Raw genomic sequence first — 57671 nt, 5'->3', positions numbered from 1 at the left:
CGCGGTGCTCGAAGCCGGTGTTGACGTCGCCCGGATGAACATGAGCCACGGCGACTACACGGTGCATGACAACACCTACGAGAACGTCCGCAAGGCGGCCGCGGACCTGGGCAAGGCCGTGGCGATCATGGCTGACCTGCAGGGTCCCAAGATCCGCCTGGGCCGCTTTGTTGACGGTCCGCACGCCCTCGCTGCGGGTGACACGTTCACCATTACCACCGAGGACGTTCCGGGAACCCAGGAGATCTGCTCCACCACCCTGAAGAGCCTCACCGAGGACGTGAAGGTGGGGGACGCCCTGCTGATCGACGACGGCAAGGTGGCCATGCGCGCCACGGCCGTCGACGACGTCAAGGTGGTTGCCGAGGTGACCGTGGGCGGCATGGTGTCCAACAACAAGGGCATCAACCTGCCCGGAGTTGCCGTCAATGTTCCCGCCCTGAGCGAGAAGGACGAGGATGACCTGCGCTGGGCGTTGCGCCGCGGCGTGGACCTGATCGCCCTGTCCTTCGTCCGTGACGCGCAGGACATCAGGCGCGTGCACGAGATCATGGACGAGGAAGGCCGCCGCGCGCCCGTAATCGCCAAGATCGAAAAACCGCAGGCCGTTGAGCAGCTGCCCGAGATCATTGACGCGTTCGACGCGATCATGGTGGCCCGTGGCGACCTGGGCGTGGAGCTTCCCCTGGAGGAAGTGCCGATCGTGCAGAAGCGCGCCATCGAGCTGGCACGCCGCTGGGCGAAGCCGGTCATCGTGGCAACCCAGGTGCTGGAGTCCATGATCGACAACCCGCGGCCCACCCGGGCTGAGGCTTCCGACTGCGCCAACGCCGTCCTGGACGGTGCGGACGCCGTGATGCTGTCCGGTGAGACCAGCGTGGGCAAGTACCCGATCGATACCGTGAAGACCATGGCCCGGATCATTGAATCCACCGAGGTCCACGGCCTGGAGCGCGTTCCTCCGCTGGGGACCAAGCCCAAGACCCGTGGCGGCGCCATCACGCGTGCCGCCGTCGAAATCGCCGACCAGCTGGACGCCAAGTACATCTGTGCGTTCACCCAGTCCGGCGACTCGGCGCGCCGCCTGTCCCGCCTGCGCCCGATCAAGCCGGTGTTCGCTTTCACGCCGGTGGAGCAGGTCTGGAACCAGCTGGCGCTGACCTGGGGCATCCAGCCGGTGCTGGTGCAGATGGTGGACCACACGGACGCCATGACCGCCCAGGTTGACCGCAGCCTTGAGGAAATGGGCCTGGTGGAGGACGGTGACCTGGTGGTCATCGCTGCCGGTTCGCCTCCCGGTAAGGCCGGTTCCACCAACTCGCTGAAGGTGCACAAGGTGGGCGACCTCGCCGACTCCACCCGCGGCGGCGAGATCACCAGCAACCGCGAGAAGCTCGGCCCCTGGCCGGAAAAGAAGAAGAAGGCTCCCCAGGCCTAGGACAACAAAAAGGACCCCTGCCGGCTGGCAGGGGTTCTCTTTGTTTGGTTGGGCTTGTCGAAACCCGGAGGCCGATGGTTGGGCTTGTCGAAACCCACAAGCCCAACCCGCAGGTGTTTAGTTGACCTGGTTGATGATGGTCTCGGCGACCTCGCGCATGCTGAGGCGGCGGTCCATGGACGTCTTCTGGATCCAGCGGAAGGCTTCCGGCTCCGTGAGGCCCATCTTGGTGGTGAGCAGGCTCTTGGCGCGCTCCACGAGCTTGCGGGTGGCGAACTGCTCCTGAAGGTCGGAGACCTCGCTTTCAAGGGCTTTGATCTCCTCGTGGCGGGAGAGCGCAATCTCCAGGGCGGGGATCAGGTCCGCAGGGGTGAAGGGTTTGACCACGTAGGCCATGGCACCGGCGTCGCGGGCGCGCTCCACGAGTTCCTTCTGGCTGAACGCGGTCAGCAGCACCACGGGGGCGATGCGTGCCTTGACGATCTTTTCGGCAGCGGAAATGCCGTCCATAACAGGCATCTTAACGTCCATGAGGACCAGGTCCGGCTTGAGTTCTTCAGCGAGCTGGACGGCCTTCTCGCCGTTGTCCGCCTCGCCGATGACGTCGTAGCCTTCGCCGCGCAGGATTTCGATGATGTCGAGGCGGATGAGGGTTTCATCTTCGGCCACCACGACGCGGCGCGCCGGCTGGGACGCGGACTTGGACTCCGTCTGTTCAGTCACGGGATCTCCTTGAAAAGGTACGGCGGGACATCACTATCTTAGGTGCCACCGCGGCTGTACTTGGCTTGCAGGGTCTTTTGCGGCGTCGGCGGCGCGATTCTGGAATTCAGCCTATCTGGATGTAGAGTAATTCCGCGTACGTGAAGCGATCGCGTTGCTCACAGTCAGCTGTGGGCGTACTCCATGGCTCCATGTATTCCGCGCCCGAGTGGCGGAATTGGCAGACGCGCCGCACTCAAAATGCGGTATCGAAAGGTGTGTGGGTTCGAGTCCCACCTCGGGCACAGGGTATCCCCTCGTCAGAGGGGTTTTTGCTTTAACGTGTTGACATGGCTTGTGGTGGCGTCCCTCTGACGCTAGGTGCGCGGGCTGTGGCCTGGCCGCCGCGGTGGCCTATTCCGGTGTGGGTGACGGGATCAGGGGCCTGGCTAGTGGGCCCTCCGCCTGCTGTGGTTGGGTTTGTGCGGTTCCTCGTTCCTGTATGTCGGTTGGGCGGGGTTGTCCAACACCTATTCATGGTTCGAGGTTGCGGTGCACAACATGACTGCGCTAGGTCGAGCTAGGCTTTTGCAAAAGCGGGTTCAGGGCGGCCGGAGCGGCAATCCGCCGGCATTTGTCCTGCCAAAGTAAGTGTGGACAATGTCCACACTTACGTCTGCTTCATTAGCGGCCGCAGACGGCGCGTGTCAGGTTTTGGACTTAGGAGTTCCTTGCCGCCGGTGTCAGAGGAAGAAAACCGAACTGCAGGCTCGTCCTGGCGCCACAGTATGATGTCAGGTTGGGCGGCCTAACTGGACGAACTCCCGCTGTGAGCCGTGTTCTCCGGACTAAACAAGAGGCCCCTTTCGCCAAACTCTAATCAGGCCTGGGTCCTGCATCGTCCTGACCTTATCCCTTCGTCCGCGTGCTAAGGGATCCGCCTTTCTAGGCGGCAACGAACCTGTTGCGAATGGTTCCGAGCCCGGTGATGGCACATTCAACAACATCGCTGGGCTGCAGAAAGCGTGGTGGGGTGAAGCCGAGCCCGACTCCAGGAGGTGTGCCTGTGAGGATGACATCACCGGCTTCGAGGGTGATGGTCGTCGACAGGTAGGAAATGAGTTCGCTGACATCGAAGAGCATGTCGGCCGTCGAGCCGTTTTGGCGGAGCTCTCCGTTTACCCTAGAAGTGACTTCGAGGTCGTATGGGTTGGTGACCTCCTCGGCGGTGGTCAGCCAGGGACCTATCGGGCAAAATGTGTCGGCGCTCTTTGATCGCGAAAACTGCCCGTCTGACTTCTGGGCATCACGGGCGGAAACGTCGTTGGCAACAGCGTAGGCAAATACATGCGACCCGGCTTCCTCGCGCCTGATGCGCTTAGCCGGGTTGCCTATTATGACGGCGAGCTCGGACTCGTAGTCGGCCTGTTCTGTGACTGGCGGTCCGATCATGACATCGGCGAACGGTCCGTTGAGTGAGCTGGGGTACTTTGCGAAGATGAGGGGTTTCTCGGGAGGCGTGGCTCCGGTCTCTTTTGCATGGCTAGCGTAGTTGAGGCCAACTGCCAGGATCTTGCCCGGGCGGACAACGGGGTTGAGCAATTCTTCGTCGGCGATGTCGAGGGTGGGTGCCTTGCCGGGGAAGCGGCTACGAAGGCGGTCGAAGTCTTCAATGAGTGAGCGGGTGTCCGGGTAGGCGAGGTTCAGCGCCGACAGCGCGGCCCAGGTGCCTGGTTTATCACCGACGATGAATTCGGGACGGCCTGCGAGCATGGTGCGTGCGATTCTCATGTTGTTTCTCCTGAATGTGGGGAAGTCGCCTTGGGACCGGCCTCTGATACCGTCGTGGCCCGGCCATCCTTGTCTGGCCCCTGCCGGGTGAGACCGAAATATTCTGCTGTGCTGAGACCAGCCCTGATCTGCGCAATGAGCTTCTCTTCCCGTCTCATGTTGGCGCGCGCGGCTGCCGCAATGACTTCACGAGATTCCCAGGGCACGACGACCACCCCGTCCTCGTCAGCGACGATTAGGTCTCCGGTGTTTACGCTGACACCCCCGCATGAGACGCCGGCTCCCCATTCGCCTCCGCTGGCCTTGTGCGGGCCCGCTGCGGAAATCGAGATGCTGTAGACCGGAAAGCCGCGCCGCCTGATCGCAGCGACATCCCTGATCGCTCCGTCGATCACGGCGCCCACCACTCCCCGATGTTGTGCGGCCGCGGTGAGCACCTCGCCCCATACTGCCCGGTCTGCGAAGCCACCTGCATCGACAACGAGCACGGATCCGGACGGGACGACCTCAAGTGCTTGGTGAAGGGAAGCGCTGTCACCGACCACAACACGGACACAGTATGCCCGGCCGACAAGGCTTGTGCCGGTTTGGGGGCGGATACGGGAGGACAGCACTCCTTGGCGGCCATTGCTGTCGGAGATCACCGATGTACCGAAAGCAAGCCAGTCCTCGAAGTCGATACTCAGGCTCATGCCGTATTCACGCCTCCTCGGAAAATAACCGAGGACGGACCCACCTCTCCTGGAACAACCAGGTCTGCCTCGAGCCGGCGCCCGCAGCCGGGGCAATAGAAGGACCTGATGGCAATCGGAACCCCGCCGGCCTTGGAATAGTCCTCGGCATAGTCCTCACCACGGATGGGGCCAATGGTGGCTGCGGGGACCTCCTCGATGACGCAACCGTGCCGCACGTCCATGGTCGCCGAGCCAAGGACGGTTCCACACCGCATGCACGACATCGTGTTTACGGCATTGTCGATGGCAACAATGTTCCAATAGTTCACCTGCTCGCGTTCGACGCCGCTTTCCGGCTCCTGAGCGGTAAGGGATTCAGGGAGAACGAGCGGATGGCTGTCAGTGAAGGGTACGGCCCTCTGCAGCCGTTGCTTTCGCAGTTCTTGGCGATGTTCCTCCGTCCCCCCGCCGTCAAGTTCGATGGTTGTTCCCACTGTTAGCACGACACCATAAGTCCTGAAGGCTTCGTCTGCAGAGACGAGCCCCGTTCGGACGTCGGTGAGCACTTTAGCAGGGTCCCGGTCAAGCGCGTCGCCGAATCCGCCGCCGCCTTGCCAGTTGTGGTACTCAACGGTGTTTATTCCGAACTCAATCTTGGAACTGTTGAGCGGGCCAACGGTCCGTTTGCCTCCGATCTGCTCGAGCGTGCCGACCAGGCCGAGAATTTCACTTTCTGGATCCAGGCGGGCAGCGTCCAGAAACCGAAGGTAGCGAACGGACGCTCCAGGCAGGCCTCCCGCCAGTCCAACGGCATTGGGAGTGAGCGATCCGACACCGGCGAAGGATGTGGACAGGGGGCCCTGGCTCTCATAGGGAACGATGGCGACCTCGCCCGATGCCCCGCCTCTGAAGCGGCCGGCTCCGCCCGAGTCGGTCAGCTGGCGTCGGAACAGGTAGAGCAGCGGGTAGGCATCTTCTGTGGCCTCGATCGAGGGGATGTTCGCGGTGGTGTTGATGATGATGCCACCGGTGTCGACTCCGTCGGCGTAGGACCGCGCACCGGCACCCGCGGCAAAGTGGCTGGCTTCCGGGGCGACGGTGAAGGTTCCGTCGCGGTTGACTCCCACCATGGAGACGCCCAACGACGTGGCACACCAGCTTGCCATCGCCTGCTCGTGGTGCCTGGGGCTGGCCAGCAGCATGCGCGAGAGCACAACGAGCACAAGGTTAAGCGTCACGATGATTGCCGAGATCGTCGACATCGACACCGGTGTCGGATACTCGGCGGTGACGATGGTGCGCCGGGGCGCCTTGATTTCGACACAGTCCGCGGCGCCGTCGTTCCAGGTCAAATCGTAACCGAGGGCGATGCATACTCCGGACAGGACCGCGGCACGCAGCCCGCCGAACGCCGTGTTGGCGAAGCCCTCAACCTGCGCATCCGAGCCGGCGAAGTCCAGGGTCAGGTGGTCACCGGATTTCGTCAATGTGCAAACGATCTTGCGGACGTTTTGTTTGTGTCCGTCGTGGTCCAGGTACTGCACCTCCCGCCAAAGGCCGTCGGGGAGTGACCGCAACCGGGAACGCAGGCGGCCCGCCACGTGACTGATGCCGCGGCGCATCACGTCATCCAGAACGGAAGGCCCAACTTCGTCGGCGACCTCGAGCAAGCGGTTGCGCCCGACTTCGTTGGCAACCAACTGCCCGCGCAAGTCAAGCTCGGCGAGAGGTTCGCGCACCTGGGCCATGATGAGGTCAACGATGTCTTCACGGATCTCGTGTCCCTCGACGATTTTGGTTGGCGGCAGGCGAAGACCTTCGTCAAAGACAGATGTTGCAGTCATGTTGAATCCGCCGGGCTCGCTGCCGCCGATATCGAGCCAGTGACCGGACGAGCCGACCCAGGCGCGCAATGCTCCCGAATGATGTACCGGGGCGACGGTGGCAACGTCCGGCTGATGGGTGGCGCCGAGGTAGGGGTCATTGCAGATGAACATGTCTCCTGGATTGATACCGGGGCTTTCCATGCGCTGCTTGATGACGGAATCGACGATGAGCCGCAGGACGTGGGCCTGGGTCGAGATGTATGGGCCCATGGCCACCAGCTTGCCGTCGGGCAGCGTGATCCCGGTGCTGGCATCGTAGGCGCCGACGAGGATGGGAGACCCCGAGGTGCGCATGTACTTGATGCCCATTTCCTCGGTGATGTCCAGCAAGCGATGCCAGACCACCTCGAAGAGCACAGGGTCGATTTTGTCACTCATTGGGTTCTCCTGCATGGTCCAGAGCAATAATCAGATTGCGCCACTGGTCGACATGTGCAGCGGCTCCTGGTGGAATTGCGACACTGGTGCCGAGTTGTTCGACGATTGCGGGCCCAACGAAATCATGACCGATACTTACTTCGTTCCCGGCGTAAATTGCGGTGTTTATCCAGCCGCCCGTCTCGGGCCAGTAGACATTGCGCCGGTGTGCTGGTTGAGCAAGCTGGGGCAATGCCGGAGGGAGCGTCTCTTGCCTGACAGCGATTCCGCTTGAGGCAGCAGCGTCAACTCCGATCCGCAGAATGCGGGGCACCACGTCTTTCAGCCGGGCCGTCTTCCCGAACAAAACTTCGTAGCGCTCAGTAAAAGCGTGCGTCAGGTCGTCAACGAGTGTGCCGTTGAGGGTACGGTCGCCGTAGAGGTGCACTCGCACATCGTGTAGTTGCCGCTCGTAACGCATGTCCGCCCAGCGAATGACGGTAATACTGTCAGTGTCGATGCCTTGAGCATTGAGAGCTGCGATGGCCTGCCTTGACACGTCATCGTAACTGCCTGCCAGTACCTCGTTGTCGCGCCCAGCCTCCCTGCTGATGGACCGCTGAACCGTGCGAACCGTGTCTGCGATCACAACCCCATAGGCGGAGAACGCCGTCGCGCTGAGCGGAACCACCAGCCGGGAAACACCCGCAGCTTTCGCGTAGGACGCGGCATGCACAGGTCCAGCTCCACCATAGGCTGCCAGGACGAACTTTCGGGGGTCATACCCGCGCTCCAGTGTTGCTTTCCGGATGAGGTCACCCATTTGCGAATCCACGACCTGCCGGATGCCTGCGGCGGCGGCGACCACGTCGCCGCCGAAGAGCGGATCAGCGATGTACTCCTTAACCGCGGCCTCTGCTTGGTCAAGCCGCAACTGGATGCGGCCCTCCAGGAACCGTGCAGGGTCGAGGTAGCCGAGCATGGCGTCAGCGTCAGTGACGGTGGGCCTCGTGCCGCCCCAGCCGTAGCAAGCAGGTCCGGGTGACGCCCCAGCGGACTCCGGGCCGACCCGTAAGCGGCCGTCATCCTCCCAGGCGATACTGCCACCGCCCGCGCCAATGGACACGACATCGATCATGGGTGAGAGCAAGGTGTACTGATTGATAATCGTTTCGGAAGCCATTGACCATCGACCGTCGACGATGAGCCCCACCTTGAAGGTAGTTCCCCCCACGTCGGTGGCAATGACCCGCTCCTGCTTCATTGCTGAGGCCAGTTTCTGAACGGCAACCAGGCCGCCCGCTGGCCCGGACTCGATCGTGCTCACGGGCTGGATCGACGGGATGTCGCTCACACCCCCGCCGGCCTGGAAGATAAGGATGGGAACCCGTAGGCCTTCTCGGATGAGACGTTCATTCAGGCGCTTCAGGTATCTCTCCAGTGTCGGTGCCACGAAAGCGTTCACAACTGTCGTTGCGGTGCGTTCGTATTCGCCCGTCACAGGCGAGATTTCGCTCGACAACGACACGTGGGCTTCGGGCGCGAGGTCGAGGATCACTTCGCGCACGAGCTGCTCATGGGAGGGACATTGGTGGCTCCAGAGCAGCGTGACCGCGAATGAGGTCACACCGTCGGCGAGAAGCCGCCTCACGCCGGCCTCGACCTCTTCTCGCCGAAGCGGCTCGATGATTCGGCCGGAGCGGTCTACGCGTTCTGCCAGCTCAACGATGCGGTCCCGGGTAACGATCTGGGGAGGTTTGTCTGTGGCGCGGAGATGGCGACGCTCTGCAAGTCCCAGGCCCGCCACCCTGCCGCGGGCGCGCATGATGAGGATTTCGTCCCCAAATCCCCTCGTCGCGAGAAGCCCTACAACGGCTCCCTGCTGCCAAGTGAACATCACGTTAGTGGTTTGGGTCGTTGCGTGCGAGAAGCGTTCGGCCTTCCCCAGCAGTTCAGACAACGACAGTCCGAATTGTTGGGCTGCCCTCGTCACCCCGTCCAGCAGGCCTTCCATCAGGTCGTATGGGGTTGTCGGCGATTTGGCGATGACCTCACGCTGTGTCGATCTGTCGATAACGGAAACATCCGTGAACGTTCCGCCGATGTCAACCCCAATAACGAAAGACATTTCGGTTCCTCCGTGGCTGGAAACACGACTGACTTCTATCCTGCACAATCGTTTGCGCTAATATACCGACGAGGAGTGTTGGGGGTCAAGGAGCAGGTACAGCACTACAGTGGATGTGGGGAAAGCGAACCGGCTGGCTGGAAGAGGGACCGTGGAATCATCGAGGCGTAAGCCGACCATCAAGCACATCGCTGAGGCAGCCGGAGTGCATCCCTCTACGGTTTCCCGTGCTCTCAATGGCTTGCCTGAATCGCGCATCCCGCAGGAAACCGTGGACCGGATCCACAAGGCCGCCGCCGAGCTGCGATACGAGCCGAACCCCTGGGCGCAAAGCCTGCGTACCAAGAGGGCGATGATGATTGGAATGGCGATTCCGAGGTTCACAGACTATGTGCTCGCCCAAATGTTCGAGGCTGCGCAAATTCGTGCAATGAAATTCGGCTACCACACGCTTACCGCGGGGGCCGAAGTGGGAGGGGTGGACAACGTTGCGATCAAGGGCCTTATCGACAGGAGAATCGATGGCCTGATCCTCGCAACAGCAAAGATACATGACCAGTACTTGCCCGAGATTGAGCGACGTGGTGTGCCGTTCGTGCTGCTCAACCGCAAATCCGCTGACTACCCAGGCGTGACCGGCGATGATGAAGTCGGGGGCTACCTCGCCACTCGCCACCTCATCGACCAAGGCCACACGCGCATTGGGCATATCAGTGGCCCCACGGATGTCAGCACAGCGCTAAATCGGGCCTGTGGGTATCGGCGGGCGATGGCGGAGGCGAACCTGCCGGTCCATTCCGAATTGATACAGCAGGGCACCTTCGATGCCGATTCTGCCGGCCGGGCAGCGGCGAATCTGCTGAACCTTCCCGTCCGGCCAACGGCAATTTTTGCCGTGAACGATATCAGTGCCCTTGCCGCCATGTCCGTGGCGCGCCAATGCGGGCTCACCATTCCGGAAGATCTCGCTGTCGTTGGCTATAATGATTCTGAAGTCAGCTCCCTCCTTCCCATCCCCCTTACTAGCGTCCGTGTTTCCCTTCAGGAGATGGGGAGCGCCGCCGTCGACCTGCTTTTGGCTTTGATGAATGGAGAGACAGTCGAGTCCGTGGTCAAGGCTCCCCAACTGATTCCCCGGCAGTCGTCGGTACTCTCCCGGTCGTAACGGAACCCACCGACACCGCCGTTGCTACTCTCCGCCGCAGACACTCAGGCGAGAAGCCAGTTATAGATCTGCGGCACAAAGGTGATGAGAACTGTTAGCGCCAGCAGCGCAATGATAAAGGGCATGACCGCCACCGAGAGCCGCCCCATTGGCACCTTGCTGATGGACATCGCGACGAAAAGACTTGCCCCGACAGGCGGGGTGGCCAGTCCTAAAGTGAGGGCGAGCACCGTGACCACGCCGAAGTGCACGGGATCGACGCCATAACTGATTGCGGCAGGCAAAAGCACAGGAGTAACGATGATGATCGCGGGAACCGGATCGAGCGGCATACCAACCAGCAGCAGCACAATCAGTGCAATCAGCAGGAACACAGTCTGGCTGTCCGTAATCGCCAACATCAGTTCCGCCACAAGGCTTGGCAGCCTGGAGTAAGCCAGCGCCCAGTTGAGCACGGATGACGAGGCTACGATGATCATGACCGTGGCAGTCATGACGACTGAAGCGCGAAGAACATGAAGGGCTTTCTCCACGTTCAACGTGCGGTACACAAGCCCCACGATAAGGGCATAAAACACTGCCACTGCCGCGGCTTCGGTTGGTGTAAAGACTCCACCAAGGATGCCGCCAATGATAAGAACCGGCATGAACAGCGCAATCAGTGCATCCCGGGCAGAGATGGCGAGGTCTTTGCCCTCAAGAACCTGGTCAGGACGCAACGTCGGAGTGACAAAGCCCTGCCGTCGGAGAAGCACGTAATTAGTAACCATGACCGTTACTCCGATCAGAATTCCAGGGATGATGCCGGCGATGAACAAATCACCAATGGAAGTCTGGCTTTGAACCCCGTAGATGATAAAGGGGATGCTGGGCGGAATAACGGCCCCCATGAGCGAAGCAGCCGTAATCGTTGCCACGGAGAACTCGCGTTTGTACCCGTCGCGCTGCATCTCCGGGATCATCGTGATGCCAACTGCGGCGAGATCGGCTGCGGCAGCGCCGCTGACGCCGCCAAAAATCATTGACACAAGCACGGCGACCTGGGCTAGTCCTCCATAAATCTTCCGCAAGAGATACCGGGTAAGCCGGACCAGCCGTTCGGTGAGCCCGACTTCGTTCATGAGGTAGCCGGCGAGCACGAAGAGAGGGATGGCCATGAGGGTGAAATCGTCCATCCCCACGAACAGTCGCTGAGCAACAACAGTCAACGGCGCAGGGGTGGCCAACATGATGTAGATGAGCCCGGTTCCAATAATGACTATGGCCAGCGGCACGCCAAGGGACATCAGCCCTAAGAATCCGCCAATTAAAATCCCAGGCATCAGATCTCCTCGAGTTCCGGATCTGCCGGTGGCGGCGGCACCGTTGAGAACATTCGCACGATCCCCTGCAAGCCCATGAGGGCAAACCCGACCGGAATGGCCAGGTACGCCCACGCGATCTGAATCTGCAAGGCCGGGCTCACCTGATTACGGTCGAAATTCGCAGCCGTCCCCTCGGTGCCGTACCAGACGACAGCGAAGCTCACGATGACCGTTATGAATTCACCGATCCTCCTCGCCACCTCGGGATTGATGCCAGGGATCCTGCCGAGCAGGGACTGCAGCGCGGGATGCTCGCTGCGGCGATGTGCGCAGGCAAGGCCTAGGAACACCAGCCAAATCGAAAGGTAGCGGGCTAGTTCTTCGCCCCAACTCAGCGACGCGTTGAGAACGTATCGAAAAAAGACCGATGCGAGCACCACACCCACGACGGACACGAAGAGCAGGCTGCAGACCCAGAGCAGTACGCGGTCAAGGAGCCCGAGGGTTTGGTCCAAACCCTTCACGAGGCGTACCCCGGGAGCAAACCGCGTGGGCGGCTCGCTCCCGTCCTCAGCCTTGTGGGCGGGTTCTAAGGTCATTATTCCCGCAAATCCTGGATGGTCTTCAGCATGTCCTCTGCATCCAGGTCAGCTGCCCACTTCCTCCAGACCGGCTCCAGAATTTCCAGGAAGGCCTGCTCGTCGATCTGGGTTACTTCTACTCCGGCACCCGTCACCGCCTCAATGGCTTTTTTCTGCAGGTCAACAAAGAACTGCCGTTCATATGTCGCTGCCTCGGTCATCGCCTCGGAGATAGCCTCTTGCTCAGCCTGATTCAGGGTGTCCCAGAAATCCGCTGACATGATGACCGGCCGCGGTTCCGCGAGGAATGCCGCCTCCGGAGCGGTGGCATAGTTGACAAGTTCGAAGAGCTTCAGTGAGTTGACAGAGCCCCAGTCAAGGGTGGCACCTTCAATAACCCCGGTCTGGATACCCGTGTAAACCTCGCCGTAAGGCATTGGTGTCGGGTTCGCGCCCAAGGACCGCAGGGCGTCTGTGAGCGCTGGATTTTCTATTGAGCGCAGCTTCAGTCCATTGAGGTCCGATGGTTCATTGATCGGAACGTCCACAGTCTGAATGGAGCTGTCTCCCGTACTGAAGAAATCGAGCACGTGGAATTTGCCCTCGGTGCGGATACGCTCCTTAAGCTGGTCAGCGGCAGGAGAGTCGACGATGCGTTGCATGTGTGCCTGGTCCTGGATGAGGAATGGCAGCTCAAGCAGATTCATCACCGGCGCCAGTGTCGCAAGCGCCCCAGCGCCTACGCCTATATGAATCGAACCATCCAAAATCGACTCGTTGATATCGCGCTCCTGGCCCAGCTGTCCACCAGCGAAAATGTCAACGGTGATCTTTCCGTCAGTCTTTTCTTCGACTACCTGCTTAAATTTTTCTGCGCCGTCAAAGTAAGGGAAAGACTCGGGAGTAATCAGAGCGAAGACGAGCTTCCGCTCACCAATCTCATCAGGGTTGCCGGTTCCTCCCGGAGGGCCGCCTTGGCATGCTGTGAGGACGAGGGCTATGGCCGCAAGTATCGCCGCAGCAATGCCGCGTTTTCTGGTACGCATTGTTCCTCTCCTTGCAGTTGATCCGTCTAAACCGTGCACCGATACTGCTCAGTGTCCGTGCTGCCCCTTCCCATGCCTTGGAGCGGTGCTCAGGTGAGCAGGCCAACCTTGAGCAGCGTCGACCGAACCTCTTCCTTGTCTTCCTGTGTGATGGCTGGCTCGGGTGCGCGTGTAGTTCCCCCTGGTATTAGCCCCATTTGAACGAGCGCTTCCTTAACTCGGGCGATGAACGAGAACTTCGTTTGCCCCAGGTCCCGGCTGAAAGTGTTGATGAGCGGCACGATCTTCGAGTTCATGTGCTCAACAGCTGCAGTAGTCTCCCCGCTTGAGACAAGCCCATACAGCTCCGTCCAAAGGTGAACACCGACATTTCCGATGCCGACCATGGATCCCTGCGACCCGTACAGGAGCATCCCCAGCAGTGTGTATGTGTTGTTGTCCGCAAACACCGCTGTCTTGCCCTCCACGGCCTTGTAGTCGGCCTCGTAGGTCTCCATCGACGTTGCTTCCTTGATGCCAATGACATGCTCAAGCTCGGCAAGGCGGGCGATCGTTTTCGCCGGATAATTTACTCCGGACGACACCGGGTATTGAAAGACGGTCATCGGCATGTCGATGCCCTCCGCCAGGTCCCGGAAGAACTTCACGACGACGTCTTCGTTATTGATGAACCCACGGCGAAGGATGTTGTAGAACGGGGTGTTGATTTGGAGCACAGTTGCCCCGGCCTCCTTGAGCTGGTTGCCAAAGGCGATTGTGTCCCTGGTCGAGGTTGGTTCGACACCGGTCAGGATTGGGATCCTGCCGTTGACAACCTCGGCGACGGAGCTGACAACTTGCAACTGCTCCTCTCGGTTGAGGCTCGTGACCTCACCGGAATACCCGCAGGTGAGAATTCCATTTACACCAGGAACGCCAATGACATGCTCTACATAGGCCTCGAGCGATGCGAGATCCAATGATTCATCGCTGTTAAAGGGCGTCACTATCGCAGTGATAACCCCCTCGAGTTTGACCTGTTCCATGCTTGCTCGCTTCTCTTAGCGCAAACGATTGTGCGGATTGAAAAAAGGATACCTTTCCGATCGCGTGAGGTGTCAAGAGATCGAAGCAAATGATCGAAGGCGGCTAGGGCATGCCTCCTTATGGCGGAGCTTTACCCGTGCGATTGCTGTGTTTTCTGCGGTTGTTGGTTGTGCGCGTGGTACTGGTAGGGGACCACCGCTGGGTTGAGGGGCCGGAGTGGAACTGGGAACCCTCTCCCGAGCGAAAACTTCAGCCGGAACCAATGCTTCACCCGTTCTTGTGAATGAAGTTTCGTTTCCGGGGTCGGCGCGGTAGCGCCCTGGTTGCGCGGAGGACCCGCCCAGCGATCGTGGGGCATGTCAGAATGACAAGCAGCGCTCCAGCTTTTACGGGTTCATCGAGGTACCGAGATCAGGCAGCATGACTTTTTGGGGGAATCAGGTATCAGGCCACAAGGAGTCCGTTCCGTGACTCGCCGCGTAGGAGGAGTTAACGAAGTGTCGCTGAGCCCGTCGTTAAGGGTGGGGGGCCTGGGGGTGGTTTGATTAGTCGGTGCTTCGTCTCAGACGCCTTGTGGTCCTTGTCTTGTTTGCAATTTGTGTCACCACCGCTTCTTTATTCTGGGCGCTTGGGCAACTTGGCACTGACGCCCGTGGTGCGTTTTCTCCGCCTCCGCGGGCGGAGGCTGGGCTCGAAATGCTGTCCTCCGGTATGACCACCGCCGTGAACGTCACCAAAAACGCGGATGCTGACTGGGTGATCCGGGCTGCAGGGCAGACCGGGATCCCTGAACGCGCACTGCGGGCGTATGTTGCCGCGGCCGAGACCGTGAATGCTGCCGCTCCGGCGTGCGGGATTGGCTGGAACACTGTGGCCGCCATTGGTTTCGTTGAAACAGCACATGGAACTTACGGCGGCGGCTACCTGACCAGCGCGGGGCAGGGGAGCCGCCCGATTGTGGGCCCGGTTCTCGACGGTGCCGGCTTCGCCGCTATCGCCGATACGGACGCCGGTGCCTTGGACGGGGATACCCGCTGGGACCGTGCTGTGGGGCCGATGCAGTTCATTCCTACGACGTGGCAGCTGGTCGGGCTGGACGGGAACGGGGACGGAACGGCGGATCCGTTCAATATCGATGATGCGGCCCTCAGCGCGGCGACCTATCTGTGTGCCGGCGGCCGTGACCTTACAACCGCTGACGGGTGGACCGACGCGATCTACGCCTACAACCAGTCCGATGCCTACATCCGGCAAGTGCGTGAGCAGGCCACGGCATACGCAGCGAAGGCTGGCGCGCAGGAATGAGTCCGGCGGGTTGATGCTCCTCAGGTGGGTATGAATCATTTTGCAGGCGGGCGGAAGAGGCGCCGTGGACATGTGCCCTTACCAAGAGCGACCAATCAACGCCTCCGCCGAATACGGGCCCCAAAAGAGTGTGGGCAATGTCCACACTCTTGGCCTCGGATCGGGTTGTACAGCCCTCGAACTGCTTTGAATTCCGCATGATTTCGCGGGTTCTCAGTGTTTGCAAGGCTTGGAAGACAGTTCGAGTCCCACCTCGGGCACAGTGTTTCCACAGGTCAGAGGCTTTTTCATTCTTTTGTGTTGACAAAGCTTGACTTTTCGGAAGTCGTTGCGTTCGTCACCCACGGTTTGCCTGAGAAAGAGCGCTGCATCCTATGCACCTCCTGGACCCGATGTTTGCGGCGCTCACCTGAATCCCTTAGCTGGATGTGAGCTGGAACGCCGCGGGGCATTCAGGTCCGGCGAAGGTTCAGCTCCCACGTCAATTCTTGGATTTCCGGCCTGCGTTGTGTCGTGGCTACAGCGGTTTGACTTGATCACAAGCTGTCCGGGACCAGGGTCGCCCCCAGACGTGGCAGTCGCCTTTGCCGACACAGCGCCGATTTCGGCTCCTTATTTGTCTCGGCGCCACGTGGCAGGCCGACGCGAGGACGTCCAGTGCGGACTCCCCTGAGTTTGAGTGTGCTGGTCCCGTGGATGGGTGGATGGGTGGATGGACGGATGGGTGGATGGGTGGCAGCGGATCGGACCACTAGACAGGCTTGTCGAATACGCCCTGGATGAACACCGTGCGCCCGGCGTCGGTGTTGCGCCCGGAGTTGCTCGTCTTGACGGCTGCCTGTTCTCCCAGCACGAGATGCATTCCAAGCGGAGGAGGGGCGCTGGAGCCGCTCGCACCCGACGCTTGCGCCTTCGCCTGCTGTGCCTTGCGCGCCGCCACGATGTCGGCGGTAATGTCGCGCCAGGTGCGCTCCAGGAGACCTGCACCGCGGATCAACCCGCGGAGGGATTCCGCATCGGCCAGATGGCTCTGGTTGGGGCGGCTCGCCCATGGGACCGGAAGCTCGATCGGCTCGCCGTTCCCCGCGCAGATTTCCTGGCAGACGAACAGCCCGCCCGGCCTGAGTACCCGGGCGATTCCGGAATACAGGCGGCGCTTGTCCCGGATGTTCATCTGCATTTGTATCGTCCACACTACGTCGAAGCTGGACGCGGCGAACGGAAGCTCCAGGGCATCACCGGCCTGAAAGCGGGTGCGATCGGACAACCGCGTCATCCGAGAAAGGGCGTTGGCCACCCCGCAGAATTCAGGCGAGAGATCGATGCCTGTCACGTCGCAACCCAAAGTTGCGGCGAGGTAACGCGCCGGGCCGCCCAACCCGCTGCCCACGTCGAGCACTCGCGATCCTGGCGGAATCTTTGCAAGCTCCACCAATGCGCGCGTAGCCGAACGTCCCGCGGAGTGAAACTCGTCGGCCGGCGCGAGATCTTCGTGCGTGACCGAGTCCAGGTCCTTGCCGAGAGCTTGCAACCCCGTCACGATTCGCGGCAGAAGTTCGCCCGGCTCGTAGTGACGAAGCATGTCCTCGTGCGAGTCGCCCATGGACGCAAATTCTGCGGGGGATTTCGGGGAGCCGTCAAGTATGCGCTTGCTCCCACCACCCCGTCACCTGCCCTCCTCCGGCAGGAGGGAGGGTCTGGCCTGTGCCCTCACGAGGTCTCCACTAGAGGCAGAAAGGCATCGCAGACCCCCCTGACCAGCAAACGATCTCTGTCCTCCTAAACGACATCGGAAGGGTCGCGGTCGTGCAATTCTCCCTTCGTCCCAAGGGTCGCGGTCGTGCAATTCTCCCTTCGTCCCAAGGGTCCGTGGGTGGCTGACAACCAGGATCAGCGGATAGCTCGCCTCCCCGCAATCGCTTACGGCTTCGTCGTCCGCTGGACCGTTCCCGAGATGTGATCCATGGCGCAATTCCTACTGGTGCTGTCAGGCGTCTTGCTCGGCACCGCAGCAACGCTTCTTATCGAATTTCTCCTGCCCCGCCGTGCGGCAGAGAAGGCAGAGGCGGCGACGGATGCGTCGCGAGAAATTCAAGAGACGTCGCTAGAACTTCTTCGCGAGACTCAACTCCTGCTCGCCCGCGCGCAGGCCGAGTTGCGTCAACGACCCTGGTGGCGACGGCGGCCGAAAGGTTCAAGGCGATACAAATAGGAACCTTATCTACCTCAACCCTGTCGTCTCGCGGAGGCCAACATCGCCGCTCAGCGATCACAGCGAGCCACCAGCGTTCGTAAGCCGGTCCCTAACTGCGACAACCCGGCTTTGACGTGCTGCTTTGCAGAGGTGCACTTTGAGGTGCCCCGTATACCCCGCCCGCAAAAATGCCCGGTGAAGGTGCCCTAAACGCTACACGCAAAATTGTCTCAAAACCCTTGGGAAACGAGACGTCTCTACGAGCTAACAGTCGTCTGACCTGCACAGTCACAGATTTCCTGCGGAACGTTGGACGCGCGGGCCAACGGCGATTCTCGTAACTATGTCTCATAACCTCGTAGCCAAGATCTGGTACTCATCCTTAGTTATGAGACAGGTGAGCGGGCGTCGGCGCAACGGGCTTAGAACGAGGTCGGAAGCAAACACAATTCTGGGTTCAGCAGCGTAGCGTCTTGAAAAACAACAGAGCTTTCCAAGACACCGCCACCCTGCTCGGGTGGGTCTGGTCCAATTAGCGGTCCGCAGCCCACTCAAGGTCGGGTACCGGTTTGGTACCATAAAGGCATGGCTATGAATCTCCGTGTCCCTGAAGACCTCGATCGGCGGCTGGAGAAGTTGGCTGCCGAGGAACATACGTCCAAGTCCGCGCTTCTGTTGCAGGGCGCAGAGTTGGTTCTGCAGCGCCACGCGCGCCGACGTGAAATCAGCGCAGGCCTTGATTTTGTCATGAGTCATGACGCTGATCTGCTGAAGCGCCTTGAAGACGCGTGACAGCGTACCTGGACATTGAGGATGCACTTCAGGTAGTTGATCGGTACGGCTTCCATACCCGTGATATCGGGCTGTTGGCCTCAGCATTGGCCAGGCCGGCTACGACTGTCATGGGCGCGGAAGCCTATCCGGAACTAGCTGTGAAGGCGGCAGCCTTGTTGGAGTCGGTCGCCCGCTTCCATCCGCTCATTGATGGCAACAAACGGACGGCGTGGACGCTCATGGTACTGCTGCTGTGGATCAACGGTTACCGGCATGACTTCAGCACGGATGAAGGCTTCGACCTCGTCGTCGGAGTCGCCGCGGGCACAATCGACTTGCTGAACTCTGCCGCCGAGATTTCCAGGCATCTGGTGCCCCGGTAGTCCTCCAGCGCCCCGAAAGGGGGTGCGGACAATGTCCACACTTTTCGTCTCGTACTGGGCCAAACCACCTTCCGACTGGCAAGGATTCCCCATGTTTTCGCGGATTCCCCGTGTTTGCAAGGGCTGGAATGCAGTTCGAGTCCCACCTCGGACACCATATCCCCTCGTCGGAGGGGTTTTTGCTTTAACGCGCGTACAAAGCTTGTGGTGGCACTCGGCGAATGATCACTCGACAGCGGTATCGAGGCCATAAGAAAGATGACGCCTCTGAAGCTGCTCAATCCTGGAGGCAGCAGTGTTTCCCGGGCGGCGATGTGCACTGGAGTCGCTCTCATGAAGGGGAAGGGATGGCCGTGCGGGCCGCCCGAGAATAGGACTCGCCCAGTTCTGAATTCATCTGAGTTGTATAAGAAGGTTATTCCCAGGGCTAGCCCGTGCCGTTAGGGTGATCACGGGCGGTGCCGATGAAGGTTCGCCCGGTTGGGTCATCAGGTTCCAGTAACGGAGCTGATCCTAGCGATTTCGATTCCCGGGAGGAAGCATGACCAATCCAGAGCAGGATCCAAGCCAGCAGGAAGGCCCCGCGGACAGTGGCGCGGCCGGCGTCCCAGGCATGCATGATGGGGGCGCCGACGGAGGTGCTGACAGTGGTGCCGATGGAGGTGCTGACAGTGGTGCCGATGGTGGTGCTGACAGCGGTGCCGATGGTGGTGCTGACAGCGGTGCCGACGGTGGTGCTGACAGCGGTGCCGATGGTGGTGCCGACGGAGGAGCCGATGGGGGAGCCGCAGAACGGGGCGTCTGAATTTGAGCACCATCCGCAAGGACTTTCAGGACCCCGACGCCTTGGAAAGCGGCGGGGTCCTGGAGAGACGCCTTATTAAGATTGGCCGTGAGAGGTTCGCCGGTGACGTCTGGGGACGCACGGCGCTGCTCACGCGTGGCGCAAGCGACTTCTCCGATCTGTTCTCTGCCGAGGCCGTCGATGAGCTGGTCTCGCGCCGTGGACTGCGCACACCTTTTCTCCGCGTTGCCAAGGGCGGCACCACATTTCCCGACTCGTCATTCACCTCACCCGCCGGCGTCGGCGCCACCATCTCTGACCAGCTCGACGACACAGCGCTTTGGCGCAAATTCGCGGACGGTGCCACGCTCGTGCTCCAGGCACTGCACCGCACATGGGAACCTGTCTCGGACTTCAGCAGGAGGCTGAGCACCGAGCTCGGACATCCGGTGCAGGCCAATGCGTACGTCACGCCGCCTCAGAACCGGGGGTTCGACGATCACTACGACGTGCACGACGTCTTCATCCTGCAGATCGAGGGGACAAAGCGCTGGATCATTCATGAGCCGGTCCACACGGACCCGTTGCGTGATCAACCCTGGACTGATCGCCGCTCCAGCGTGGCCGAGGCCGCGAAAGGGGAGGCCTATATCGATACGGTGCTTGAGCGCGGGGATGTCCTTTACCTGCCGCGTGGCTGGTTGCATGCCGCTCAGGCGCAGGGCCAGGTCTCCATCCACCTCACACTTGGAATCCACAGTTGGACCCGCTACGCATTGGCCGAACAGCTCGCCCAAGCCGCGCTTGCAGCGCTGTGCGACGATCCCGAGATGCGTCGTACCTTGCCATTAGGCCTCGACGGACCAAACGGGGAGATCGACGTCGTCCGTAAGCGCCTCGCCGCTGCTGTCGCTAAGGCTGAAATCAGTTCTTTGTTTCACCGCACCCGGCGAGGACAGGGCCGTCCGGCACCGCTGGGACCGCTGGCCCAGCTCGCGGCTGTCGAGGGCCTGAGCCCAGAGTCTTTGGTCCGGCTTCGTGATGCACTGGAAGCACGGCTGGAGGGATTGCGCCTTACCACGCGCGTGGGTTGGCTCGACTTCCCAGCGACCGATCTGCCTTCTGTAACGCGCCTGCTCGACAGGAAGGTTCACACCGCGGGTGATATCGGCGTCGAACTTGTTGAAAGACTGTTGCGCGCGGGGGTCCTCGTTCCCGTTGAACCGTGATAGAGAGAGTGACCTCGTCACAGTGGTGGGCACGGAGCGCTTCTTCTGTTCTGACGACGCCCGGTTGCGCGGCGATCCGATTGCAGGCACAGCATCGCACGGCGTCGCCTGGGTTCTGATCGAGTACCGGGGCGGGTGGCCTCTCAATGGCTTCGAAGGGCTTGATCTAGAGCCTGAGACCAAAGCACTCTTGCTCTCCGCCGTGAAGGCGGCGCGGGCGCGGGTGCTGCTGGTACGACGGCCCGGCCCCCGCCGCCGTGAGGGTCCGAGCCATTGGGCAGTACTGCACCATGAGGATTCGGGCGAATATCGTCAGCAATGGGGAACATGGGGCAAGGATGAGGATCTGGCGGAAATTGCCAGAGCCCTCAGCCTCCCCGGAACGCTCGGCTATCCGCCCGTCATCCTGGTCTGCACTCACAGTCAACATGACCAATGCTGTGCCGTACGCGGACGGCCCGTGGGACGTGTGCTAAGTGAGCGGTGGCCGGAGCTGGTGTGGGAATGTTCCCATGTAGGAGGTGACAGGTTCGCGGCCAACGTCGTGGTTGCACCCGACGGCGTCTACTACGGAAATCTGGACGTGGAGTCGTCCGTCGCCACGATCGAAGAACACCTCGCGGGCCGTATCCACGCGGAGCATCTGCGCGGATACACGGATCTCTTCCCAGCACAGCAGGCCGCTGTCGGGGCCACGCTCAGGCGTTTCGGCCCGGCCGGCCGGAATGACTACAAAGTGGTCGAGACCTCCCGCGACGGTGATCATTGGCGGATCCACATCACCGGCTGCCCCCCTCACCCGGCACACATCGACGTCGAACTGCATGCTCACCGCGGCCCGCCGTGCCGGCTGACCTGCCGCGGACCGGCAATGAGCTCTGCTATGGTTTACGAGCTCATATCGATCCGCGCAGTCTAAATGACGGGTTTGCGAAGGCGGTTGGTTTGTCGGTGAGCCGACCAAGGTTCCAATCGACCCGGCGACTCAGGCCTCGAGCACCGTATATTCGTTCTGCAACACGCCAGCTTGGCACCGATCTTATTCATGACGCGATGGCGCTACCGGGCAGCATGAGTCTGGCCAGCTATGACTGGCTGTTTCCCGCCCAAGACGTTCAGTCAGGTAAAGGTATGGCGAACCTGTTGGCTGCACCGCTGAACGGCAAGCGCCGCCAGCGTGGCACCACACTGGTCCAGACCTTGGACCAGCCATGATCTCAGCCGTCAAGCTGACATTTCAGCCCTAGAGCCGACAACGGATATACCGTCCAGTAGGCGCCGACAGTGAGATTTACTCGAGAAAGGTCTCGCCGCCCATCACGGCAGTAGTGCCCCGTCGAACCGGACGGGGCACTACTTGTGTCTGTGATTCGCGGTGTTTGCTAGCCGATGAGGGTGGTGATGAGGCGGATGGAGGAGGCGATGATGGCGATGAGGCCGATGGCGGCGAAGAGGTTGTGCCACCACTTGTTGCGTAGGTCGCCCATGAGTGAGGTTTTGTTGGCCATGGTGACGATGAGGATGCCGAGAAGTGGTGCGATGAGGACGGTGAGGGACTGGGCGACGACGATCAGGCCGACGGGGGAGGACTGGAAGGTGAGGGTGATGATCAGGCCGAAGGCGAGGATCATGCCTGTGAAGATGCGGGCCATGGGTGATCCGGCTTTCGCGCCGCGGCCGAGGGCGTCCGAGACCATGGTTCCGCCTGCGGTGGCGTTGGCGATCATGGAGGAGAACGCAGCACCTGACAGTCCGAGGGCGAAGAGCATTGCTCCGACGGGACCCGCGAGGGGTGTGAAGACAGAAGCGAGGGCATTGATGGTGCCTGCTTCGGCTCCCGTCCTGCCGAGTACGGCGGCGGCGACCATGATGACCAGGGCAGTCATGATGCCGGGGGCGACGATGCCGGGGATGGTGTCGACGAGAGTGATGTCTTTGTAGTCGGCGCGGGTGCGCCGGTGTTCCTTGACACCGTAGGAGGTATAGAACGCTGCGTTAATGGAGAAGTTCGTTCCGACAAGGGCGACGATAAGGATTTCACTTCCGGCAGGAAGTTGGGGGACCATCCCTGCCATGGAGCGGTACCAGTCGGGCTGGGCGACGACGGTGCTGGCGATGAAGGCCAGTCCCATGAGGACGACGATGACCAGGAGGGCTTTTTCGACGATTCCGTAGACGTTGCGGAAGGCCAGGACGATGCCGACGGCGATGGTGCAGACCACGGTCCAGAGGACCGGGGAGCCGCCGAAGATCAGGGACAGGCCGAGCCCGGAGCCGACGGCGTTGCCGACGGAGAACATCAAGGTGATGCCGAAGACGCCGAAGCCTGCCAGGACGCCGACCCATTTGCCGAGGTGGTCTTTGATGGAGGTGATCAGGGAGGTCGGTGTTGCGATGCCGAGCCGGACGCTCATGTCTGTGAAGAAGATCATCAGGACGGTGGACACGGCGATGACCCAGACGAGGGTGTAGTCGAAGCGGCTGCCGGCCTGCACGGCGGTGGTGAGGTTGCCGGGGCCGAACTGCCAGGCGCCGACGACGAAGGCCGGGCCCATCAGGGCCAGGTAGCCCAGGAAGGTACGGCGCTTCGGTGTGGTCGCGGCGGGCTGGTTTCCTTGCTGGGTTGCCATCTGTTCTTCCCTGTGACCTGAGTGGGTGATGGTCTTATTCTGCTCGCGCATCGGCGAGTCCTCCTTATACAGCGACGTTGCTGGGGTCGTCGTTGACCGGGGTGGAGAGTAAAGAGTCTTGGTACGGGTGGCGGGCCGTGCCCGCCACCCGTAATGATCCGTGGTTGCCCCGTGGGGCCGGGACCAGGGGTCAGACGGTGGTGGTGACCTTGCCGAGGTTTGCGGCGGCGAAGGCTTCCGCGATTTCTTTATCGGCTCCCTCGGGCAGGGGCAGGAGCGGGGTGCGCACCGTGGCGTGGTCCAGAATGCCGCGGTTCACGAGGCCCCACTTCAGGGCGACGGTGCCCTCCATGTGGGAGCCGCGGTGGTACACGTTCTTGGTGACCGGCAGCAGTCGCTCATGGATGGCGTGGGCACGCTTGTAGTCCTGTGCCTTGCCGGCTTCGATCAGTTCGACGAGCAGTTCGGGGGCGATGTTGCCGTAGCCGACGAGCAGACCGTCGACGTCGAACATGGTCGGCAGCAGGTACTCGTCATGGCAGGACAGGATCTGCAGCTCGGGGTACGCTGCACGCAGCGCGGGGATCTCTGTGTACCAGCGGCGCATGTTCCGGACACCGTTCTTCGTGGCAAAGACGCCCTCCTGGCCGGCGATTTCCAGCTGGGTGTCGAGGTCGTAGTTCGCCTTGGTGTTGTCAGGGTACTGAAACATGATCAGCGGCAGACCGGACTCTTCATAGATCTCCTGGTAGCGCGCCTGCGGGGCACCCTTCTGGTAGCCGAAGCGCAGCCACCCGTGAGAGGGGTAGACGAGGCCAGCTGCGGCGCCGGCCTCGACGGCCTTCTTGGCCTCGAGGGCCGCGGTCTTGTTGCCCTCCTTCGTGATGCCCGCCACGACCGGTACACGGCCGTCGGTCGAGGCCACGAACGCGCGGATAACGTCCAGCTGCTCCTCTTCGGTAAGGAACGTGCCTTCGCCGGCGTGCCCCAGGACGACGAGGCTCTTCACGCCCTCAATCGATCCGAGCCAGGAACCCAGACGCTGGATCGTAGCGTAATCGACAGCGCCCTCTTCGGTGAACGGGGTGACAGGTGCGGGGCTGAGTCCGCGGAGATCGAGTGCCATTGCAGCTACCTTCTTGTCTTCTTTGATGGTCGGCAGTCCCGCTATATTGAAAACGTTTGCGGGAACGATTTCAATTCTGCACGTGTCGCAGGTCACTGTCAAGAGAACGTTTGCAAAGGAGGAATAGAGTGTCTGTTACGCCCCTGCTTGGAAGGAGACTCGCTATGGAACCGGCAGCCCCCGGCGCTATCGTCACGCTCAAGGACGTCGCTGCGGCCAGCGGCGTGAGCATCTCCACTGCCAGCCGCGCCCTGGATGAACGCACCACCTCACGTTCGGCAGCCGCCGCGCACGTCCGGAAGATTGCCGAGGAGCTCGGTTACCGGCGAAACTCTTTCGCGTCCAGCCTCCGCCGCGGGGAGACCCGCACCCTGGGCGTCCTCGTTCCCCGGCTCAGTGACACGGTCATGGCGCTGATGTTTGAAGAACTCGAACGGGCCGCTTCCTCCCGGGGCTACTTCGCCATGGTGGCGACCAGCGGCGACGACCCTGGCGACGAGCGGAGAGCAGCCGAAACTCTGCTGGACCGCAACGTCGACGGCCTGATCCTGGCTACCGCGCGCCTTGACGACGAGCTTCCCCGGCTGCTGCGTGAACGTCGCGTGGCCCACGCCCTGGTGCTGCGCACCGACGGGGTCAGCCCCTCAGCGCTAGGCGATGACGAACTGGGTGGGTACCTTGCCGTGCGCCACCTGCTTGACCTGGGTCACCGGGACATCGCCGTCGTCACCGGTCCCGACTTCACCTCCACAGCGAAAGCCCGACTCGCCGGCGCCTGTAAGGCCGTCGAAGAAGCAGGAAGCAAACTCCCTGAACCTTGGACAATCGCCGGGGGATACGGGATCGAGCACGGGTTCGACGCCGGCGAAAAGCTACTGGGATCGAAGAAGCGCCCTACCGCTATTTTCGCCGCGAATGACAACATCGCGCTGGGCATTATGGCCGCTGCCCACCGCCACGACCTGCGGATCGGTCCGGACCTTTCTCTCGTCGGCTACAACGACACTCCCCTCTCAGCCCGGCTTCCCACACCGCTGACTTCCGTCCGCGTGCCTTTGGACCACATTGCCAGAACTGCCATCGACCTCATCACCGACCCGGGTTCGGAACCCCGAGTACGAAAATCGACCCCCACGCTCATTCCGAGAGAATCAACGGGCCCGCCAAATCCCTAGCCACAGGGAGCTACCATGCGGCCCGCCCCGTCCACATGGGTCACGTAAGGGGCACTGCGACATTGACCCCGACACATTCCCCTGCATATAGTTTAGACAATAAACTAAAAAGGCGCCGTGGACCCATTAGCGAGGCCGGCGACGGCGCCACCCCCAGCTGCCCGGTACCTGGTCATCCCTGTACCAGCACGGCAGTACCCTCTAGGAGACATCATGAAGGTCCTTATCACTGGTGCCCATGGAAAGGTCGGTCGGGCCGCTAGCCAGGCAATGATCGACGCCGGGCACGAAGTGCTCACCACCGACCTCACGCGTCCCGGCTTCGAGCGCAAGCCTGAAGGCACCCCGAAGTACATGATGGCCGACCTCACCGACGCAGGGGAAGCGTACTCCGTCGTCCGCGGAGTGGATGCCGTGGTACACATGGCTGCGATCCCGGAACCCACTGGCCATCCGCCGCACGTCGTCTTTGAAACCAATCTAATGGCGACCTTCAACGTTCTTGAGGCGGCCATTCGATTTGGGGTAAAGCGCTTCGTTTACATCTCCAGTGAAACTGTCCCGGGGTTCTTCTTTCCTGAGCGTGATTTCCTCCCTGACTACGCGCCCGTGGACGAGGAGCACCCCATCCGCCCGCAGGACCCCTACGCGCTCTCCAAGCACTTCGGCGAGCAGCTCATGGACGCCGCAATCGCACGCTCTGACATCCGCTGCATTTCCATTCGGCCCAGCTGGGTCCAGTTCGAGGGCAACTACGAGACAAACCTCGGACCGCAGGTCCGTGACGCGTCGGTCCTCAGCCCCAATCTATGGAGCTACGTCGATGTGTACGACCTCGCCGACGCCATCGTGTTGGCCACGGAGTCAGACCTTCCCGGACACGAGGTCTTCTACATCGCTTCCCCTGATAATGTAGGCGGCCACGACTTCGCAGAGATCCTGAGCAAGTACTACGGTGACAAAATTGAATTGCGCAGCCTTGACCGTGCCGATGCTTCGGGCATCTCCAGCGCGAAAGCACAACGAATGCTCGGTTGGACGCCGAAGCGCTCGTGGCGCGACTACCTTGACGCCGAAGGCCATGTGATCACCCGCTGACCTACTCAGCGGGGGGACCGGGAGTCTCCAGAGACTCTCCCGAACGGAACCAACCCAACCAACGGAAGAAGTCGATGACGTCCCAAATTCAAGACCTAAATGTGCCCACCGTAACCCTCAACAACGGCGTCCGGGTCCCCCAACTTGGATTCGGCGTATTCCAGGTCCCACCGCAAGAGACTCAGCGCATTGTCGAGGATGCCCTGGAAGCTGGATACCGCCACATAGACACAGCTGCCGCCTATCGAAACGAGGCCGGCGTTGGGGCAGCCATTGCCGCGTCAGGGATCCCCCGGGAGGAGATCTTCATAACAACCAAGCTGCGCAACGGCGAGCAGGGCAACGCAAAAGAGGCCTTCCACAACAGTGCTCAGGCTCTAGGGGTCGATTACGTGGACCTCTACCTCATCCACTGGCCCGTACCGTCCCAGGGACTCTTCATTGAGGCATGGAAACAATTGGAAAAGCTGTACGCTAACGGCGAGGTCCGTGCCATCGGCGTCTCTAACTTCCTCACCGACCACCTGGATGCGCTCCTGGCAGCGTCGGACGTCGTTCCGGCCGTCAACCAGATCGAAATTCACCCCACATTCCAGCAGGAGGAGCTGTCCGTGAAAAGCCGCTCCCTCGGCATCGCGGTGGAGGCGTACAGCCCCCTGGGCCAGGGCGCGGACCTCATGGCAGCTACAGTGAAGTCTCTTGCGGGTAAGTACGGGGCCAGCCCGGCCCAGATACTGCTGGGGTGGCATCTGGCCCAAGGAACAATCGTCATCCCGAAGTCAGCGGATTCCACACGTATGCGGGAAAACCTGGCAGCAGTGCGTCTCACGCTCACTCCGGCCGAGGTGGCGGACATAACGGCCCTGGAGTCAGGCGCCCGCGTCGGTGCGGATCCAGCCTTGGCCGCGCACACCCAAATGTAGGCAGCGGACAACAATATGGTCCGGACTACAGTTTTCGGGTCTGTTAGTGAGCCAATGCGGTGCCCTTGCACACCGCATCGGCGGGCTCACGCTGGTGGCCGCGGGTTTACCTGCCGCCTTCGATCTTTCGGCTGCGCTGCTCTTGAGCCAAGGGGCCATAGGGGTATACACCGGCGCGGGGCTGGCTGACCTGGGTCAGCCGGTCAACCTCTTCGGGCATCAGTTCGAGGTCTGCAGCTGCGAGGTTATCAGCCAGTTGCTCAATGTTGCGGGCGCCGAGAATAACCGACGTCACGGCTGGCTGGTCCGCCAACCATGCCAGAGCGACCTGCGAGGCACTCACACCGTGATCAGAGGCAATCTTCTCCACTGTTTCAATGACGTCCCACGTGCGGGGATCGTCGTTGCGAGCCTGCCACGCCTCCATGCCCCGGTTGGGATTATCACCGAGCCTGGTGGCACCAACGGGCGCCTCATCGCGCTTGTACTTGCCGGACAGCCAGCCGCCGCCCAGGGGCGACCACGGGAGCAGGCCGATCTTCGCATCCAGGGACGCCGGGACGATCTCCCACTCGATCTCGCGGACAAGCAGGTTGTACTGCGGTTGGAGTGTTACAGGGGCGCTCCAGCCATGGGCCTTGGCCAAGTGGACCGCCTTGGTGAGCTGCCATCCCAAAAAATTGGAAAAGCCGTAGTAGGCAATCTTGCCGTTGCTGACGGAGTCGTGCAGGAAGCGGAGAGTCTCCTCCAAGGGTGTTATCGGGTCCCACGCGTGCATCTGGTAAAGGTCAATCTGCTCCACGCCCAGGCGGCGAAGGGAATCGTCCAAGGCCCTGACCAAGTGGCGGCGGGAGGTGCCGACGCTGTTTGGGGCCTCGCCCATAGGAAAGCGTCCCTTTGTGGCCAGCACTATGCGGTCTCTGGCCTCCGGATGCCGGGTGAGCCAGCGTCCAATAATTTCCTCTGATACTCCACCGCCGTAAACATCGGCGGTGTCGATGAAGTTGCCGCCGGCGGCAAGATAGTTATCCAGGATGGCGTGGGACGTTTCCTCGCTGGCCTCAACCCCAAACGTCATGGTTCCCAAAGCGTAGTTTGAAACCACGGCGCCGCTGTTACCCAGTGTGCGGTATTGCATAATGCTCCTCAGTTCCCCGTAGGGGTGGTGTATGTATGCCCTCGTCGCAACGACCCCAGGCCTCTGCGGCAGCTGCGTGTCACGGGTACCAGTTTCCCGCCGACTGCTCCCGTCGACGTTACGCACCTCCCGTGGCAAAGTCAGCAGGGTTTCCTGTCCCTGCTTTTCCTAGGACGCTGAGTCCTACCATCCCTGTGGTCAGGTCAGGATACTTTGGTCCGGTCCCAGCGCGGCCGGTTTGGACCGTGGCCCCGAATCATCTCCTGAACCCCGCGGCCGCATAGATGCCGTCGATGACCTTCATGTTGGAAAGGCTGTCGCGGCCCTCCGTGAGCAGTTTCCGGCCCGACTGCAGACCTTGGACAATGGCCTCCAGCTGATGGTCGTAGGTTTCAAAGCCTCGTACGGTCCACGTGCGGTCCAGTCCGTTACTGCTCTGGGTGATCGAATGCCCCCTGGATGGGAACACCAGATTGTTGACGACCAGTTTTCCTTCGGTGCCGAGCACTTCGAGGGATGAGTTCAGATGCCCGGGCTGTTCCACCATTGCTGATGAAATGAGCGCTGTAGCTCCCGAGGGAAACTGGAGCTCGGCCGCTATGTCAAGGTCTGCGCCAAGGGGGTTGAGGGACCCGGTGGCCCGGACTACCGTTGGTTCTTCGCCCATGAATGCCCTCACCCAGTGAACCGGGTAGCAGCCGAGGTCCATCAATGATCCGCCTCCCAATCGTGGGTCGTGCCGCAGGGACGCGGGATCGAACGGATTCGAAGTCGAAAAGTCTGCCCGCAGTGACACGATCTCCCCGAGCCCGCCGGAGGCCTTGACGGCATCGAGTTCAGCACTCAACGGGTGGTACCGGTCATGAAATGCTTCAATGAGGCGGTAGCCTGTCGATTCCGCAGCTTCCAGCATTTGTGCAGCCTCATCGGCATTCATCGCGAAGGGTTTCTCACAGAGCACGTGCTTGCCTGCTTGCACGGCTGCGATCGACCACTTCGCGTGCTCGGAGGGAGGCAGGGCATTATAGATCAAATCAATTCCGGGGTCGGACACCAAATTGGAGTAATCGCTGTAGAAACGGCCAATCCGGTGGCTATCTGCGAAATGTCGTGCAGATTCTGCACGACGGGAGGCTACGGCGACGACCTCGACGTCGGTTCGCCGCCTGGCGGGTTGGATGACCGCGGCAGGCGCGATACCCGCCGCGCCCAGGATTCCGATTCGCAACACTGACTATCTCCTTACGCCGTCCAGAAGGCTTCCACTACCTGCAGTTTATTCGCGTCAATTTCTGCGGGTATCGCTTTCGTGTGGACGGGTGCCACCGGGCATCGTGAAGCCGAATTTGACACCCCTCCGCCGCGCACCCGATCTAAAAAGTGCCGGTGTCACCCGTCAATGCGGGTGGCACCGGCACTTCAAGTTTGCGGGGCCGGTTAGTGCGTGCGTGCCTTCTCAACTGAGTCCGCAGCGGGGACAGGCGCCGTACCGAGGCGGCCGCGGACGCGCTTCACCGTTTCGGGTGCAAGGATCGCCGAGGCCACAGTGATGACACCGATGACGCTGAAATACAGGATCACCCAGCCGGGTTCACCGTTGCCGGCGTTGAGCAGGGCCACGGCGACCAGCGGTGCGATGCCACCGGCCAGGACGGAGCCGAACTGGTATCCCATGGAGGCGCCGCTGTAGCGGAGCTTCGTCGAGAACAGGTCACTGAAGAAGGCCGCCTGCGGACCATACATCGAGTTGTGGAAGACCGCGAGGCCGATGATGATGGCGAGGGTGGCCAGCAGCGCGCTCCCGGTGTCCGTCATAACGAAGTAGAGCGGGAAGAACAGCAGTCCGCCGATGGAGCCGAACAGGTAGAGCGGCTTGCGGCCGATGCGGTCCGACAGTGCGGCCCACAGCGGCACCGCGATGACGCCGATGGCGGACGCGATCAGCACGGACATGGAACCCTGGTTGGCGCGCTCGGCGCCGAAGGTCCGCATGATGTAGACCACGGAGAAGGTCGTGTACAGGTAGAAAGCGGAGTTCTCCGCCAGGCGCATGCCGACAACCAGCCAGACGCCCTTGGTTTCCTTCTTCAGGGCTTCGCCAAGCGGGTTGTGGGCGGTCTGCTTTTTCTCGATGAGGTCTTTGAAGTCCTCGGAGTCCTCGAGCTTCGCCCGAATCACAAGGCCCACGACGATCAGGAGCACGCTCAGCAGGAAGGGAACGCGCCAGGCCCACGCGTCAAAAACGTCGGCCGGAACGCTGCCCTTGACCGCCAGAACGGAGGAGTTGGCGAGCAGCATGCCTGCAGGAACGCCCATCTGCGTGAAGCTGCCGAAGAATCCGCGGCGGCCCTCCGGGGCGTGCTCGGTGGAGATAATGGCTGCTCCTGCCCATTCGGCGCCGGCGCCAAAGCCCTGCATAAGCCGCAGCACGGTCAGCAGGATGGGAGCCCACACACCTATCTGGGCATACGTGGGGAGAAGACCCATGGCCAGCGTGGCGAAGCCCATCAGGAGCAGGGAAAGCACCAGCATCGGTTTGCGGCCGATCTTGTCCCCGTAGTGACCGGCGAACATGCCGCCGAAGGGACGCGCCACGAAGCCCACCGCGTAGGTGAGGAAGGCGAGCAGAAGCCCGGTGGCGGGGTCCTGCTCCGGAAAGTAGAGCCGGCTGAAGACCCCCGTCGCGGCCAGGAGGCCGAAGATGTAGTAGTCGTACCACTCAATGGTGGTGCCGGCGAAGCTGGCCAGGGACACCCGCCAGGGTACTCGGTTCGCCTTGGGGGCAGTGGTTGGAGGGAGCGTCATTGGTCTTTTCTTTCGATGGTCAAAGAGAGTTGTTGAAGGACGGTGCGCCAAAGGGGGGGGCGGTTCACCAGTCCAGGGCGATGTACTTGGTCTCAGTGAAGTCCAGCAGGCCCTGGTGGGCGCCTTCACGTCCCAGCCCGCTTTGCTTCACGCCGCCGAACGGGGCGGCCGGATCAGATACCAGACCGCGGTTCAGGGCGACCATGCCGCTTTCGATGCGTTCGGAGACCCGCAGCCCGCGGCGGAAGTCCTCGGTGAACACATACGCCGCCAGGCCGTACTCGGAGTCGTTGGCGGCCGCGATCGCTTCTTCTTCCGTGTCGAACCCGATGATGGACGCGACGGGTCCGAAGATTTCCTCGCTCACCATCCTCGCGTGCTGCGGAACATTGCTCACCACTGTGGGCGGGTAGTAGTAGCCGTCTCCTTCCGGCAGATGTCCGCCAGTGAGCAGGCGCGCACCCTGGTCGAGGGCATCGCGGACCAGGGCGTCAACCTTCAGGACGCTGGCCTCGTCGACCAGCGGGCCAACTTCGGTGGAAGGATCGGTGCCAGGACCAACGGTGAGGGCGGCCATGCGGGCGGCGAGGCGGCTGGCGAACTCGGCCTGGATTCCGCGTTGGACATAGATGCGGTTGGCCGCCGTGCAGGCCTGGCCGCCGTTGCGCATCTTGGCGACCATGATGCCGTCGATGGCCTTGTCCAGGTCGGCGTCGTCGAACACCAGGAACGGCGCGTTGCCGCCGAGCTCCATCGAGCACTTGAGGACGTTGTCGGCGGCCTGGCGCAGCAGGTGCCGCCCCACCCCGGTAGAGCCTGTGAAGGACAGCTTGCGCACCCTGGGATCGGCGAGGATCGGCGTCATGACGTCGCCGGTCTTGCTCGTGGTCACAACATTCACGACGCCGGCCGGGACCCCGGCGTCGACCATCAGCTGCGCGATCGCCAGCGATGTGAGGGGAGTGAGCGTGGCCGGCTTGAGCACGGCCGTGCAGCCGGCGGCAAGCGCCGGTGCCAGCTTGCGTGTGGCCATGGCGGCGGGGAAGTTCCACGGAGTGATCAGGACGCAGACGCCGATTGGCTGGTGCTGGACCAGGATGCGGTTGGCACCGGACGGAGAGATGGACACGTCGCCGATAATCCGTACGGCCTCCTCGGCATACCAGCGGAAGAACTCGGCGGCGTAGGCCACCTCTCCGCGGGCGTCCGGAAGCGCCTTGCCGTTTTCGAGGGAGATGAGGCGGGCGAGTTCTTCGCTGCGTTCGGTCATCATGTCGAAGCAGCGGCTGAGGATTTCAGCGCGCCGCCGCGGGGCAGTGGCGGACCATTCCGCCAGTGCTGCCGCGGCAGCGTCGACGGCGGCGAGGCCGTCTGCGACGTCGGCGTCGGCGATCGCTGTGATGACGGTGGCGTCGGAGGGGTTGACGACGCCGATGGTTCCGCCGCCCGCCGCGTCCCGCCAGTGCCCCGCGATGAGCAGCTGGCGGGGCACTGTCAGTCCTTCGAGGTCAAGCGGTTCCCGGGTGGAAAGGAGAGTCATGGATAAGCCTTTTCTTCTGGTGTGGGGGAGTTGGCGTCAGCGGATGCTGCGGTCGCCGGCGAAGGCGGCCTGCACGATGGAGCTGACCGCGTCGAGGTCGAGCGGCACCGGGTTGTTGTCAATCAGCCGCTTCGAGTTCAGTGACAGCGTGGCGATGCGGGCAAGATCGCTTTCCTTGACACCGAGTTCCTCCAGCGTGGAGGGCAGTTCGATGGCGGCGATGATTTCGTCGATGGCGTCGACGCCGGCGATCGCCGAGTTCCGGGCGTCCATGCCCTTGGTATCGCGTCCAAGGGCTTCGGCGATTTGCCCCAGCTGGGGGACGATCGCGCTGAAGTTGTGGCGGACGACGTACGGGAGCAGGAGTCCGACGCCGACGCCGTGCGGGGTGTGCGTCAGCGCGCCAACCGGGTACTGGATGGCGTGTGCGGCGGCGGTTCCGGCGTTGCTGAGTACGATGCCGCCGTAGAGGGCAGCCAGCATCATGTCCCCCCGCGCCTCGGTGTTGCCGGGATCCTTATAGGCGGTGGCCAGGCTCCGGCCCACCAGGCGGATTCCGTCCAGCGCGAGGGAGTCCGTCAGGACATTCTTGCCGACAAAAACGCGTTCCTTTGCAAGGCTCGGGGTGGGCTCCCGGGTGATTGCGGTGAACGATTCGACCAGGTGCACGAACGTATCGGCGCCCGTCGCCGCAGTCAGTGACGGCGGGCAGGAGTAGGTAAGCTCGGGGTCGCATATGGAAGCGAACGGAATGATGTGAGGGCTGGAGATGCCCATTTTCATCCCAAGCCCGGGGTCGGACACCACAGCGATGGCTGTGGCCTCCGACCCTGTGCCCGCCGTCGTCGGCAGTGCAATGACGGGCTTGACGGGGCCTGGGACAGCGAATTCACCGTAGTAATCGCTGGGTTCTCCGCCGTAGGTCAGCAGCACCGAGACCACTTTGGCCATGTCCATGCAGCTTCCACCGCCAAAGCCGATGATGACGTCGATGTCCTGGCCTTTGAGTTCTTCAACGCAGGCAATGATGCCAGGCGTGGGCAGTTCCGCCTCAGTGTCACCGAAGACGCGGACGGAAAGGTTTTGGTCTTCGAGCGTCCGGACCAGAGCATGCAACTCCTCCGAAGCGGCAAGCCGGGGATCGGTGCAGACCAGGACGTTGCTGCCCATTTCGGCTGCAACGTCGGCGACAGCGAAGCGCTGCCGGGCGCCGACGATGATGTTCCTCGGCAGCCGCAGGGCGCCGTAGGTAGTGGGACGGATGCCCGCCGCATGCGCACACGACATTGTGACTAACTCCTAAACGTGGGGGGGTCGGCTACCTGACAGGTGCCGCAGATCTCATCGTTCCAGAGTTGTGTGATGCCGCATATGTATTTTTTTGCCACATCGAATTCGTCGATATGTGGCGAAGTGACACTGCTAGTGGCCGCTGGCTGGTTATCAGGGGGTGGGGCCGCCCACTCCTGCTGATTGCAGCCGCCACAGCCGCAAGGCGACATGCACGTCCAGGGACCGTCCGCCCCGGCGCCAGCTTTCGCCAAGGACGTTGTCGATCCGGTCCAGCCGTTGCCGCAACGTGTTGGCATGGATTTGGAGGGCGTTGGCAGCGGCTGCCATGGAGCCGTCGTTCTCCAAAAAGGTCCACGCCGTCGGAACCAGCTGGGTACCGCGCCTTCTGTCATAGTCCAGCAGCGGGCCGAGCTGGGCGGCCAGCAGTTGGGCGGCAAACGGGCTCTCCATGGCTCCGAGGAGCATGCCGGCTGTGCCTAGTGCAGCTTTGTCCGCTGCCTCCCCATGCCGTGACAACGCCTGCAGTGCACCCAGCACGGCGTGGGCCTCGGCGTGCGCCGCGGACAGGCGCGGGAATCCCGTCACAGTTTCCGATGAGCCGACACTGGCCACGATGCGCTGCCGTTTGAGGGCATCGACAATCGCCTGGCCACCAATCGCACTCCCGGGCATTGCCGGGGTACCGGGTGCGGTTCCGGACTGTGCGGGCGGCTCAATGATGCAGAGGTGTGATTCGTGCAGCGCGGCAATACCTCGCCTGCCCTCGGCATGCCGCCTCAGTACTGCCAAGGCCCGCTGGCGCTGGTCGTCCCTGACTCCCACGACCCGAACCACGAGTTGGAGGTTCTCGGCGAGCCCAAACCTGCTTGCCCTCCTTTTCATTGCTTCCACATTTTCAGGGCGGGGGTTCAGGAGCTCATCGATGAGCTCCAGTTGGAGACGGTACTGCGCCTCCTGGTACGTGCGCTCAAAGAGCAGCACCGCGCTGAGCACCAGGGCGCTGCGTTCAAGCACGGCTGTCCTGTCTTGCGTCAGATGCCCCGCAACCACAAGCGATGCGAGATGCTGATCGCCGGCAACGGCGGACATCACGGTGTAGTCGCGTCCATTGACATTGAAGGGTATGGGCAGCGTCCGCGCCGCGGATGCCTCGGCAGCGCTCAACGCCGCCGGGCTGCCGAAGTCGGAATCAGGCACTGCCCCCGCCATCGGTTCGCCCATCGGCGAAACCACGAAAACCTCGCTGTCCATGGATTCGGCCAGCAGCCGTAGCAGGCCGGGAAGACTGTCAGTGGAAGCGAGCGTTTCCATCAAGCGCTGGTCAAGTGACGAAAGCTCCTCCAGCGCCCTCACATGGGCGAGGTTCTGCCGCTGGGCCTGGTCCAGGCGGGCGAGGGCATCAGCCATTTCCGTGAAATGCCGGGCATTTTCGAGGGCGACGGCGGCGTGGGTACCGATGGATTCCATGAGTGCGACGTCGTCACTGCTGAAGCTGTGCGCATGCCGGTCGGCGACGAGGAGCGCGCCAATGACCTTGCCTTCGACACGCAACGGGACGCCCATGATGGCTTTAACGCCCTCGGCAGCGACGGCTGCGTCACTCAACTCCAGATGTGACTTGGTTTTGTCGATCAGGTAGTCAGCACTTTGCGCAGGCGCTTCTCCGGTAGCCACCGCGCCGAGGACGCCCTCCCCGAGGGGCATTCGGATGTTGCGGAACAGCGCCGTCGCGGCCCCATCGGTCACCCGGATGTAGGATTCCCCGGTCGTGTAGTCGTTCAGGCTCAGGTAGGCGATGTCGCTGCCGATAAGGGAGCGGGTCCTGCGCACGATGGCTTTCAGGACAGCCTCCACATCGCGGATACCCGTCAGATCCGTGGCCGTGTCATACAGGACCCGAAGCAGGCCTTCCCGCCTGCCTGCCTCCCGAAGCCTGGCGTTGAGGCTGCGGGCAGCTGCTGCCGTCATCGGATCGATCAGGCTCTTCGACTGCATGCGTGCCAGCTGTGTTTCCAGTTCCTCAGCAGAAACACCGTCGACCAGGAGCGACAAAAGCCGCCCCAAGGCCATCCCGTCGACGGTGGCGGCACTCACGCCGACGGGCGGACTGTCTTGTGCACCCATAGGGCCCATGGTAGTTGCCGTCGTCTAGTTCGCACGCCACATGTGTTAGTCCTTGCTGCTGAAGGCGGCGCCGAAGGAGGCGGTCGAGGCGGGGAAGTCGTAGTTTTTGAGCGCTGCGAGGGCTTCGGGGCGCCGTGCAGCGGACAGTGCGCGGAAGGAAGCTTCCCAGTAAATTTCTGAGCACAGAATTTTCAGGACATCGACGACTGTAGCCGGCAGCGATCCACGAGCCAATGGATCCCGCTTGGAATGTTGTCTACGACCCGCTCGAGCAGCGGGGTCCTGCCCGGTGGCGGCTTCTTCTTCGAAAAGTACACCGGTATCCATTCGAGGGGCTCACTCGGTACACTCTGGTCCATTCCCGGGCGGTCGCGGTCCTGTTCGTAAACACCCGGCCGGTGGACCCGTCGTCGTCCAATCACGACCTCCTGGGTGCAGACGACCCGCCAAGCTTTTTCATTGCCTCGCTAGCTGCGACGCCAGAGCTGAATTGCTCCCCGAAAGTTCGACTGAAGCTGCCTGACAGCCGCAGCAAATCCGGTCAGACAAGCCAGCGCCGCCAGCGTGGCTGCTGCGTTTCCGGCGTGGGTTCGGGCTCCGGCTCCTCGCCCAGGGCCAGCGCGGCGGCGACGATGTCGTCCGCGGTGAGCGTCATGACGGCCTCACGATCGAGTGCGTCGAGACGTTGTTCCTCATTGAGCGAGAGCCGTAGCGCCTGGCGGTTGAGCGCCTGCTCGAACAGCGTGCGGGCGAACCGTGCGTTGCCGGACTCCTCGCCCGCGTGGAGCCCGGTGAAGATACGGCGCAGCATCTGGTCCGCGCCCGGCTCCAGCATGTACTCGTGCTGGGCCAGCATCTGGTGGAAAATCGTCTGGAGTGCGTCGACGGAGTAGTCGGGGAACGTGATCTCGCGGGCGAACCGCGAGCGCAGTCCGGGGTTTGAGAGCAAAAAGGACTCCATCAGCCTCGGGTACCCGGCCACGATCACCACCAGACGGTGGCGGTGGTCCTCCATCCGCTTGAGCAGGACCTCGATGGCCTCGGGGCCGAAGTCCATTCGGCTGTCCTCCGGGGCCAGCGCGTAGGCCTCGTCGATGAACAGGACGCCGTCCAGCGCACGCCGGATCACCCGGTCCGTCTTGATGGCGGTTTGGCCGACGTACTGCCCCACCAGGCCCGAACGGTCGACCTCGACCAGGTGGCCTTTCTGCAGCAGACCGACCGCGCGGTACATCTCGGCCAGGAGCCGCGCCACGGTGGTTTTGCCCGTCCCCGGGTTTCCGAGGAAGACCAGGTGCTGTGATGTGGCCACCTCCGGCAGGCCGTGCGCTTTACGGCGTGCCTGGACCTGGAGCAGTGCGACGAGGGCCCGCACCTGTTCCTTCACGGTCTCCAGTCCGACCAGCGCGTCAAGCTCGGCCTGCACCTCGGACAGCGGCCGGGCCGGTCCGGGCCTGGCACCGATGAGATCGCCCACCAGGTCGTCCACGCGCTCCGAACCGGGCAGCTTGAGTTGATCGGCCAGATGGCCGATAGTTTCGCGCAGGTCATCAAGCGGATTGCGGCTGAGAGCCATGCATCCACTGTAGTACTCGATTCCCGGCCGGGGCTGAGGTTGCGCACCAGTACCAACTCCCTTTGGTGTGGTGCTCATGCGCTGCAAGCAGTCTGCCGTCGATGTGTCTGGCACTGGCCCGCATTTTCGGTGCTGACTACGGCAAGGTGACGTGTTGCGTTGTCAACGCCCACTCAACAGGAAGACGCCTGGAGGCCTTGAGGCCGCACTCACTATCCTTGTCCGCCCTCCTCCGGCCAGTAGTTCTGGGCACTTGCCGGTGATTCGCGGAGACAGGCTCCGTCCAACGTGATGGAGGTCTCCTCCAGACCAAAATCGAGCCACTGGACCACCAGCCGAGGGTCACCGACAGGCGGAAGTGGCCAGAGCCAGAGAAGGCCTGATCCCGAAAATTCGTTCCCGCCACCGCTTCCTCCGCCGTTATTCAGAACGAGAATGGGTGGCTCGGGCTGCTGACCGCCACTTTCCATCAGGCCGTGCGGCCCCTGGTTACCAGTGCTGGCTTTCGACCCATCGGGAAACTGCACACCGAACAGCAATTCCGTCTGCCGATCCTTGCCCCGGCGGATACCCGTGTCCGGTCCGGCTGAAAAAACAGGTGCTGCAGGGAGGTTGCATGGCCGCGACGTATCCCGCCGCACCGCTCCTGCCATGTCGGCAGACGATTCGGCGCCCCTATGACCGGCCTGCGGTAATCCGGGACGATGTCATGCCCTTGTCACCGGCGGCAACGGAGAAAAGGCAGCTAGTTCTCGCGCTGCTCGAACTCCGCATCCAGTTCATGGTGGCGAAACTCGGTCTCGGGGTTCGACTCACCTTCGGTGACAATCTCGTGGTCCAACTGGCGCTGAACCTGGCTGTCGAGAACCTGTAACTTCTCGTCTTTCAGGCTTTCCAGATCTTCAGGAAAAGGATCAGCAGGCGTAATCCGCAGATTGGTTGACATGGGTTGTCCTTTCACTAGCGGCGCCCCTGCAACGGATACCGCGACCGAACCATTTTAGTAGGTCTGGAACACCACTCAGATCAACTCCTGTTTCCTTCGCAGCCGGATCGACTCTTAGTAACTTCGTACGGCTGGGGACTCCGCTCTGTTTCCGTTAAAAGACAGAGCGGCCGTTGCATCACCCACGATCTGGGTGGTGCAGCGGCCGCTTTGGTGCGTTTGTAGGGAACCCCTGTCTACCTTGAACTAGTTGAGGTTGCTGAGGTAGCCGTTCGGGTCCAGGACATACTTCGTGGCGGCACCGGCATCGAATTCGGCGTAGCCGCGCGGGGCATCCTGGAGGGAGATAGCCGTGGCGTTGACCGCCTTTGCGATCTGGATCCTGTCATGCAGAATCGCCATCATTAGCTGCCGGTTGTACTTCATCACCGGGCACTGGCCGGTTGCGAAGGAGAGGGACTTCGCCCAGCCGGTGCCGAGGGACAGGGACAGGCTGCCCTTCTTGGCCGCCTCGTCGGCGGCACCCGGGTCCCCGGTGACATAGAGGCCGGGAATGCCCACGGACCCGCCGGCGGCGGTGAGGTCCATCAGCGAGTTGAGCACGGTGGCCGGGGCCTCCTGGGCGCCGTGTCCGTGTCCGCGGGCTTCGAAACCGACTGCGTCGATGCCGGCGTCGACCTCCCGAACGCCGAGAATCTGCTCGATCTGGTCAGCCGGATCGCCGTTGGCCACATTGACGGTTTCACAGCCGAAGGACCGGGCCTGGGCCAGGCGGTCCTCATTGAGATCCCCGACGATGACCACCGCGGCCCCCAGCAGTTGGGCGCTGGCCGCCGCTGCCAGGCCGACGGGGCCGGCACCGGCAACGTAGACGGTGGAGCCGACGCCGACACCTGCCGTGACGGCACCGTGGAAACCGGTGGGGAGGATGTCCGAGAGCATGGTCAGGTCCATGATCTTTTCCAGGGCCTGGTCCCGGTCGGGGAAGCGCAGCAGGTTCCAGTCCGCGTAGGGGACCAGCACGTACTCCGCCTGTCCGCCAACCCATCCGCCCATGTCGACGTAACCATAGGCGGAACCGGGTCGGTCCGGGTTCACGTTCAGGCAGATCCCGGTCTTGCGCTCCTTGCAGTTACGGCAGCGGCCGCAGGAGATGTTGAAGGGGACCGAGACAATGTCCCCGACCTTGATGAACTCGACGTCGGGCCCTGCCTCGATGACTTCACCGGTAATCTCGTGCCCCAGGACCAGGCCGGCCGGAGCGGTCGTGCGGCCACGGACCATGTGCTGGTCCGACCCGCAGATGTTGGTGCTCACGGTGCGCAGGATGACCCCGTGCGGGACCTTCCGGCCGACATTGACGGGATTTACGCCGGGGCCTTCCTTGAGTTCGAAAGTGGGGTACGGGGTATCGATGATTTCGACGATCCCAGGCGCCTTGTACGCAACGGCTTTGTTACCTGACATGGAATGGCTCCTATGGTTGGCGATCAGAGGCTCACAGAAGGTCTGATGCTGGTCGCATCAGACCTCCTGTGAGCCAGTAGTTGTCAGTTGTCTAGAGCAAATGGGGTTATGGGCAGCTGGAGCCGTTTAGGCATCGATGACCAGGTCGGTCTGCGCTGTGGAACAGCAGGGCAGGAACTTGCCGGCATCGATCTCGCGTTTCCGGATCCCGCCCTGGTGGCTCATTTCGATTTCCCCGTCAAGCTTGACGACCTTGCAGGAGCCGCACATGCCTTCCTTGCAGTTGGCGCCGATCCGGACACCCGCGCGCTGCGCCACCTCGAGGATGTGCTGGTCGGGATCAATCCGCACGTTGACGCCGGTGCGCATGAAGGACAGGGTGAGGCTTCCCGTTCCCACGGTCTCAAAGCTCGAGGCATCGGGGGTCACGGCCTCGGGCTCCGCATCCGCACTGCCCTCGGCCGCGGGCGCATCCGTGTCGACGGTTTCCAGCGGCAGCCCCGTGGCCTCGAGCGGTCCTTCGGCGTCGTAGCCGGGCTCGTAGAGCCCGAACGCGCTTGGCTGCCCTTCGTAGTAATCCTCGGCGGACTCGGCGATCTCCTCGGCAATTTCCTCGGCGATGTCCGATGCAAGCGCAATTTCTGCCTGGTACTCAAGGAGTGTCTGGCGGTCTCCCGAGAAGAATTCCATGTAGATGGAGGTGTCGTCGACGCCGACCTTCTTGAGGAGTTCGGTGGCGCTGTTCAGGTAACCCTCGGGGCCGCAGGCGTAGACCTGGCGGCCGTTGGCGTCGGGGGCCACCTGGTCGAGCATGGCCGCCGTCAGCCTTCCGGTGAGCCCTTCCCACCCCTCGGGCTTGCTGCGGTCGCCCAGGGAGTAGAAGACCTTGATGCGCGAATCCACGGACGCGATGTAGGCCAGCTCCCGGTGGAAGGCAAAGCCTCCGGCTTCCGCCCCGTGGTAGAGGACTACCACATCGGCGTGTCCGGGCAGGGAGTGGATAGTCCGCACCATGGACATGATGGGAGTGATGCCTGCCCCGGCCGCCAGCAGGAGGTAACGCGCCCGGCGGTCGGCGTCGGGCAGGTGGAACGCCCCGACCGGTCCGAGCATGTCCAGCACGGTGCCGGGTTTGACGTTTTCATGCACCCACGGGGAAACCAGGCCGGTGGGGTCGCGCTTGACGCTGATGCTGAACGTCCACGGCTCCGTGGGCGAACTGGACAGCGAGTAGCTGCGGTCCACCGGATCCTGGTCCTCACCGTTTACCGGAAAGGCGACGTTTACATACTGGCCTGCACGGAAGGCCAGGGGCGCGCCGTCGGTGCGGCGGAACACGAAGGTCATGAGGCCGCCGGCCTCGACAACAGTCTCCACGCATTCAGCCATGAACTCCTGCGGGTGCCAGGGGCCCAGTGCACGGGCAGCGCGGGCTGGTGCCTCGGTGCTGCCCATGACCCTGTTCCAGGGCATCTCAAGACCGCGAATGCGCTGTGGTTCCTGGATCACCGTTTCAGTGAGGAGTTCTGTCATGCCAAGTGCTCCTGAACGCGCTGCACGTACCAGTTGATGAATGCCTCAACCTGGTATTCGCTCTTCATGTACGGGCCGGGCTCGTAGGCAGGGCTGGCAGCGCCCTGCTGGCACAGTTCAACGAACGCCTTGTCCTGCAGGTTGGTCTGCTTCCAGGTGTAGGTGAGCTTTTCCAGGTCGTAATCGACGCCTTCTTCGGCGTCGTCAGCCACCAGCCAGGTGGTGCGGACCAGCGACTGGTGTTCGTTGATGGGGAAGACGCCAAACGTGATGACGTGGTCCCCGAGGAAATGGAACCAGCTGTTGGGCTGCAGGTGCATTGAGCAGCGGCCAAGGCGGAAGTCCGGCAGGTCGCCGAGCAGCTTCTTGGAAAGCCGGCGCCCGTCGGCGGAGAACGACTCGCCTTCGCCGTCCAGGGATTCGCGGGAGATGCGGATTCCGGCGATGCGGGTGTCAAGTTCCTCGACCACCTCGTAGGGCAGGCCGTAGCGGCGGCACCGTTCCTCGAGGGACGACTGGGCTTCCTTGTTGCGGTCCCATACTTCCTCGAGGTGGGTCGGGATGAGACCCTCTGTCAGGCCCCACGTGGGGAAGAGGGAGCAGGCGAGTTCCGGGTGTCCATCGCAGTGGTAGCACTCACGGTTGTTCTCCATGACGAGCTTCCAGTTGCCCTCTTCGATGATGTTCTGCTGGTAGGCGATCTTCGTCTTGGACAGGTCATGGGGTGCGAGGTAGGGCTCGAAGATCTTCGAGGTCTCGTCGAAGTCTGTGGGCGGTTCGTCAGCGATGCAGACGAAGATGAGTCCGGCAACCTCGCGGCTGTGGGCACGCTTGAGCGCGAAGCAGTTCTTGTCGAACTTCGCTTCGCCGGGGGCGGAGGCGTGGATCAGGTTGCCCTCGGGGGAGTAGGTCCAGGAGTGGTAGCCGCAGACGAGGTTTCCGGTGGAACCGGCAGCTTCGGTCAGGACGCGGGCCCCGCGGTGGCGGCAAACGTTGTGCAGGACGTTGACGTCCCCTTCGTCGGTGCGGAGGACGATCAGGGAGTAGGGACCGTAATCAACGGTGATGTAGTCGCCCGGCTCCGGCAGTTCAGCGACGCTGCCGGCAAAGATCCAGTGCTGGCCGAAAATGGCCTCCATGTCGACCTTGAAGATGGCCGGGTCGGTGTAGAAAGGGGCATCGAGGGAATACCCCTTACGCCGGAATGCAAACAACTCGGTGATCTCTGCCAGCTGCTCTGCAGGCAATGATGAAGCGAGTTTTCCGCGTGAGTTGAGGGGGACGTTCACTGAGGTGGTCATCTGTTTCCTCCCAAAGGGCTGGGTAGTGTGCGGGTCATGGGGGCCACGGAGTTTGTGGGGGCAATCGGTGTTGTCGGAGGCGCCGTGGTCATACGGTTCGGGGAGGATCGACATGCGCAACAGGCGCAGGACTTAGAAAATAATCGTATGCGTGTGACGCAACACCAATCACCATGTGCAACAGTGTGACTCCTGCCACGCTTAGTGTCAATTGCTACAAACAGGCGAACGTTAAGAATTTTTTGGCCCTTGAAGCGTGGCGGGGAACTGCCGGGATTTCCGGCGCCCGGCAAGCCCAAGCGCTCGTGGGCAGCAAGGTGGCGAGCTTAATTACGACGGCGGCGGGTTGCCTTGGGTCCCGACCGAAAGCACTGCCGGGCACAGCAAGAAGGAGAACACGGGTACCGGGAAGCAAGCTGCGACTCCCAGCACTGGCGATGGAGGCCCGTGAGAGCGGAACTCTTGCTTTTGGATCGTGAGCCTGCTCCTGCTCGGCGTGCTCTCGTCCGCACTGGTGCTCCTCGGGCCCGCTGCGCCCGAAGGCCTGCGGAGCGGTGCCGATTTCCTGCGGGTGCCGGAGTGTCTAGTGCAGACCTCCGGGAGAGGTCGAGTTCACCGTGACGAGGCACGGCCGGCTACGACGGCGGTCGCACTCGCAGCCCGCGGGAACGAGGCTCCCGACACTGCGGGCATTGACCCGGCTGTGATGCAGAGGCTGGCTGACGGACCCTTTGAAGACGCCGGCCCCAGCCTGGCATGCCGGGGTTCGGCCGGCGCTGACTTGCAGGAACAGGTGGTGACTGGTGTTCGGTGAGCAAAGCCTGGGCGGCTTTGCCCCGGGTGGCGTCAACGAGGGACACGGGGCTGACTCGACGCACTACGGTGGCCGCGCCATTGACATCTTCGTCTGTCCGGTTAACGAGGAGAACCGGCGGAAGGGATGGATACTGGCGCACTGGCTCGTAGCCCATGCAGGCAACCTTGACATCCAGTACGTCATCTTCGACGACCGGTTCTGGAGCGTACACAGCTCCCGCGGACGATGGCAGCGGAGTACTAAGAGACCTTACTGCTTGTTGTTCTTGCCGTCGCCCGGTTTGTCGGGTTTGCCCTGTTTGGGCTTGTCGTCCGGGCCAGCCTCGATGGGCGCGTCGTCGTCGGCTTGGCCTGGTTCCTGCTTGACCAGGTCTTCGTGCTCCTGCTGGACTGGGTCTTCCCTGTCCGCCGGGGCGGCTGGCACAGGGTTCACGATGATCACTGGCGCAGGTTCCGGAATTACGGCCGGTGCGGGGTCTGGGTTGGCTTCGGGGGCGGGCGGGATGGCTGCGGGAAGTGCTTCCACCGATGAGTCCGCTGAGGCCAGGAGGGTTTGGAGGTCATTACGGACCAGGCGCAGGGCGTTGATAACGCTCCGGAATTGCTCGAAGGTCAACCCATTCCGGGCGGCTTCGTCCGTCGCATCTTTTTCCAATCGGTGCAGATGCGCCAGTCCAGCGTCCAGGTTGCCGGCGGTAACCGCCTGACGCACTTCCTTGACGAGTGGCAGGAGCGCGGGGGTGGATTGGAGGGCTGCTTCGAGCTGATCCAGATGGTAATCGACCGGGTTGTTGTGCACCGGGATTGCCTGGCCGGCCGGTGCGGCGGCCTGGTCGGGACCGCTTCCTCCGAAAGTGGCCGTGGTGGCACCGGTCAAAATGACTGCTGCGAGGGCAGCACCGATGACGGCCCGGCCACGTTTGCCGGGCTTCCTGGCATGCGGCAAAGCAGCCGGGGAACGTGGTGGCAAAGGGGGACGTGCAGTGACAAATCCTGGTGTCGGAATCCGGCCTGCGGGCGGAGGGGCCATCCTTGGAGCGTTGTCCCGCAACGCCAATTGCTTCAACGCGGCGGCGGCTTCCGCGGCGGTCGGCCGCTCTGCGGATTGGCGGGCAGTCATTGCTGCCAGCAGGGAATTCCAATCAGCCCCGATGGTGTCTGGAATCACGGGGTCCCTGTGAATTCTTGCCACTCCGGACTCGATGTGGTTGCCGGGGAACTCGACCTGGCGTGTAAAGCATTCCAGTAGCACCAGGCCCAGGGAGTAGACGTCGCTCGCGCCGTCCAGCGGCTTACCGAGGGCTTGCTCCGGGCTCAGGTATGCGGCAGTGCCGACGGTGCGGCCCGTCCTGGTCAGGTGGTCTTCCTCCATGACGCGGGCGATGCCGAAATCTGCGAGCTTTGCCCTCCACCGGGCACCGGCCTGGCCGGAGCGGGGGTAGAGGAGAACGTTGCTCGGTTTGATGTCCCGATGAATCACGCCCCGGGCGTGAACATAGTTCAGCGCGGAAGCGATATCGGACCCCATCTTCGCGATGTCCGCCGGCGCCATCGCACCGTCCCGCAAATGACGGCGCAGGTCCGGGCCGGGCACGTACTCCATGACCACGAAGGTGCGCTCACTGGTCGGGTCCGTGCCGGCGTCGAACAGGGTGACCAGGGACGGGTGGATCAGGGGGGCAAGGATCCGGATCTCGGCTTCCTGGCGCGCGAGCAATTCGGGCTCGCCGCCTTCCTTGGAAAAGACCTTAAGGGCAACTTCCCGACTCAATACTTCGTCAAGGGCCCGATACACCGCTGCGGCCGCGCCACGGCCGATCAGTTCCTGGAGCCGGTAACGCTGGCACAAGAGCTGGCCTGTCACCGCTGGCCGCTGTACTTCTGTCATGCGGGCTCCTAAAAAATCTTGCTTGTTGTCGTCCTGCTCCGCGCGATATTATTACCAGTCCGCATTACGAACCTGTACGGGGCAAGGTAGTAAGGCTGCTTAGTATTAGATCACACCCTGCCGGCGAAACTACCAACGGAAATGGCCCGTGCTGCCTCCGGATGCAGCACAAATTTCCGGATGGCCATTCTCGTCCGTGCTGCCGGAGGAGACGTAGTAGCCGTGGGACAGCGGGACTCTAGGCTCCGAGGATTAACTGTCAAGATCCAGGAGGGGCACTAAGCGCTGTTTACGTGGCGTTAATCAGGGCGCTTTAGATTTGGCTAATCCATGCTGGGGGCCGCGATGCCTACGGGTTAAAGACAGCTTCAGGCTGCGGTTCCCAGCATGGCTTCAGCGACCTCGACCCTGTCTACCGGGGCGTCGGCATCCCGCTGCCTCAGGTACGGACAGTACCTGCCAGGTAGTTCCGGTGCGCGAGGTACCCCGGGGCGCTGTGATGGGCATCCGGTCCAGGTTGCGATGAGCCGGTCCAGGTTGAGCCCGCTCAAATCGGCGATGTCCCGGATGGGCGCCTGGAAGGTCCGGAACGGGCCAGGGGGCGGCACGTCCTCACTGGCACCGGGCCTGGGAACATCCGGCAGGTCGGCCAGCTGCGGGGGTGGGCGGGCTGACCGGAAAGCTTGACCACGAGGCGCTGGCCGCACAGCGGTGGCCTGTGACGGGCACCACAGGTGTGCCTCCGGCCGACAAGTTGTGAGGGCAGATAGCGTGGAACAGCCCCATATCAACAGAAGGACCGTCAGATCATCCGCTCCGTCACCCCGGCCCTGACCGCCGTCGCCGCCCTTTTCCTGGCCGGCTCCCTTGTCGGTTGTGATGCCGCAGCCAACGCCCTTGAGGCGATCGAATCTGCCCAGGGCACCGCTGCCGGTCATCCAGGGGCGGGAGGATCAGCTTCCGGCAGCAATGCCGCCGATGCCCTGGTCCAACTCGAAGGCATTCCGGTGAAGGGACGCGCCCCGAAGACCGGCTACACCCGGGATGAGTTTGGACCGGCGTGGGCTGATACCGACCACAACGGTTGCGACACCCGCAATGACATCCTCGCCCGGGACCTGGCCAACGAAACCTTCAAGCCCGGCACCAACAACTGCGTAGTCGCTGAAGGGACCCTCGCGGACAAGTACACGGGCACAACCATCAACTTCGTCCGCGGGCAGGACACGAGCTCGGACGTACAGATCGACCACATCGTTCCGCTCAGCGACGCATGGCAGAAAGGCGCACAGCAGCTCACCGCCGACAGGCGGAAGGAATTCGCCAATGACCCGCTGAACCTCATGGCCGCTGACGGGCCCACAAACTCAGCGAAGGGTGACAAGGACGCGGCCACCTGGCTGCCGCCCAACAGGGCATTCCGGTGCGAGTATGTCGCCCGCCAAACTGCCGTCAAGGCGAAGTACCAGCTCTGGGTCACCAGGGCCGAGCGCGATGCCATTGCAGGCATCCTTACAGGTTGCCGGTAGCGGCGTGCCACAACAGCAGAAGTACCGCACGGCAGGGGAGGGGCGGCCTGCAAAACACTTTGACCCTCACTATGCTCTGAACATGGAGGTTCAGTCGCGGGGAAACAAGACCAAAGGGCTCAATGAAGACCTTCGCCAACGGCGTGGGTGGATATTGACGATTGCCGTTGGTTTGGCCCTGCATGTCCTGAGTGTCGTTGTCGGTTTAAGGCCGGCGGGGCCGCTCTGCGGCAGCCCTCTGCTCCCGGAAAGCCGCGCTGCGGAAGAGGCCGATGCGCAGATGCACATCACCGGCCTGGCGGCCGAATGCTACCGCAATATCGATGCCGCGGCCGTGCCGGTGTGGAGTTTGATGGCCTTGGGGATCGGTCTGGTCCTGGCAGGAGTTGCCGTCAGGATCGTCGGGATCCGGCGTTCCATCGACCGCAATCGGAACCCGAGAGGGCTGGCGCAGCCTTAGTAAGCATCTTTGGCCGCCCCCGCAGACATCGCGCGCTGGTGCTGGCCTAGCGCCAGCAACGGGAACAGGAGTAAGGAGAGCATTCCCGCCCCCACGAGCGCAGATGCGGTTGCGCTGGAAATGAGGTTTTGGTCCCTGCCAATGGCTGTCACCGCTACGATGATCGGCAGTCCCGTGGCACCGAACAGCATGACCGCCCGCTTGCTGGCGGCGGCGGACCCGGCGGGAGCGGCGAGCAATGACGGCAGGCCGCGGATCACCAGCAGGAGGAACAGGAACAGCGGCACGAGGGCAAGGGCCGCCGGACTCGCAGTGAGGGCCCGAAGGTCAAAGGCGACGCCTGTGTCGATGAAAAAGACCGGCACCAGGAACCCGAACGCGACGGCATCGACCTTCGCTTCGATGACCGTCCTGTCCCGTTCGGGAGCGCGGGCAATCGCCACCTTCCACAGAACTCCGGCGGCGAATGCCCCGAGGAGCATGTCCAGTCCCAGTACCATGCTCAGCACCACAAGCACGGTGAGGATGAACATGATGGACCGGACCGCGAACTGGCCGCTGGTATGAAGGGTTCTGGTGACCTGTGTGTGCAGCAGGGTGTGCCGCGCCCGGGAGGCCAGAAAGATCGCCAGCCCGGTCAGGAGCACAAACCCGAGCAGCACTGCCGATGCCGGTCCCAGTTCCCTGCCGCTGAAGAACAGTGAGATTGCAACCAGCGGGCCAAACTCCCCGGCTGCTCCCAACGCGGTGACGGCGACACCGAGCGGGGTACTGGACTCGCCGGCGTCGCGCATAATCGGCAACAGCGCCCCCAGGGCTGTGGAGCAGAGTGCGACGCCAATGATCACGGCACCCCCGGGTCCGGGAGCCAGGACAAATCCGGCTCCAATGCCTGCTGCCAGCGAGACAACCCAGCCTGCGAAGGCGCGGCGGGCGGGCCGGCCGCGGATCAGGGCGACATCGATTTCGTTGCCGGCAACGAAAAACAGCATGGCCAGCCCGAACTGCGCCAGCGTATCGACGAACTCGGTGGGCTGGATCCAACCCAGCAGGCTGGGGCCCAGCAGGATACCGAGGACAATCTCGAACACCACAATCGGCACCCTGACCGTGCGGTCAAGCAGGCGTGCAGCCAGGGGCGCAAGGATGGCCACCAGGGCAATCAGCACCAGCGATGTGGACAGGCTATGCACCAGCGGCACCTCCGGTACCTCGGCTGCTTCGAGGGAAAAGTACACCAAAACTACCGCTGTCCGGGCAGCAGGCGCCACATAGCCTCCGGCACGCAATGTGCAGTGGGGCCGGAGTAACCTGGAACTTCACTACCTGCGCTACATAAATCCTTTTTCCTCACGCTGGTGTCCGCCCTTCCCGCCCGATGCGCAGCGCGTCTGAGAGGCGTCTCTCCTTACGCAAATTGGGGGATTTGCTGATTGACTTTAAACCTCAACCTGAGGATCCTCGATCATACGGATGCGGTGCCTTACCGCCTGCTCAGATCGGGTAGCCATGGGCATTGATGACTATGGAATTTATGAGCTGGACCTCATGCAGTCCTGGCAGCTCCGCCAGGACGGGATCACCGTTCACGTTGCAGCACGCCAACAGCGGCTGATTGCCGCCCTGGCTGTCCGCGGTCCCAGCCTCCGGACTTACATCGCCGGTATGCTGTGGCCGGAGTATCCGGAAGCGAAAGCACTGGAAAGCCTACGTGTTACCGTCCACCTGGTCACCCGGCAGCTGCCCGGCCTGCTGGTCAAGGACGGTGCGCTGCTGTCCCTCCACGACAGGGTCGGCGTTGACCTGCATACCGTGCGGGCGGTCCTGAAAGAAGCAGCCCTTCCGGGTGGAACGACGGCGGCGGGCAGGCTTCAGGAGTTGCGCGACCTCGAGTTCCTCCCGGGCTGGTACGAGGACTGGGTGCTGTTCGAGCAGGGGCGGCTGCGGCACGACCGGCTCCGCGCCTTCACGCTGCTGTCGCGGCAGTTCGCCGGCCAGGGGAACCACGAGGCCGCAGCAGAGGCTGCAATCGCGGCTCTGGCAATTGAACCCCTCTACGAGAGCGCTGTACGGGTCCTGGTGGCAGCAGAGCTCGCACAGGGGAATGTGGCCAGCGCCATGCTGGCCTACGAGAAGTATCGGGAACAGCTGGCGGAGGACATGGGCGCCACACCATCGGACGCGCTGAGGCAGCTGATTAGCGGTGCCAGGGGACAGCGGCCCCGGTCCGCGGACGTGCAGCTAGTGCCCGCCGGGAGCAGCCGACTGGTTCAGCAGCCACTGCTTGACAACGTGTAGGACCTTGTCCGGGTCGGCTGCCGAGACGGTTGTCTGCTGGTTGCGCAGGGCCGGACCGTAGGTGATCCTCGCCCGGAAGCCAGGGGGTTGCCCCTCGTGTTCATGCCACGTGCGGATCACCAGGGTGCCGGCATCCGGACCGGCACTGAAGCCTTCCAGCCCATCATCAGGTCCTGCCCCAACGTCGTCCCCTCGCATGGTCTCCCCCATCTCCGCCGGCCCCGTTCCCAGCACCCATCCTGCCTCACGAGACCTGGGAGCCGGCTTTCCTTTAGCAAGAATTCGGAGAATATTGAGCTTCCCGGGCGCTGCGGGTTTGACAGATGGTTCGGGACGGGCAGGGCCGGTTCACCGCCCGGTTCGGGAACAGGATTCACCAATACATGAGGGCGGTCTGCCCGGACTCGCCGGCCCAGTAGAGCCGCACCCGCACCACGTAACGCCGTCCCTGGAAAAGCTTGGCTGAAAGGCGGGAATTGCGGTCCTCGCCGCTGTCGTCATCACCGGCGACGAAACGCAGCTCGCCGTCGACGTCCTCGAACAGCACCAGGACCGTGTCCGCTGTCCCGAACGTGGCTATCTCGTACGTCCGCGAGGCGCCCGGTTCCAAGGCGAAGTCCGCCTGCTCCGCCGGTTCCAGCGAGAGCGGCACAGACCTGAACGGGTCCAGGAGGGGCAGTTCGGCCTTGACGGCGGGAAAGAACTTCCGCACCCATTCCTTGTCCGCGTCGGACAGGCCGCCTGGCGGGTTCAGGCCTGCCTGGAACCGCGCAGGTTCCTTGATGAGGCCCGCCGGAAACCAGTACTCCATCACGGAGTCGGGATCCCACGGGGAGCCCTCCACCTCGCTTGGGTCGATCTTCCGCAACACATTGTGCAGGGTCTGCTCCGGCGGCCAGTGGTTCGGCGCCCCGCCAAAGTACTCGTAGACCCTGGGTTCGTCCCAAACGATCCCGGCGAACGGATTCTGGTGCTCATGCGGCATGCCGAGTGTGTGCCCGATCTCGTGCAGCGCAGTGGTGCGGCCGTAGTCATCGGTGAGGTCCCAACCGAAGTTCATGGTTGGCTCCGTCATGCTGATTTCCAGCACGTCCCGCCCCACGTAGGACCAGGACCCATCACCCTGGTCGAAGGCGATCCGGACTTCTGCCTCGCTGCGGTCGGACACCTCGGTGAACTCCAGCCCGATGCCCAGGTCCTTCCATTCCTGGAAGGCCTTCCGCACCGCGGCCTTCTGCGGCGCCGGGCCTTCGAAGAAACAGAAGTGCAGCACCGTGCCGTTCACCCACTTCGCCCTCAGGCGGCGGATAAGCCTCTCCCTGCCGGGTGCGAGGTCGGGACGCAGCACGGCGCGGGTCTGCGGCTTCACGTCGCAGTGCGGCCGGGCATCCTGTGCGTTCATGGTGTGTTCTCCTCTGCCGACGCTCCCGGTGGCTCCCGCCCCGCTGAGCCGGCCTGCAGGACGGCCTCGTCCCAGTGAACCGCGGCCGCGTTACTGGCGCATTACCGCTTGGCGCGTAGGTGCCTGAAGGCACCAAAGGCGCCCGGTAACGGCGCCGTAACGGGACGAATGCTCAACTGCCCCCACCGCCAGGGAGCTACCTCCGCAGCGGCACTTGACGGAAAAGGGGACAGGCAATGGGCAACGCGGGCGCCGACGGCAGGCTACCCATCATCTATGTCCGCGGTTTCGCCGGCAACGGCCGTGCCATCAACAGCGCCGTGGATGATCCCTTTTACGGCTTCAGCCAGGGATCTGTCCATGTCCGGTCGGACAGCCGCGGGAAAGCCAGGTTCCACCAGTTCGAATCCCCCATGCTGCGCCTCGTCACGGACCACAAGTATGAGGTTCCCGTGCACGGCGACCAGTGGGCGTACCTGCAGGGCGTGGACGCCGGAACCGTTAATCCTGCATCCATCTGGATCCACCGCTTCTACGACGACTCTGCGGATACCTTCGACGAGGATCCGGAAAACTTCTCCTTCGAAGAGGCCGCACACGATCTCTTCCGGCTCATCAAGCTGGTGCTCGACAGGACAGGGGCGCCCAAGGTCTTCCTGGTGGCGCACTCGATGGGCGGGCTGATCTGCCGGTCCCTCCTCCAGCGGGTCATTCCCGAGGAGATGGCCGACGCCGACGGGAACGTGGACCCTGCTGCGGGCACCGCGTACGTCGCCAGGGTCTTTACCTACGCCACTCCGCACGGCGGCATCAACTTCGCCGTCGGCTACGGCCTGCTGGAAAGGATCAGGGACGCTACGGGCATCCAGGGCGCCGACATCTTCGGGCCTGACCGGATGTACGACTACCTCACTCCGGCAGCCCGCCGTCGGACCCTCCGCCGTGATGCCTTCCAGGCGACGGAAATGCCCGACGACGGGTTCCCGGTGGGCGAGCTGTTCTGCCTGGTGGGCTCCAATCCAGAGGACTACGACGTTGCCTTCGGACTGTCCTCCAAAGCGGTTGGCCCGCGCAGCGACGGGCTTGTCCAGATAAACAACGCCGCAGTCCGGGGCGCCCCGCTGGCCATCGTCCACCGCAGCCACAGCGGGCGTTACGGCATCGTCAATTCCGAAGAGGGCTACCAGAACCTGCAGCGGTTCCTCTTCGGGGACCTGAAAATCCAGGTGGAACTTGTGGGCTTCACCGTAGGACGGGACGCGACGCAGGATGTCGAATTCCAGCTGGATGTGGGCGTGGCTATCCGGGGCCTGCCCGTGATGGTCCATGAGCAGAGCGCCGCCCACTTCTGCCCGGTGCAGATCGAGCGCTGGAGGGAAGGCGACCCCATCGATTCGCCCCAGCCGCTGCTCACCACCTTCCTGTCCTCGCAGGCTCCGCGCCCGCTGGTGGGCGGAAGGAGCGTCCCCCGGCTGCGGCAGGCGCTGCGGCTGCGGCTGATGTCCATCGTCGAGAAACAGGGCCGGTTCTTTTTCGAGGACCACATGGAGCAGACCGAAGACTGGCAGGACACGCTGGTGGTGGACATCGAACCGCCGTCGGCGGCCCAGCCCCTGCCCACGGCCTGGGCGGCATGGAACAGCACCATACCCACTGCCCTGCGGGACTGGATCCGGGACGACCGGGACCGCCTGCTGGACCGGGACGGAACGGCCAACCGGTGGAGCGGACGGATCGACGTTCCCGCCCTGATGAAGCCGCTCCTGGGAGACTATGCGGGCCTGCAGATCACTGTGACCCCACGGGTACTTTCTCTCTAGCGCAGCTCACCACCGGATGTCGGTGATGCTGGCCAGCGGAGCGCGCTCGCCGGGTGCCTGGAGCGTGGTGCGCCCGTCCGCGGGTTGCAGGGCGGCCGGAAACCGCAGGAGTATGCGTTCCTCCAGTTCAGGTACGGTGACCTGGAACGCGCGGAACTCGTCCAGGTCCAGTGCCTCCAATGGGTTGAGGTTCTGGGTCAGCAGGAAGGCCGCGCTCTTCAGTTCGCCCTGTTCCTTATAGACGAGGATCTTCCAGAACTCACGCGGCAGGCGGACGCCGCGGTATTCGCGGTCAGTGTCCCGGAACACAGGTCCGCCGAAGGCCGTCACCTTGAGGTCCTGCACGTCGACGTCGGCAAAGACCGCTTCCTCGAGCCGCCCCCACACGCCGGCCTTGCCGCTCTGATTGAAGTCGTCCATCTGCGGCGCGATGTTCGTGAAGAAGAACGAGTCGTCATTGGCCTGCTTTGCCTCCGGCATCGAACCCCACAGGACGTCGGCGCGGCGGGCGATGTGGCCGCGGTCCAGGCGGTTTCCGTTGTACAGTTCGTCGCCGTTCTGGAATTGCTCCGGAATCCTGGAGTCCTTCACGAAGGAGATGCCTTTCCGGCTGATTTTCTTAATGCTGCCGCCATCGATGTTCCAGGCCACCCACCGCGCGAACCCACGGGACTTGCTGACAGCCAGGGAGAAGTGCGTGTAGGGAATGACGGGTGAACCGTCGAGCCGGACGGTGTCCTCGCCAAGGCTGGCATCAATGGTGGGAACTTCCACCTCCGCGCCTAGGAACCCGGATGCGTAGCCGGATTTTCGGGCACCCTGCGTCTCGCTCATGCGCGGACGGTAGTTCCGGACGCGTTACCGCCGCGTTACGGCGCTTTGGCCAACAGCCCCTACACCAGCGGCCACGGGTAGCGCATGCCGGTGGGGTCGGCTGGCAGCACCTGCTCAAGCAGCATGCGCCGCACCCGCCGCTGCAAAGCCCGGATTTCCACGGGATCAAGCAGTTCAGCCAGTTCGGCGGGGACGCCACCGGCCAGGGGAGCGATGTCGTCCAGCAAAGCACGGGGGATTGGCTCGCCGGCGAAGTCCCAGATGACCGTGCGCAGTTTGAAACCGGCGGAGAAGCACAGTCCATGATCGATGCCCCACACGCGGCCGTCGTGGCTCCGGAGCACATGCCCGCTCTTGCGGTCGGTGTTGTTGGCCACGAAGTCGAACAGCGCAATTTGGGCCAGGGCGGCATGGGTCTCCGGCGCATCCTCATGGAGGGTGAAGTAGTGCTCGCGGAAGTCGCAGTCCACGAACCACTGCAGGGAACCGATCCCCAGGGGTGCCTGGGCGCGGACTACCGTGGGCGGGACAATGCCCCACCCCAGGTATTCGCTGAGCACGTAGGCCGCGCGTTCCCGCCGGTACAGCCCCGGCTCGAAATCCGAAAGCGGCCGCTCGCCCGCTTCCGGCTTGTAGATGGCACGGCCGGTGTCATCCCCGCAGGCCACCTGGACCAGGAACGTCGCGTTGCTGCTGCGCGGCATCCGCCCAAGCAGCTCCACGCTGCCTTCGCAGAGCAGCCCCAGTTCCCGGGCGGGCACCTGCCCCATCTCACGGCCTCCGCAGCCCGCTCAGTGGTTCCGACGTCGAGTTCACAGTGTGCACGGCCGGTCCCTTCCTTTCCGCATAGGAGATCGCCGAGACGGAACCGGTGCTGATGACGATGCGCTGGAACAGGTCCAGGTGGGTGCCCAGGGCGTGGGCCACTGCTGCCTTGATGGGGTCCGCATGGGAGAAACATACGACGACGCCTCCGGAGTGGGCCGCGGCCAGCACCTCGAGTGCCCCCACGATCCTTGCCTGCATCTCGCGGAAGCTTTCCCCGTTCGGGAACCGGAAGGCGGACGGGGTGTGCTGCACGGCCTGCCATTCCGGCAGGCCTGCCAGATCGGCGAGCGCGGCTCCGGTCCAGTCGCCAAAGTCGCACTCCAGGAGCCCTGCGTCCGGGGTTACCGCAATACCGGTGGCGAGGGACGTGGGCTCCGCCGTCTCGCAGGCGCGCTCCAGCGGGGAGGAGTAGACGGCATCGACCTCCAGGCCATCAAGGCGTTCCGCCACCTGGCGGGCCTGCGCCCGGCCGCGGTCGGACAAGTGCAGGCCGGGCACCCGTCCCGGCAGCACTTTCCCCGTGGTGGGCGTCTCCCCGTGGCGGACCAGGAGGAGCAGCGTGCTTTCAGCAGTCATCAGCAACAAGAGTAGCGTTTGGGAATCTGGACAAATCCCTCGATTAGCGGAAGGGCGGGGCTTACCGTAGAGGAGTGACTGATCGTCCCGATATCTTCACGGTCGGCGAACTGCGTGCGGCCGGCCATGTGCAAAAGGACCTGAGGCAGGAAATCCGCGACAACCTGGTGGCCGCGCTCGCCGCCGGCCGGGACCCGTGGCCCGGGATGTTCGGCTTCAGCCGGACCGTCCTGCCGCAGCTGGAGCGTGCCCTGATCGCCGGGCACGACGTTGTTCTGCTGGGTGAACGGGGCCAGGGCAAGACGCGCCTGCTCCGCACTTTGGCCGGGCTGCTGGACGAGTGGTCGCCGGTGATCGAGGATTCGGAACTCAATGAACACCCTTACCAGCCCATCACCGAGCAGTCCCGCGCGCGGGCCCTGACGGAAGGCGACCGGCTGCGGGTGGCATGGCGCCACCGGTCGGAGCGGTATGTGGAAAAGCTTGCGACGCCGGACACTTCCGTGGCTGACCTCATCGGCGACGTCGACCCGATGCGTGTGGCCGAGGGCCGCCGGCTCGGTGACCCGGAAACCATCCATTATGGCTTGGTTCCGCGTTCCAACCGCGGCATTATCGCCATCAACGAGCTGCCTGATCTCGCCGAGCGCATCCAGGTGGCCATGCTCAACGTGATGGAGGAACGGGACATCCAGATCCGCGGGTACGTGCTGCGGCTGCCGCTCGACGTGCTGGTGGTGGCATCTGCCAACCCGGAGGACTACACCAACCGCGGCCGGATCATCACGCCCCTGAAGGACCGTTTCGGCGCCGAGATCCGCACGCACTACCCGATTGAGCTGGCTGACGAGGTGGCTGTCATCCGGCAGGAGGGCCGCTTGGTTGCCGACGTTCCGCCCGTCATCCTGGAGATCCTGGCCCGCTACACCCGGGCCCTACGGCAGTCGCCTGCGGTCAACCAGACCTCGGGCGTTTCCGCCCGCTTCGCCATCGCCGGGGCTGAAACCGTGGCCGCCGCTGCGCTGCGGCGCGCCAGCGTGCGCGGGGAGGACCAGGCCGTGGCGCGAATTGTCGACCTGGGACCGGCGGCGGAGGTCCTGACGGGCAAGATCGAGTTCGAGTCGGGGGAGGAAGGCCGCGAACAGGGCATCCTGGACCATCTCCTTCGCACCGCCACCGCCGAAGCGGTGCGCGCCCACTTCCACGGCATCGACATGGGACCGCTTGTGGCAGCGCTGGACGGCCACACCACCGTTACCACCGGGGAGCAGGTTACCGCCCGCGAGTTCCTCCAGAACCTCCCGTCGCTGAACGGCTCCGGACTCTACGACGAAATCAGCGCACGCCTGGGCGCGAAGAACGACGGACAGCGGGCGTCCGCCGTCGAACTGGCGCTTGAAGGGCTATACCTGGCCAGGCGGATTTCCAAGGAGTCCGACGACGAGGCAACGGTCTACGGCTAGGTACAGTTCCGGCCACGTAGAGGAGGCAACATGGTGCCGCACAACCGCGCACGGTACGGCCGGTACGCCGGCGGGCCGGATCCGCTTGCGCCGCCGGTGGACCTGGCAGAGGCGCTCGAGGCGGTGGCCGAGGACGTCATGGCAGGGTATACCCCGCGTCATGCCCTGCAGGAGTACCTGCGCAGGGGCGGCCGGGACCGGGAAGGGCTGGACGACCTGGCCCGGCGCGTGCAGCAGCGGCGCCGCGACCTGCTTGGCCGGCACCGGCTGGACGGGACCCTCAACGAAGTCCGGAAGCTGCTGGACACCGCCGTG

Annotated in this window: 48 protein-coding genes, 1 tRNA gene and 1 pseudogene (2 of these 50 cut by a window edge); 19 read left to right on the top strand and 31 right to left on the bottom strand. The window is 63.0% G+C overall.

The genetic code is table 11. The annotated features are described in order from the left end of the window. Window positions 1–1438, top strand: partial view of a pyruvate kinase gene (gene pyk / locus FDW83_RS02415; RefSeq protein WP_138135992.1) — the 3' portion only. It extends 62 nt beyond the left edge of the window; 1438 of the gene's 1500 nt are visible here — the last part of the coding sequence; its start codon lies off the left edge, out of view; the stop codon is at window positions 1436–1438. Window positions 1439–1555: 117 nt separating this feature from the next. Here pyk and FDW83_RS02410 read toward each other — a convergent pair whose 3' ends face one another. Then, window positions 1556–2161, bottom strand: coding sequence for an ANTAR domain-containing response regulator (locus tag FDW83_RS02410; protein WP_138135991.1), 606 nt, complete (start codon window positions 2159–2161; stop codon window positions 1556–1558). Between the two features lie 202 nt (window positions 2162–2363). Here FDW83_RS02410 and FDW83_RS02405 point away from each other — a divergent pair. After that, window positions 2364–2445, top strand: a tRNA-Leu gene (locus FDW83_RS02405). Between the two features lie 640 nt (window positions 2446–3085). Here the strand turns inward: FDW83_RS02405 and FDW83_RS02400 are convergent. The 4 genes from FDW83_RS02400 to FDW83_RS02385 are packed head-to-tail and all read right to left on the bottom strand — an operon-like array spanning window position 3086 to window position 8976. Continuing rightward, window positions 3086–3931, bottom strand: a complete 846-nt coding sequence (locus FDW83_RS02400; RefSeq protein WP_138135990.1) for a fumarylacetoacetate hydrolase family protein — start codon at window positions 3929–3931, stop codon at window positions 3086–3088. Beyond that, complete coding sequence (locus tag FDW83_RS02395) at window positions 3928–4623, bottom strand: RraA family protein (RefSeq protein WP_138135989.1); 696 nt, start codon at window positions 4621–4623, stop codon at window positions 3928–3930. Before FDW83_RS02395 ends, FDW83_RS02400 begins: the two co-directional genes overlap by 4 nt. Continuing rightward, on the bottom strand, window positions 4620–6869 hold the full coding sequence (locus FDW83_RS02390) for a hydantoinase B/oxoprolinase family protein (protein ID WP_171027416.1): 2250 nt from the start codon (window positions 6867–6869) through the stop codon (window positions 4620–4622). The genes FDW83_RS02395 and FDW83_RS02390 overlap by 4 nt, the downstream gene beginning before the upstream one ends. Next, window positions 6862–8976, bottom strand: coding sequence for a hydantoinase/oxoprolinase family protein (locus FDW83_RS02385; protein ID WP_138135987.1), 2115 nt, complete (start codon window positions 8974–8976; stop codon window positions 6862–6864). The genes FDW83_RS02390 and FDW83_RS02385 overlap by 8 nt, the downstream gene beginning before the upstream one ends. Window positions 8977–9085: 109 nt before the next feature. Here FDW83_RS02385 and FDW83_RS02380 point away from each other — a divergent pair, with 109 nt between their 5' ends. After that, on the top strand, window positions 9086–10141 hold the full coding sequence (locus FDW83_RS02380) for a LacI family DNA-binding transcriptional regulator (RefSeq protein ID WP_138135986.1): 1056 nt from the start codon (window positions 9086–9088) through the stop codon (window positions 10139–10141). A gap of 44 nt (window positions 10142–10185) precedes the next feature. Here FDW83_RS02380 and FDW83_RS02375 read toward each other — a convergent pair whose 3' ends face one another. The 4 genes from FDW83_RS02375 to FDW83_RS02360 form a co-directional block, all read right to left on the bottom strand. Beyond that, the gene (locus FDW83_RS02375) at window positions 10186–11463 is read right to left on the bottom strand and encodes a TRAP transporter large permease (RefSeq protein ID WP_138135985.1); all 1278 of its coding nucleotides are present in this window, start codon (window positions 11461–11463) and stop codon (window positions 10186–10188) included. Further along, window positions 11463–12044, bottom strand: a complete 582-nt coding sequence (locus tag FDW83_RS02370) for a TRAP transporter small permease (RefSeq protein WP_138135984.1) — start codon at window positions 12042–12044, stop codon at window positions 11463–11465. The genes FDW83_RS02375 and FDW83_RS02370 overlap by 1 nt, the downstream gene beginning before the upstream one ends. Beyond that, entirely contained in the window at window positions 12044–13072 is a 1029-nt protein-coding gene (locus tag FDW83_RS02365) for a TRAP transporter substrate-binding protein (protein ID WP_138135983.1), read from the bottom strand. The genes FDW83_RS02370 and FDW83_RS02365 overlap by 1 nt, the downstream gene beginning before the upstream one ends. Window positions 13073–13161: 89 nt before the next feature. Next, the gene (locus FDW83_RS02360) at window positions 13162–14097 is read right to left on the bottom strand and encodes a dihydrodipicolinate synthase family protein (RefSeq protein WP_138135982.1); all 936 of its coding nucleotides are present in this window, start codon (window positions 14095–14097) and stop codon (window positions 13162–13164) included. Window positions 14098–14809: 712 nt separating this feature from the next. Here FDW83_RS02360 and FDW83_RS02355 point away from each other — a divergent pair. Next, window positions 14810–15403, top strand: coding sequence for a lytic transglycosylase domain-containing protein (locus tag FDW83_RS02355; protein WP_370281154.1), 594 nt, complete (start codon window positions 14810–14812; stop codon window positions 15401–15403). Between the two features lie 751 nt (window positions 15404–16154). Here FDW83_RS02355 and FDW83_RS02350 read toward each other — a convergent pair. After that, a complete protein-coding gene (locus tag FDW83_RS02350; RefSeq protein WP_138135980.1) occupies window positions 16155–17006 on the bottom strand; it encodes a cyclopropane-fatty-acyl-phospholipid synthase family protein in 852 nt (283 codons plus the stop codon). A 1176-nt stretch (window positions 17007–18182) separates the two neighbouring features. Between FDW83_RS02350 and FDW83_RS02345 the strand changes: the two genes are divergently transcribed. From FDW83_RS02345 to FDW83_RS19045, 6 genes are all read left to right on the top strand, one after another. After that, entirely contained in the window at window positions 18183–18389 is a 207-nt protein-coding gene (locus tag FDW83_RS02345; protein ID WP_229666519.1) for a ribbon-helix-helix protein, CopG family, read from the top strand. Further along, on the top strand, window positions 18386–18754 hold the full coding sequence (locus tag FDW83_RS02340) for a type II toxin-antitoxin system death-on-curing family toxin (protein WP_138135979.1): 369 nt from the start codon (window positions 18386–18388) through the stop codon (window positions 18752–18754). The genes FDW83_RS02345 and FDW83_RS02340 overlap by 4 nt, the downstream gene beginning before the upstream one ends. Window positions 18755–19295: 541 nt before the next feature. Further along, the gene (locus tag FDW83_RS02335) at window positions 19296–19559 is read left to right on the top strand and encodes a BatC protein (protein ID WP_138135978.1); all 264 of its coding nucleotides are present in this window, start codon (window positions 19296–19298) and stop codon (window positions 19557–19559) included. 2 nt (window positions 19560–19561) lie between these two features. Next, window positions 19562–20767: a JmjC domain-containing protein gene (locus FDW83_RS02330; protein ID WP_171027414.1), complete on the top strand. Its 1206-nt coding sequence runs from the start codon at window positions 19562–19564 to the stop codon at window positions 20765–20767. Continuing rightward, window positions 20700–21686, top strand: a complete 987-nt coding sequence (locus FDW83_RS02325) for a sucrase ferredoxin (protein WP_370281153.1) — start codon at window positions 20700–20702, stop codon at window positions 21684–21686. The genes FDW83_RS02330 and FDW83_RS02325 overlap by 68 nt, the downstream gene beginning before the upstream one ends. After that, complete coding sequence (locus tag FDW83_RS19045; RefSeq protein WP_171027392.1) at window positions 21611–21982, top strand: hypothetical protein; 372 nt, start codon at window positions 21611–21613, stop codon at window positions 21980–21982. Before FDW83_RS02325 ends, FDW83_RS19045 begins: the two co-directional genes overlap by 76 nt. A 167-nt stretch (window positions 21983–22149) precedes the next feature. Here the strand turns inward: FDW83_RS19045 and FDW83_RS02320 are convergent, their stop codons facing one another. Continuing rightward, a complete protein-coding gene (locus FDW83_RS02320; RefSeq protein ID WP_205754650.1) occupies window positions 22150–23448 on the bottom strand; it encodes an Nramp family divalent metal transporter in 1299 nt (432 codons plus the stop codon). 139 nt (window positions 23449–23587) lie between these two features. Next, window positions 23588–24523, bottom strand: a complete 936-nt coding sequence (locus FDW83_RS02315; protein WP_138135976.1) for a dihydrodipicolinate synthase family protein — start codon at window positions 24521–24523, stop codon at window positions 23588–23590. Between the two features lie 164 nt (window positions 24524–24687). Here FDW83_RS02315 and FDW83_RS02310 point away from each other — a divergent pair, with 164 nt between their 5' ends. The 3 genes from FDW83_RS02310 (at window position 24688) to FDW83_RS02300 (ending at window position 27719) form a co-directional block, all read left to right on the top strand. Then, a complete protein-coding gene (locus FDW83_RS02310; protein WP_138135975.1) occupies window positions 24688–25698 on the top strand; it encodes a LacI family DNA-binding transcriptional regulator in 1011 nt (336 codons plus the stop codon). A 213-nt stretch (window positions 25699–25911) separates the two neighbouring features. Then, the gene (locus FDW83_RS02305; RefSeq protein WP_138135974.1) at window positions 25912–26796 is read left to right on the top strand and encodes an NAD(P)-dependent oxidoreductase; all 885 of its coding nucleotides are present in this window, start codon (window positions 25912–25914) and stop codon (window positions 26794–26796) included. 101 nt (window positions 26797–26897) lie between these two features. Further along, the gene (locus FDW83_RS02300; RefSeq protein WP_138135973.1) at window positions 26898–27719 is read left to right on the top strand and encodes an aldo/keto reductase; all 822 of its coding nucleotides are present in this window, start codon (window positions 26898–26900) and stop codon (window positions 27717–27719) included. A 106-nt stretch (window positions 27720–27825) separates the two neighbouring features. Here the strand turns inward: FDW83_RS02300 and FDW83_RS02295 are convergent, their stop codons facing one another. The 13 genes and pseudogenes from FDW83_RS02295 to FDW83_RS02225 form a co-directional block, all read right to left on the bottom strand. After that, window positions 27826–28857, bottom strand: coding sequence for an aldo/keto reductase (locus FDW83_RS02295; protein WP_138135972.1), 1032 nt, complete (start codon window positions 28855–28857; stop codon window positions 27826–27828). Between the two features lie 256 nt (window positions 28858–29113). Continuing rightward, window positions 29114–30088: a Gfo/Idh/MocA family protein gene (locus FDW83_RS02290; RefSeq protein WP_138135971.1), complete on the bottom strand. Its 975-nt coding sequence runs from the start codon at window positions 30086–30088 to the stop codon at window positions 29114–29116. Window positions 30089–30294: 206 nt separating this feature from the next. Next, entirely contained in the window at window positions 30295–31662 is a 1368-nt protein-coding gene (locus FDW83_RS02285; RefSeq protein WP_138135970.1) for an MFS transporter, read from the bottom strand. A 64-nt stretch (window positions 31663–31726) separates the two neighbouring features. After that, window positions 31727–33202: an NAD-dependent succinate-semialdehyde dehydrogenase gene (locus FDW83_RS02280; protein ID WP_138135969.1), complete on the bottom strand. Its 1476-nt coding sequence runs from the start codon at window positions 33200–33202 to the stop codon at window positions 31727–31729. Window positions 33203–33238: 36 nt separating this feature from the next. Next, on the bottom strand, window positions 33239–34489 hold the full coding sequence (locus tag FDW83_RS02275) for an iron-containing alcohol dehydrogenase (RefSeq protein WP_138135968.1): 1251 nt from the start codon (window positions 34487–34489) through the stop codon (window positions 33239–33241). Between the two features lie 156 nt (window positions 34490–34645). Further along, complete coding sequence (locus FDW83_RS02270; RefSeq protein WP_171027412.1) at window positions 34646–36619, bottom strand: GAF domain-containing protein; 1974 nt, start codon at window positions 36617–36619, stop codon at window positions 34646–34648. 45 nt (window positions 36620–36664) lie between these two features. Further along, window positions 36665–36796, bottom strand: a pseudogene (locus FDW83_RS02265) (sugar phosphate isomerase/epimerase); the annotation flags it as partial. Window positions 36797–37160: 364 nt separating this feature from the next. Continuing rightward, window positions 37161–38195 carry an AAA family ATPase gene (locus tag FDW83_RS02255; RefSeq protein ID WP_138135965.1) on the bottom strand — a complete coding sequence of 345 codons (1035 nt, stop codon included), beginning with the start codon at window positions 38193–38195 and terminating at the stop codon, window positions 37161–37163. Window positions 38196–38940: 745 nt separating this feature from the next. Then, window positions 38941–39141 carry a hypothetical protein gene (locus tag FDW83_RS02250; RefSeq protein WP_138135964.1) on the bottom strand — a complete coding sequence of 67 codons (201 nt, stop codon included), beginning with the start codon at window positions 39139–39141 and terminating at the stop codon, window positions 38941–38943. A 246-nt stretch (window positions 39142–39387) separates the two neighbouring features. Continuing rightward, window positions 39388–40608, bottom strand: coding sequence for a formaldehyde dehydrogenase, glutathione-independent (gene fdhA / locus FDW83_RS02245; protein WP_138135963.1), 1221 nt, complete (start codon window positions 40606–40608; stop codon window positions 39388–39390). A gap of 126 nt (window positions 40609–40734) precedes the next feature. Continuing rightward, window positions 40735–42141 carry a ferredoxin reductase gene (locus FDW83_RS02240; RefSeq protein WP_138135962.1) on the bottom strand — a complete coding sequence of 469 codons (1407 nt, stop codon included), beginning with the start codon at window positions 42139–42141 and terminating at the stop codon, window positions 40735–40737. Continuing rightward, entirely contained in the window at window positions 42138–43442 is a 1305-nt protein-coding gene (locus FDW83_RS02235; protein WP_138135961.1) for an SRPBCC family protein, read from the bottom strand. The genes FDW83_RS02240 and FDW83_RS02235 overlap by 4 nt, the downstream gene beginning before the upstream one ends. A gap of 1066 nt (window positions 43443–44508) precedes the next feature. Further along, the gene (locus FDW83_RS02225) at window positions 44509–46146 is read right to left on the bottom strand and encodes a serine/threonine-protein kinase (RefSeq protein WP_138135960.1); all 1638 of its coding nucleotides are present in this window, start codon (window positions 46144–46146) and stop codon (window positions 44509–44511) included. Between the two features lie 1007 nt (window positions 46147–47153). Here FDW83_RS02225 and FDW83_RS02215 point away from each other — a divergent pair. Both FDW83_RS02215 and FDW83_RS02210 read left to right on the top strand, forming a co-directional pair. Beyond that, window positions 47154–47675 (top strand): HNH endonuclease family protein, encoded by a 522-nt coding sequence (locus tag FDW83_RS02215; RefSeq protein WP_370281152.1) that lies wholly within the window; start codon window positions 47154–47156, stop codon window positions 47673–47675. Between the two features lie 82 nt (window positions 47676–47757). Next, entirely contained in the window at window positions 47758–48135 is a 378-nt protein-coding gene (locus FDW83_RS02210; protein ID WP_138135958.1) for a hypothetical protein, read from the top strand. On the opposite strand, the gene FDW83_RS02205 is transcribed toward FDW83_RS02210, so the two are convergent. After that, window positions 48132–49406 (bottom strand): cation:proton antiporter, encoded by a 1275-nt coding sequence (locus FDW83_RS02205; RefSeq protein WP_240720810.1) that lies wholly within the window; start codon window positions 49404–49406, stop codon window positions 48132–48134. The two genes, FDW83_RS02210 and FDW83_RS02205, sit on opposite strands and share 4 nt — an antisense overlap. A gap of 238 nt (window positions 49407–49644) precedes the next feature. Between FDW83_RS02205 and FDW83_RS02200 the strand changes: the two genes are divergently transcribed. Next, window positions 49645–50433, top strand: a complete 789-nt coding sequence (locus FDW83_RS02200) for a BTAD domain-containing putative transcriptional regulator (protein WP_138135957.1) — start codon at window positions 49645–49647, stop codon at window positions 50431–50433. Here FDW83_RS02200 and FDW83_RS02195 read toward each other — a convergent pair. Both FDW83_RS02195 and FDW83_RS02190 read right to left on the bottom strand, forming a co-directional pair. Continuing rightward, entirely contained in the window at window positions 50377–50667 is a 291-nt protein-coding gene (locus FDW83_RS02195; protein ID WP_138135956.1) for a hypothetical protein, read from the bottom strand. The genes FDW83_RS02200 and FDW83_RS02195 overlap by 57 nt on opposite strands. 139 nt (window positions 50668–50806) lie before the next feature. Beyond that, entirely contained in the window at window positions 50807–51835 is a 1029-nt protein-coding gene (locus tag FDW83_RS02190; RefSeq protein WP_138135955.1) for a M12 family metallopeptidase, read from the bottom strand. Window positions 51836–52071: 236 nt separating this feature from the next. Between FDW83_RS02190 and FDW83_RS02185 the strand changes: the two genes are divergently transcribed. Next, window positions 52072–53655: a triacylglycerol lipase gene (locus FDW83_RS02185; RefSeq protein ID WP_138135954.1), complete on the top strand. Its 1584-nt coding sequence runs from the start codon at window positions 52072–52074 to the stop codon at window positions 53653–53655. A 6-nt stretch (window positions 53656–53661) separates the two neighbouring features. On the opposite strand, the gene FDW83_RS02180 is transcribed toward FDW83_RS02185, so the two are convergent. The 3 genes from FDW83_RS02180 to FDW83_RS02170 are packed head-to-tail and all read right to left on the bottom strand — an operon-like array spanning window position 53662 to window position 55893. Next, on the bottom strand, window positions 53662–54489 hold the full coding sequence (locus FDW83_RS02180) for a DNA/RNA non-specific endonuclease (RefSeq protein ID WP_138135953.1): 828 nt from the start codon (window positions 54487–54489) through the stop codon (window positions 53662–53664). A 59-nt stretch (window positions 54490–54548) separates the two neighbouring features. Next, window positions 54549–55259: an SCO1664 family protein gene (locus tag FDW83_RS02175; RefSeq protein ID WP_370281151.1), complete on the bottom strand. Its 711-nt coding sequence runs from the start codon at window positions 55257–55259 to the stop codon at window positions 54549–54551. 1 nt (window position 55260) lies between these two features. Then, a complete protein-coding gene (locus FDW83_RS02170) occupies window positions 55261–55893 on the bottom strand; it encodes an MSMEG_4193 family putative phosphomutase (RefSeq protein WP_138135952.1) in 633 nt (210 codons plus the stop codon). Window positions 55894–55967: 74 nt separating this feature from the next. On the opposite strand from FDW83_RS02170, the gene FDW83_RS02165 reads away from it, so the two are divergent. Both FDW83_RS02165 and FDW83_RS02160 read left to right on the top strand, forming a co-directional pair. Further along, window positions 55968–57356, top strand: coding sequence for a sigma 54-interacting transcriptional regulator (locus FDW83_RS02165; RefSeq protein WP_138135951.1), 1389 nt, complete (start codon window positions 55968–55970; stop codon window positions 57354–57356). 30 nt (window positions 57357–57386) lie between these two features. Beyond that, window positions 57387–57671 carry the 5' portion of a VWA domain-containing protein gene (locus FDW83_RS02160; protein WP_138135950.1) on the top strand. 1716 nt of this gene lie beyond the right edge of the window, so 285 of the gene's 2001 nt are visible here — the first part of the coding sequence; its start codon is at window positions 57387–57389; its stop codon lies beyond the right edge, outside the window.

Source organism: Pseudarthrobacter sp. NamE2 (genome assembly GCF_005796205.1).
GTDB lineage: Bacteria > Actinomycetota > Actinomycetes > Actinomycetales > Micrococcaceae > Arthrobacter.
The sequence above is the reverse complement of the archived record's forward strand: the minus strand, read 5'-3'. Positions and strand labels throughout refer to the sequence as shown.

What these genes read in the sequence shown, in the direction of transcription:
- FDW83_RS02240 (WP_138135962.1), bottom strand. Translation starts at nt 42,141, where the DNA reads ATGACAGAACTCCTCACTGAAACGGTGATCCAGGAACCACAGCGCATT.
- FDW83_RS02360 (WP_138135982.1), bottom strand. Translation starts at nt 14,097, where the DNA reads ATGGAACAGGTCAAACTCGAGGGGGTTATCACTGCGATAGTGACGCCC.
- FDW83_RS02275 (WP_138135968.1), bottom strand. Translation starts at nt 34,489, where the DNA reads ATGTCGTGTGCGCATGCGGCGGGCATCCGTCCCACTACCTACGGCGCC.
- FDW83_RS02365 (WP_138135983.1), bottom strand. Translation starts at nt 13,072, where the DNA reads ATGCGTACCAGAAAACGCGGCATTGCTGCGGCGATACTTGCGGCCATA.
- FDW83_RS02190 (WP_138135955.1), bottom strand. Translation starts at nt 51,835, where the DNA reads ATGAACGCACAGGATGCCCGGCCGCACTGCGACGTGAAGCCGCAGACC.
- FDW83_RS02225 (WP_138135960.1), bottom strand. Translation starts at nt 46,146, where the DNA reads ATGACAGAAGTACAGCGGCCAGCGGTGACAGGCCAGCTCTTGTGCCAG.
- FDW83_RS02350 (WP_138135980.1), bottom strand. Translation starts at nt 17,006, where the DNA reads ATGGGCGACTCGCACGAGGACATGCTTCGTCACTACGAGCCGGGCGAA.
- FDW83_RS02255 (WP_138135965.1), bottom strand. Translation starts at nt 38,195, where the DNA reads ATGGCTCTCAGCCGCAATCCGCTTGATGACCTGCGCGAAACTATCGGC.
- FDW83_RS02305 (WP_138135974.1), top strand. Translation starts at nt 25,912, where the DNA reads ATGAAGGTCCTTATCACTGGTGCCCATGGAAAGGTCGGTCGGGCCGCT.
- FDW83_RS02200 (WP_138135957.1), top strand. Translation starts at nt 49,645, where the DNA reads ATGGGCATTGATGACTATGGAATTTATGAGCTGGACCTCATGCAGTCC.
- FDW83_RS02235 (WP_138135961.1), bottom strand. Translation starts at nt 43,442, where the DNA reads ATGACCACCTCAGTGAACGTCCCCCTCAACTCACGCGGAAAACTCGCT.
- FDW83_RS02315 (WP_138135976.1), bottom strand. Translation starts at nt 24,523, where the DNA reads ATGGCACTCGATCTCCGCGGACTCAGCCCCGCACCTGTCACCCCGTTC.
- FDW83_RS02270 (WP_171027412.1), bottom strand. Translation starts at nt 36,619, where the DNA reads ATGGGTGCACAAGACAGTCCGCCCGTCGGCGTGAGTGCCGCCACCGTC.
- FDW83_RS02210 (WP_138135958.1), top strand. Translation starts at nt 47,758, where the DNA reads ATGGAGGTTCAGTCGCGGGGAAACAAGACCAAAGGGCTCAATGAAGAC.
- FDW83_RS02295 (WP_138135972.1), bottom strand. Translation starts at nt 28,857, where the DNA reads ATGCAATACCGCACACTGGGTAACAGCGGCGCCGTGGTTTCAAACTAC.
- FDW83_RS02395 (WP_138135989.1), bottom strand. Translation starts at nt 4,623, where the DNA reads ATGAGCCTGAGTATCGACTTCGAGGACTGGCTTGCTTTCGGTACATCG.
- FDW83_RS02250 (WP_138135964.1), bottom strand. Translation starts at nt 39,141, where the DNA reads ATGTCAACCAATCTGCGGATTACGCCTGCTGATCCTTTTCCTGAAGAT.
- FDW83_RS02345 (WP_229666519.1), top strand. Translation starts at nt 18,183, where the DNA reads ATGGCTATGAATCTCCGTGTCCCTGAAGACCTCGATCGGCGGCTGGAG.
- FDW83_RS02310 (WP_138135975.1), top strand. Translation starts at nt 24,688, where the DNA reads ATGGAACCGGCAGCCCCCGGCGCTATCGTCACGCTCAAGGACGTCGCT.
- FDW83_RS02180 (WP_138135953.1), bottom strand. Translation starts at nt 54,489, where the DNA reads ATGAGCGAGACGCAGGGTGCCCGAAAATCCGGCTACGCATCCGGGTTC.
- FDW83_RS02390 (WP_171027416.1), bottom strand. Translation starts at nt 6,869, where the DNA reads ATGAGTGACAAAATCGACCCTGTGCTCTTCGAGGTGGTCTGGCATCGC.
- FDW83_RS02355 (WP_370281154.1), top strand. Translation starts at nt 14,810, where the DNA reads ATGACCACCGCCGTGAACGTCACCAAAAACGCGGATGCTGACTGGGTG.
- FDW83_RS02375 (WP_138135985.1), bottom strand. Translation starts at nt 11,463, where the DNA reads ATGCCTGGGATTTTAATTGGCGGATTCTTAGGGCTGATGTCCCTTGGC.
- FDW83_RS02335 (WP_138135978.1), top strand. Translation starts at nt 19,296, where the DNA reads ATGACCAATCCAGAGCAGGATCCAAGCCAGCAGGAAGGCCCCGCGGAC.
- FDW83_RS02170 (WP_138135952.1), bottom strand. Translation starts at nt 55,893, where the DNA reads ATGACTGCTGAAAGCACGCTGCTCCTCCTGGTCCGCCACGGGGAGACG.
- FDW83_RS02285 (WP_138135970.1), bottom strand. Translation starts at nt 31,662, where the DNA reads ATGACGCTCCCTCCAACCACTGCCCCCAAGGCGAACCGAGTACCCTGG.
- FDW83_RS02320 (WP_205754650.1), bottom strand. Translation starts at nt 23,448, where the DNA reads ATGCGCGAGCAGAATAAGACCATCACCCACTCAGGTCACAGGGAAGAA.
- FDW83_RS02185 (WP_138135954.1), top strand. Translation starts at nt 52,072, where the DNA reads ATGGGCAACGCGGGCGCCGACGGCAGGCTACCCATCATCTATGTCCGC.
- FDW83_RS02175 (WP_370281151.1), bottom strand. Translation starts at nt 55,259, where the DNA reads ATGGGGCAGGTGCCCGCCCGGGAACTGGGGCTGCTCTGCGAAGGCAGC.
- FDW83_RS02385 (WP_138135987.1), bottom strand. Translation starts at nt 8,976, where the DNA reads ATGTCTTTCGTTATTGGGGTTGACATCGGCGGAACGTTCACGGATGTT.
- FDW83_RS02370 (WP_138135984.1), bottom strand. Translation starts at nt 12,044, where the DNA reads ATGACCTTAGAACCCGCCCACAAGGCTGAGGACGGGAGCGAGCCGCCC.
- FDW83_RS02280 (WP_138135969.1), bottom strand. Translation starts at nt 33,202, where the DNA reads ATGACTCTCCTTTCCACCCGGGAACCGCTTGACCTCGAAGGACTGACA.
- FDW83_RS02400 (WP_138135990.1), bottom strand. Translation starts at nt 3,931, where the DNA reads ATGAGAATCGCACGCACCATGCTCGCAGGCCGTCCCGAATTCATCGTC.
- fdhA (WP_138135963.1), bottom strand. Translation starts at nt 40,608, where the DNA reads ATGTCAGGTAACAAAGCCGTTGCGTACAAGGCGCCTGGGATCGTCGAA.